The sequence below is a fragment of the Pseudomonas agarici genome, from assembly GCF_900109755.1.
GTDB lineage: Bacteria > Pseudomonadota > Gammaproteobacteria > Pseudomonadales > Pseudomonadaceae > Aquipseudomonas > Aquipseudomonas agarici.
In genome coordinates this window covers 1-54740 of record NZ_FOAR01000006.1, presented here as the reverse complement: position 1 = coordinate 54740, position 54740 = coordinate 1, and the positions used below count along the sequence as shown (strand labels likewise).

Sequence of the window (54740 nt, the reverse complement as noted above, 5' to 3'; positions counted from 1 at the left end):
CTCGGCACCTTTGTTACCGGCCTTGGTGCCGGAACGCTCGATGGCTTGTTCGATGGAATCAACGGTCAACACGCCGAAAGCGACCGGCACGCCGAATTCCATGGATACCTGGGCCAGGCCCTTGGTGCACTCGCCAGCGACGTATTCGAAGTGCGGAGTGCCACCACGAATGACCGCGCCGAGGGCAATGATTGCCGAGAAATCGCCTTTCTGCGCGACTTTCTGCGCAACCAGCGGGATTTCGAAGGCGCCAGGCGCACGGATGAGGGTGATGTCGCTTTCGCTCACACCGTGACGAACCAGGGCGTCAACGGCACCGCTCACCAGGCTTTCGACAACAAAGCTGTTGAAGCGGCCGACCACCAGGGCATAGCGGCCTTTAGGGGCGATGAAGGTACCTTCGATGGTCTTCAGGGTCATTCGACAAATCTCTTAAAGAGCCGGGACACGCCAAAGTACGCGCCCCTCAGTGATATTTGAACCGCGAATAAAAAGCCGGCGCCAGCCAGGCTTTTATTCGGAGGGCACGTATTCTACTACTTCCAGGTCGAAACCGGATATCGCGTTGAACTTCATCGGCGCACTCATCAGGCGCATCTGCCGCACACCGAGGTCACGCAATATCTGCGAACCCGCCCCCACCGTGCTATAGGTGGTGGGGTTTTTCGTCGGCACAGAGTCGGCGCTTTCACGGATATGCGCCAGCAGCACATCGCCATCCAACGGATGTCCAAGCAGCAGCACCACGCCACTACCCGCCTCGGCCACGGCGGCCATAGCGGCCCGCAAACTCCAGCGGCCCGGTTGCTTGACCATCAACAGGTCGCGCAACGGGTCCATGTTGTGCACGCGCACCAGGGTCGGGACTTCGGCGCAGACATTGCCCAGAGTCAGAGCCAAGTGCACATCGCCTTCGACCGAATCACGATAGGTCACCAGGGTGAAATGGCCCAGCTCGCTGTCCAACGGTTGCTCGGCAATCCGCTGAACGGTACGTTCGTGGATCATCCGATAGTGGATCAAGTCGGCGATAGTACCGATCTTGATGTGGTGTTCAGCGGCAAAGGTTTCGAGTTCGGCGCGACGGGACATGGTGCCGTCGTCGTTCATCACTTCGCAGATCACGCCGCTGGGCTCGAAACCGGCCATGCGCGCCAGGTCGCAGGCAGCCTCGGTGTGGCCGGCGCGAGCCAGGGTGCCGCCCGGCTGGGCCATCAGCGGAAAGATGTGGCCAGGGCTGACGATGTCCTCGGCCTTGGCATCCTTGGCGGCCGCCGCTTGCACGGTACGGGCGCGGTCGGCGGCGGAAATGCCGGTTGTGACGCCTTCGCTGGCCTCGATCGACACGGTGAACTTGGTGCCAAAGCCCGAACCGTTGCGCGGCGCCATCAGCGGTAGCTTGAGCAATTCGCAACGCTCGCGGCTCATCGGCATACAGATCAGGCCACGGGCGTGCTTGGCCATAAAGTTGATGTGTGCAGGCGTGCAGCATTCGGCGGCCATGATCAGGTCGCCTTCGTTCTCGCGATCTTCATCATCCATGAGGATGACCATCTTGCCCTGGCGGATGTCTTCGACCAGTTCTTCAATCGTGTTGAGTCCCACGCGGCACCCCCTTTTCTTTCAAGACTTGAGATAGCCGTTGGCGGCCAGGAAACTTTCGCTGATGCCGCCGCTCGACGGCTCCGCAGCCTTGTTACCGAGCAACAGACGCTCCAGATAACGGGCCAGCAGATCGACTTCGAGGTTGACCCGACGTCCAGGACGATAGTCGGCCATGATCGTTTCGGCCAGGGTATGCGGGACGATGGTCAACTCGAACTCGGCGCCATTGACCGCGTTGACCGTCAGGCTGGTGCCGTCGACGGTGATCGAGCCTTTGTGGGCGATGTACTTGGCCAGGTCTTTCGGAGCACGGATGCGGAACTGGATCGCCCGGGCGTTTTCTTCACGGGCAACGACTTCGCCGACACCATCGACATGACCACTGACCAGATGACCACCCAGGCGGCTGGTTGGGGTCAGGGCCTTTTCCAGGTTGACCCGGCTACCGGCCTTCAATTCGTTGAATGCAGTGCAGTCCAGGGTTTCACGGCTGACGTCAGCCCAGAAACCGTCGCCCGGAAGCTCCACGGCGGTCAGGCACACACCGTTGACCGCGATGCTGTCACCGAGCTTGACGTCGCCCAGGTCGAGCTGGCCGGTTTCTACATAGACCCGCACATCGCCGCCTTTTGGGCTCAGCGCACGGATACTGCCGATGGATTCGATAATGCCGGTGAACATGAAATCCTCCTCGAGAACGAGCCAGCGCAGGGGCGCAAGGCGTGAATTATACGCCGGATGCCGGGTCAGGTATTGCGGTGACTCGCCAGTTATCGCCCACTGCGCGCATTTCAGTGATCTTCAACTGCGGGGCCTCGCTCATCTGCTCCAGCGGCCAATCCAGCAGCGGGCGCGCACGGGAACCGAGGAACTTTGCCGCGACAAATATCTGGTATTCGTCCACCAAGCCCTGGCGAGCAAAGGCTCCGGCCAGGCGCGGACCGGCCTCGACCAACAGTTCATTGACGCCACGGGCTGCCAATTGGCTCAGCAACTGGGGCAGGTCAACCTGGCCGTCGCTGCCCGGCACGCTCAGGACCTCGTGCCCTGCGGCCTGGTAGTCGGCGCTGACGGTCGCCGCGCACGTCACCACCAGCGCCGGACCTGCCTGGAAGAAAGCCGCGTCGAGCGGCACCCGCAGGCGCCCGTCGATCAGTACCCGCAACGGCGGCCGACGCTCGGCCAAGGCCGTCAGTTCGGGGTCCAGCCCCAGTTCGGCGGCACGCACGGTCAGCCGGGCATTATCGGCCAATACCGTATCGGCGCCGGTGAGCACCGCGCTGGCCTGAGCCCGAAGTCGTTGCACGGCGGAGCGCGCGGCAGGCCCGGTGATCCACTGGCTTTCACCACTGGCCATGGCGGTGCGACCGTCCAGGCTCATCGCCAGCTTGACTCGCACCCACGGCAGACCATGTTCCATACGCTTGAGGAAGCCCTGGTTGATCGCCCGCGCCTCGCCTTCGAGCACGCCGCTGAGCACCGTGACCCCAGCATCGGCCAGGTGCTTGAGACCACGTCCGGCGACCTGCGGATTGGGGTCCTGCATGGCCGCGACCACCCGGCCCACGCCAGCCTTGACCAGTGCGTCGGCGCACGGCGGTGTACGACCGAAGTGACTGCACGGCTCCAGCGTCACGTATGCCGTCGCGCCACGGGCGTTTTCGCCCGCCTCGCGCAAAGCGTGGACTTCGGCATGGGGCTCGCCGGCTCGCACGTGCCAACCTTCGCCGACCACTTCGCCGTCGCGCACAATCACGCAACCCACCCGTGGGTTAGGGTGCGTCGAGTAGCGCCCCTTACGGGCCAGCTCCAGGGCCCGGGCCATGTAGTGGGCATCGAGAATCGCCTGTTCGGTGGCAAGGCTCATTGATGGACGGGCTCCCGGGCGAGACGGTCGATCTCTTCACGGAACTCGTTGAGATCCTGGAAACGACGATAGACCGAAGCAAAGCGGATATAGGCGACTTCGTCGAGTTTCTGCAACTCGCTCATCACCAGCTCGCCGACGATCAACGACTTGACCTCGCGCTCGCCGGTCGCCCGCAGCTTGTGCTTGATATGCGCCAGCGCCGCTTCCAGGCGCTCGACACTCACCGGGCGTTTTTCCAAGGCCCGCTGCATACCGGCGCGCAGTTTTTCTTCGTCGAAGGGTTGGCGACTGCCGTCCTGCTTGATCAGGCGCGGCAAAACCAGTTCGGCGGTTTCAAAGGTAGTGAAACGCTCACCGCAGGCCAGGCATTCACGCCGGCGGCGCACCTGTTCGCCCTCGGCGACCAGACGCGAATCGATGACTTTGGTGTCGTTGGCACCACAGAAGGGACAGTGCATGGTGGCAGGCAACAAAAAATGGGAGGGTCATGGTAGCGCATCCCCGTGGCAAGACAAGCCATAGGGTTTGCGGTATACAGTCGGCGGACTAACGTTATTCCATCAGAACCACCGCTTTGCGCCTCAGTTGGAGTTGTAGATGTCAGTACGACCGCTTGTTTTGCTCAGCCTCGCCGGCCTGCTTGTCGCTTGCAGCGGCGCCCCCAAGCCCGAGCCGGCCCCGCCCCACCAGGTTCAGACAAAAAAACCGCTAAGTCCCTACGAAGAACTCGGCCCGCTGCCGGCTTTCCAACGCGAACTGAGCGGCACCCTGCTCGGCGTGCCGGCCAATGCCGAGGTCGAACTGGCGCTGCTGGTGATCGATGAGCGCGGTCGCCCGCAACAACTGCTGGCCAGCAGCAAGATCAACGGCACCGGCCAGGTGCTGCCGTTCCGCCTGCGCTTCAATCCGGAGGTGTTTCCGCCGGACAGTCGCGTCGAACTGCGCGGGCGCGCCAGCCAGTCCGGGCAACTGATCCTGCACCTGCCTTCGGTGTCGGTGGACCAGCCGACCACTCAGGCCATGGGTGAATTGCAATTCGTCAGCGCGCCTTGAATCCAGCACTCGACCCACTAGCGGCCTGTGTGGCTCAACCGCCGCTTTCGGCCCACCCGCCCCAGGCCTTATAGTTGCACCATCCCCCCCGCTCTTCGAGATTCCCGATGACTCAGGACACGCCCTACATCTTCGACGCCACCGCTCTGAACTTCGACCAGGCGGTGATCCAGAACTCGTTCCACAAGCCAGTGCTGGTGGACTTCTGGGCGCAATGGTGTGCGCCCTGCAAGGCCCTGATGCCGATGCTGCAACAGGTCGCCGAAAGCTATCAGGGCGAACTGCTGCTAGCCAAAGTCGACTGTGATGCCGAGCAGGACATCGTCGCCCGTTTCGGTATCCGCAGCCTGCCGACCGTGCTGTTGTTCAAGGACGGCCAGCCGGTGGACGGCTTCGCCGGCGCCCAGCCGGAGTCGGCGGTACGCGCCATGCTCGAACCCCATGTACAAATGCCAGCGCCGGCCGCGAACGATCCTTTCGAACAGGCCCAGGCGCTGTTCGGCGAGGGCCGAATCGCCGACGCCGAAGCGACCCTGGTGGCGCTACTGGACGAAGACAACAGCAACGCCCAGGCGCTGATCCTCTACGCCCGCTGCCTTGCCGAACGCGGTGAACTGGACGAAGCGCAAACCGTGCTCGATACGGTCAAGGGTGACGAACACAAGGCCGCCCTGGCCGGCGCCAAGTCCCAGTTGACCTTCCTGCGCCAGGCCGCCGCGCTGCCGGATACCGCCGACCTGAAAGCCCGCCTGGCCCAGAATCCACTGGACGACGAAGCCATCTATCAACTGGCAATCCAGCAACTGGCCCGCCAACAGTACGACGCCGCGTTGGATGCCTTGCTTAAGCTGTTTACCCGCAACCGCGGCTACAGCGAAGGCCTGCCCCACAAGACCTTGCTGCAAGTGTTCGACCTGCTGGGCAACGACCATCCGCTGGTGACTACTTACCGACGCAAGTTGTTCGCGGCACTTTACTGAGCCACCTCACTCGATCTCGAACAGGCGGATGTATCTTCATCAAGTCATGAAGGCTCTTGCTCCTGGAAAGGCGCCAGTGAACCGCGGCGTTCGCCGAACAGCTGGGGACGGCTGTTGCGCCGTGCCGAGGCGGCCTGCAGGACCTGAATGTCCCGGGGGGTAAGGCTGGACTTGCGGCTGGGGGCCGGGCTCGGTTCATTGCTGCGTGTGCTGAGATCACTGGCGCGCCGGCCCACATGGCCCGAGAGCTGGTTCCAAGCGGTATTACGGACCATTGGATATTGCCCACCATGTTGCTGGATGAACGCATTCAACGCTCCTGGGTCGCGCAGGATTGTAACCGGCCCATGCTCGCCTAGTTGCCGTGGCAAAATCAGCGTGGCGGGAAAGTTGTCTTTCAGATCACTTTGGGGGTTTCCCTGATCGGCACCATGGTGCACCAAGCGCCAGGCGGCGTTGCCTGGTTGGTCGAAATCGATGTCGGGACGCAGCCGTTCATTGATCTGATTAGCGATGCGCCGCTCCAGGGCCGTGATGTGGTCGGTCCCGCCATCCTTCGGGCCACCGGGCATGACGCCCGACAAGGGATCGCGTAGACCCGGTTGCGACAAGCGCCGGTTGGTTTGCTCGCCCACTTGCCCCCAATTGGGCATGATTACGAACAGGTCATAATCGGCCGTCAGCGGTTTGTCCTGGAGAGGATCGTCTGGTTGTCTCATGGGTGCCAGCACTTGCACCGCCTCTCCTCCATGCAGAATTTCGAACGATTTGCCGTTATCGGCGAGTCGGGCGGTGAACTCGGTAGAGTCGCCGGGGAGCGTGATCTTACGTGTGCCATCGCTCAACGGTGCATGCAGCCGGATCAAACCCTCGTCCTGCAGTAGCCCCAGACGCTCTTGCGGTAGCCGCAGCGCAATGGCCCTGGCGTGTTGCTTTTCCAGCACCGTCTTGATGTCTTGGTCTGCCTTTGCGATCGCTTCCGGTCCGCGGCCACGCACCTTGCTGAGCGCCTGTTGTACCGGAATGAAGCCGTAAAGCGGCCCCAGGTCGGAACTCTTACCCTTGATCTGTTGGCTCTTGGTCGGATGACCCTGTTCGACCAACGACCTGTTCAGTGGATCGAAAGGCCTGAAGGCGATCACGCAGTCATTTTCACGAGCAATGTGATGCAGCTTACGCAGGTGTTCGGCGGGAATGCCGGTATTGCCACCGACCTGTTGGATGCTGTGCTCAAGTACCTGTGTCGCGTCCATGGCTTGCGCCGGCGCGTGGACGTCCTCCGTGCCGCTGGAGCCAAAGGAGAAATTGGGGTTGAAAAGAGAATGATCGATCGGATTCATGAGCTGTCCTGAAAGCGTAGCCCCCCCGCAGAATAGGCAGCGGCTTTGCGGCCTTTGTCTGCGGCGCAGGTTTTAGCGAGCGTTTGACAGTAGATTCAGCAGGCTGGCCCGACCCATAGGAACGCCAGCCCTGCGGTCCGCCTACTTTTGAGTGGCGTCGTGAGGCTACTGGGTTCCAGCCATGCGTGATTGGTATTTCCTATCTGCGAGGGTAGTGAAGCTCCCCATTGATTTCGGTCGACCATTGGGGGTCAACATCGGCACACCCTCCGCTACAGCTTTTGCTAGCGCCTCAACGCTTTCAGCGGCCGCCCTGGTTTTGAATGTGCTCGCTTCGGTTAGGCGGTAGGTGCCTCCAAAGCCGAGGTCTTCGTCGCCAGCCAGGAAATAATCTTGGGGATGTAAACGCAGTCGACGGGTGGTCATGAGCATGGCGAGCCGACTTTCAACACCACATGGGCGAGCGCGGATACATTTCGTACAGAGCCTGATAGGGTTTGCGCACAACACTCCATACCCAGCTTCTTCGCAAAGCCAGAACCGGCGCTGTCGGCCTGCGCAACAAACCGCCCCACCTAACAGATGCCGTCCGTGAAGTCAGCAATACACCTGCTTAAGCATCGCTCCAACTATAGAGCGGCGAATCCGTCCCACTCACCACCTTGACCTCACCACAGTGGCGCAAGCGCACCAATAAGCGTTTGCCCGCCGCCACACTCCCGGTCAAGCCCTCCAATTGCCCCAGCAGTTGTGGACCGTCGATCTGCCCGGCTTGGCGCACCAAGTCCTTGGCCATCTGCCACACGGCATCGTCCTGGCTCATCGGCCTGGCCATCACCACTGGCTCCTGCCGTTTCTCCACCTGCAATTGCGCACCCAGCCGGGCCCAATCGCCGTCATCCAGCTCCACTGTCAAATCTACCGGCCACTCGCCGATGGTTCCGCGAATCCGCACCATAAACTTTCCTCAAAATCCTTGACCGAATAGCCCAGCAGGCATGCTCCCACGCGTCAGCCGGATCGCCAAGCAGGTGGTTGAAAGCGTAATAAATTGTTATAAGATCACATAACAAAATACCTTTTGTGGTTTCTGGAGAAACGCTATGCGTCGCCTGCTTCTCGCCCTGCCTTTTGCCTTGCTACCCTTGATTGCCGCCCAGGCCCATGAAACAGAACACGCCAGCCTGGGTGCTCACGAACATGGCGTCGCTCGCCTGAACGCGGCCCTGGACGCGCAAACCCTGGAACTGGAACTGCAAAGCCCGGCGATGAATCTGCTGGGCTTCGAACACACCGCCACCAGCGACGCCGACAAGGCCAAGGTCGCCGCCGTGCGCGCCCTGCTCGACAAACCGCTGGCGCTGTTCCAACTGCCCAAGGAGGCCGGTTGCGTGCTTGCCAACCAAGAACTGGAAAGCCCGTTGTTCGGCGATCCGGCCCCGGAGGACGCCGACCGCGATGAGGATGATAACGACCACGCCAAGGGCACCGGCGAGCACCCGCATCATCACGACCACAGCGAAATCCACGCGCATTACCAATTCAACTGCGCCACGCCGGCAGCGCTCAAGCAACTCGACCTGACCCAGGTCTTCAAGACCTTCCCCGCGACCCAGAAAATTCAGGTACAAGTCATCTCGCCAAGCGGCCAGCAGGGCGTGGATGCGACACCGAAGGCCGCTACCCTGAAGTTCTGATCCATCTCCATTCCCGTTGGAATGGGCTTATGTGTGTCCGTGGGAGCGGTACCGGATCGGGGCGGCGTCGCGGCGAAGCTTTCCGCGATCTCAAGGCCCCTCTCGCGGGTAAGTACCGCTCCCACAACCCGTTCCGCCTCCACCAGGAGCACACCACTTGTGAATCGGCCCCAATGACCCAAGCACTTATCGAACTGTCCGACCTGGGCTTCAATTGGCCCGGTCACCCGCTGTTGCTGGACATCCCCGCGTTCCGCCTGGAGCCCGGCGAGACTTTGTTTCTCAAGGGCCCCAGCGGCAGCGGCAAGACCACCCTGCTCGGTCTGCTGGGCGGCGTGCAGAAACCCAGCCGGGGCAGCATCCGCCTGCTCGGCCAGGAGCTGACCGAGCTCGGGGCCGGCGCCCGCGATCATTTTCGTGTCGATCACACTGGCTACATTTTCCAGCAGTTCAACCTGCTGCCGTTTCTCTCGGTGCGCGAGAATGTCGAACTGCCCTGTCGTTTTTCCAGGTTGCGCGCCAGCCGCGCCAGCCAACGCCACGGCAGCATCGACCAGGCCGCCGCGACCTTGCTCGCGCACCTCGGCTTGCAGGACCCAGCGCTGCTGGAACGGCGCGCCGACTCCCTGTCCATTGGCCAGCAGCAACGCGTCGCCGCTGCCCGCGCACTGATCGGCCAACCGGAACTGGTGATCGCCGACGAACCGACCTCGGCCCTCGATTACGACGCCCGCGAAGCCTTTATCCAATTGTTGTTCGCCGAATGCCGGGAAGCCGGCTCCAGTCTGCTGTTCGTCAGCCATGATCAAAGCCTGGCGCCACTGTTCGATCGTCACCTGTCCCTGGCCGACCTGAATCGCGCGACCGCGCCCGCGGAGGTTTGAGATGTATCTGTTACGACTGGCTTTGGCCAGCCTGGCTAACCGCCGCTTTACCGCCATTCTCACGGCCTTCGCCATCGCCCTTTCGGTCTGCCTGCTCCTGGCGGTGGAGCGTGTGCGCACCGAAGCCCGCGCCAGCTTTGCCAGCACCATCAGCGGCACCGACCTGATCGTCGGCGCTCGCTCGGGCTCGGTTAACCTGCTGCTGTACTCGGTGTTTCGCATTGGTAACGCCACCAACAACATCCGCTGGGATAGCTTCGAGCACTTTGCCAGCAGCCCGCAGGTGAAGTGGGCCATCCCGATTTCCCTCGGCGACTCGCATCGCGGCTATCGGGTGATGGGCACCAACGAAGCCTACTTCGAGCATTATCAGTACGGTCACCAACAGCGCCTGGAACTGGCCGGCGGTCGCGCCTTCGCCGGCGATCCTTTCGAAGTGGTACTCGGCGCCGAAGTCGCCGATGCCTTGCACTACAAGCTCGGTGACCAACTGGTGCTGGCTCATGGCGTCGCGACAATCAGCCTGGTCAAGCACGACGACAAGCCGTTCACCGTGGTCGGTATCCTCAAGCGCACCGGAACCCCGGTGGACCGCACGCTGCATATCAGTCTCGGCGGCATGGAGGCGATCCATATCGACTGGCACAACGGAGTACCGGCCCACGGCACCGGGCGGATCAGCGCCGATCAAGCGCGTAACATGGACCTCACGCCCCAGGCGATCACCGCCTTCATGCTCGGCCTCAAGAGCAAGATTGCGACTTTCGCCGTGCAGCGCGAGATCAACGAGTACCGGGGCGAGCCGATGCTGGCGATCCTTCCGGGGGTGGCCTTGCAGGAACTCTGGAGCCTGATGGGCACGGCGGAAAAAGCCCTGTTCGTAGTCTCGCTGTTTGTGGTGCTGACCGGCCTGATCGGCATGCTGACGGCGATTCTCACCAGCCTCAACGAGCGCCGCCGGGAGATGGCGATCCTGCGTTCGGTGGGTGCGCGGCCCTGGCATATCGCCAGTCTACTGGTGCTGGAAGCCTTTGCCCTGGCACTGTCCGGCGTGGTCGCCGGGCTGGGTCTGCTGTACCTGTGCATCGCCTTGGCCCAGGGTTATGTGCAGTCGAACTACGGGCTGTACCTGCCGTTGTCCTGGCCAAGCGAATATGAATGGAGGCTGCTTGGCGGTATCCTCGTCGCCGCCCTGTTGATGGGCAGCGTGCCGGCCTGGCGTGCCTATCGGCAATCCCTGAGCGATGGCCTGTCCATCCGTTTATGAGTGTTTGTGTGATGAAAAAACCTGTGTTGTCCCGCTTGCTGTTGGCGCTGCTGTTGTTGGCGGCTCTGCCGTCATGGGCCAAGGACGAACCGCGGGAGCTGGCCTGGCAGGAAATGATTCCGCCGGACGCGCCGCCGGAACTGCCGGATATGCGCCCGCTGCATGACTTGTCGCAGTTGGGCAACATGGACCCCGAGGCCGCTCCGGCGGCCAGGCAGAGCCTGCCGGACGCGCCGGTGGTCAAGGCCCTCGATGGCCAGCATGTGCGATTGCCCGGCTATATCGTGTCACTGGAGGTGAGCGAGGAAGGCCGCACCACCGAGTTCCTGCTGGTGCCGTATTTCGGTGCCTGCATCCATGTGCCGCCACCGCCGTCGAACCAGATCGTGCATGTGACCAGTGAGCTGGGGGTCAAGCTCGACGAGTTGTACCAGCCGTACTGGATCGAAGGCGAACTGCAGGTCAAGCCAAGCACCAGCGAGCTGGCGGATGCGGGGTACGGCATGGAGGCACAAAAGATCTATGTGTACGAGTTGCCGGAATAAGGCAATTGACCTTTCATTGAGCTGAGTCAAAGACTCGATCAGCTCGCTCTTTACCATTGACTCCAGTGAATTCGAAATGTCTTCTGGAGTCCTTCCATGCACAAATCCTTACTCAGCGCCGCCTTCGTTGCCCTCGCCTGCGCCGCCCCGCTTGCCCATGCCCATGAGGCTGGTGACATCATCGTTCGCGCCGGAGCGATCACGATCAATCCGAGCGCCGACAGCTCCAGCGTCAAGGTCGATCGCGGCCCGCTGGCCGGCGCCAATCTCGGTGGCAAGGCGACGATGGGCAGCGACACTCAGTTGGGCCTGAACTTCGCCTACATGGTCACCGATCACATCGGTCTCGAACTGCTGGCCGCGAGTCCGTTCGAACATGACGTGAAGCTCAAGAACACCGCGCTAGGCGCCGCCAACGGCAAACTCGGCACCCTCAAGCACCTGCCACCGACCCTCAGCGTGGTGTACTACCCGCTCGACCACAAGTCGGCGCTCCAGCCTTACCTCGGTGCTGGCATCAACTACACCTGGATCTACGACGAGCATGTCGGCAGCGAAGCCAGCGCCGCTGGTTTCGACAATTTCCGTGCGAAGAATTCTTGGGGGCTGTCCTGGCAGGTCGGTGCCGACTATATGCTCACCGACAAATTGATGCTCAACGCCCAGATCCGCTACATCGACATCGACACCACGGCCTACGTGGACAACAACGCAGTGGCGGGCGGCACCCGCGCCAAGGTCAATGTCGATGTGGACCCGATGGTTTACATGGTCGGCCTGGGCTACAAGTTCTAAGCGGTATCAGCGCCCCAGCAACCGCGCCAGTCCCACGCCGATCGGCGTCGGTTCGGGAAAGGCGAAGCGCTCCAGCAGACGCTGGTTGTTCGCCCGGGAATGACGGATATCGCCGCAGCGTGCCGGGGCATACGTCACGGGGGGCAACGGGCCGACGACTTCGCTCAGGACCTGCAGCATCTGCTTGAGGCTGGTGGAGCGGTTCAAACCAACGTTAATCGCACCTTCGTGCACCTGCGGCGCTTCGAGCGCCTGTACCAGGACGTTCACCAGGTCGCCGACGTAGATGAAATCGCGGGTCTGCTCGCCATCGCCAAACACGGTGATCGGCAGGCCTTTCTCGGCGCGTTCGCTGAAGATGCTGATGACCCCGGAATACGGCGAGGACGGATTCTGGCGCGGCCCGAAAACATTGAAAAAACGGAAGATCACCGGCTCCAGGGCATGCTGGCGTCGATAGAAATCGAAATAGTATTCGCTCGCCAGCTTGTCCACCGCATACGGTGTCAGCGGTGCCTTGGGCGTGTCTTCGACAATCGACTCACCTTCGCCGTTGTTACCATAGACCGCAGCGCTGGAGGCGAAGATTACCCGCTTCACCCCCGCCTCGCGCATGGCTTCGCAAACATTCAGGCTACCCACAAAATTGCTCCGGTGCGTGCGCACCGGATCATCCACCGAGGCTTGTACCGATGCCACCGCCGCCAGGTGCACCACGGCCTGACAACCGACCATGGCCCGGACAACCTGCGCGGCATCGGCGACATCGCCCTCGATCAGCTCGACTCGCGGGTTGTCCAGGGCGAGGTTGCTACGCTTGCCGGTGGACAGGTCGTCCAGCACACGAATCGAGTAACCTTTGGCTAACAGCAGCTCGGCCAGGTTGGAACCAATGAAACCGGCCCCGCCGGTGATCAGAATCGGCGTATCAGCCATGACGATAGAACCTGTCCAGTAAAGCCGGCAGCCCGGCGCGCCAGGCGCGCGGTTTGATGCCGAAGGTATGGAGGATTTTCTTGCACGCCAGCACCGCATGCTGCGGTTCTTCAACGGCATCCGGGCGAGCCGCGTGGGCCTGGGCGCTCGGCGCCTCGATCGCCAGCGGATGGAAATTGCGCGCCTCGCCGAGGATCGCCTGGCCCAATGCCAGTGGCGTCGTCGCCTCATGGCCGGCATAGTGATAGGTGCCCCACAGCGGCGCCGCACAGTCGAGTTGCTTGAGCACCGAAATAATCACTCGGGCGGCATCGTCCACCGGCGTCGGGTTGCCGCGCCGATCATCGGCCATCAGCAATTCTTCGGGACGCTCGGCGCGAGCCAGGAAACGTCCCAGCGTGCCGTCGATGCTATCGTCCAACAACCAGCCGAAACGCAGCAGCACATGTTGCGGACAGGTCGCGCGCACGCTCTGTTCGATGCGCCACAGCGCCTGGCCGCGCAGGCCGAGAGGAATCGGTTCGTCTTTTTCGCTGTAAGCGGTCGCCCGCGAACCATCGAACACCCGATAGCTGGACGGTTGCACCAGGACGATATTGTGATGCTGGCACAATTCGGCCAGACGCTCGATCGCGCGTTCCTGGCTGGACAGCCGTGTTTCGCTGACAGCCTCCGCCTGGAACCAGTCGAAATAGTAAGCAAGGTTGATCAACGCATTCGGGCGGGTGTCATCGAGCAATTGCGTCAGGCTCGCGGCATCCCAGCCGTCTTGCGGCGGGCGGGGGGCGAGGAAATCGATGTCTTCCTCCGCACCCAGGCGAATCAGCGCCTGCCCGAGGGCATTCCCGCCACCCAATAACATAAGGCGCATTCGCATAGAGTCAGCAGGCTCAGGTCTGTTCAGAACAATGGCGGTTTGTGGAAGAACCGAGGTTTTCCCGTTGGCAACCGCCACAATCGTTGCATTTTGCGGGTTTTGGATGCAGCCGTCACGGGGAAAGTGCCCGCAGAGTGCTTATCAGTGCAGAAAGATCACAGTGGCTGACTCAAATCCCCATTCAGCTTGCAACTTGTCCACGGCGCCCGCATAAAGTGAAGTATGAACCTTCCCGAACCGACCCCCGACGCTCTGGCGGCGTTTCATCCGGCCGTCAGTGCCTGGTTTCGCAACACCTTCCCGGACGTCACCGCCGCCCAGGCCCGTGCCTGGCCGTTGATACGCGAGCGCCAGTCGACGCTGATCGCCGCGCCCACGGGTTCGGGCAAGACCCTCACGGCCTTTCTCGCGGTCATTGATGAGCTGGTGCGACAGGGCCTGGATCAAGGCGGCAGGCTGCCGGCTGAAACCCTTATCGTCTATGTCTCGCCGCTCAAGGCGCTGTCCAACGATATTCGTATCAATCTGCAGGAGCCGTTGGCCGGCATCACCGCCGAACTCGAACACCAGGGCCTGCCCCCGTTGTCGATCAGCACGGCGGTGCGCACCGGCGATACGCCGCAGAAAGATCGCACGCAGATGCGCAAGAGCGCGCCGCATATCCTGGTCACCACCCCCGAATCGCTCTATGTGCTGCTCGGCTCCGACTCGGGGCGGCGCATGCTTGCCACCACCCGCACGGTCATCGTCGACGAAATCCATGCGATTGCCGCCAGCAAGCGCGGCAGTCACCTGGCCCTGAGCCTCGAACGCCTGCAGGCGCTGTGCCACGAGCCACTGCTGCGCATTGGCCTTTCCGCCACGCAAAAACCCATCGATGGGGTGTCGCGCTTCCTGGTGGGCAGCGAACGCCCCTGCGCGATCATCGATATTGGCCATGCCCGCCCACGGGACCTGGCCATCGAAGTACTGCCGGTGCCGCTGGGGCCGGTGATGGCCAATGACGTCTGGGAGCTGGTCTACAAGCGTCTCGCCGAACTGGCCCAGGCACATCGCACCACCCTGGTGTTCGTCAATACCCGGCGCCTGGCCGAACGGCTGGCCAAGCATGTGAGCGAACGCCTGGGCAAGGATGCGGTGGCCGCCCACCACGGTAGCCTGGCCAAGGAACAGCGCCTGGAGGCCGAACAACGACTCAAGCGCGGCGAGCTTCGGGTGCTGATTGCCACGGCTTCGCTGGAGCTGGGCATCGATATCGGCGAGGTCGAGCTGGTCTGCCAAATTGGCTCGCCAGGCTCTATTTCGGCGTTTTTGCAACGGGTCGGGCGCTCCGGCCACCAGATCGACGGAACGCCCAAGGGCCGCCTGTTCCCGACCTCGCGCGATGACCTGATCGAATGCGCCGCGCTGCTCGACTGCGTTCGCCGGGGCGAGCTGGACACCTTGCTGATTCCCCGAGCGCCGCTGGATGTACTGGCACAGCAGATCGTCGCCGAAGTCAGTTGTCAGGAGTGGCAGGAAGCCCCGCTGTTGGACCTGATCCGCCGTGCCAGCCCCTATGCCGGGCTCGACGAATCACATTATCAGGCCTTGCTGCGGATGCTCGCCGAGGGTTTCAACAGTCGCCAGGGGCTGCGCAGCGCCTATCTGCATCGGGATGCGATGACACGCACCTTGCGTGGCCGACGCGGCAGTCAACTAACGGCGCTCACCAGCGGCGGGACCATTCCGGACAACGCCGACTATGCCGTGCTGCTGGAACCCCAGGCCCTGAATATCGGCAGCGTCAACGAAGACTTCGCGATCGAAAGCATTCCCGGCGATGTGTTCCAGTTGGGCAACAGTTCCTATCGGATCCTGCGCGTCGAAACCGGCAAAGTGCGGGTCGAAGACGCCCATGGCCAGCCGCCCAGCATTCCGTTCTGGCTGGGCGAAGCGCCAGGACGCAGTCACGAACTGTCTTTCGCCGTGGCACGCCTGCACGGTCAGCTCGATGAGCGACTGGCAGCCACGCCCGGCAACTTGCAGCCCAGCATCGACTGGTTGTGCGACAGCCTCGGCCTGGAACTGGCCTGTGCCGAACAGATCGTCGAATACCTCGCCCGTACCCGATTGGCCCTGGGTGCCCTGCCGTCCCAGGAGACCCTGGTGATGGAGCGGTTTTTCGACGAATCCGGCGGCACTCAATTGATCATCCACACGCTGTTCGGCAGCCGGATCAACCGTGCCTGGGGCCTGGCCTTGCGCAAGCGCTTCTGTCGCACTTTCAATTTCGAATTGCAGGCCGCCGCGAGCGAGAATGCCATTATTCTGTCGCTGTCCACCAGCCACAGCTTTGCCCTGGATGAGGTCTGGCGTTATCTGCGCAGCAACAGTGCCGAGCAGATCCTCGTCCAGGCGGTCCTCGACGCGCCACTGTTCGGCGTGCGTTGGCGCTGGAGTGCCGGGGTCGCGCTGGCATTGCCGCGCTTTGTCGGCGGGCGCAAGGTGCCACCACAAATCCAGCGGATGAAAGGCGAAGACCTGACAGCCTGCGTCTTCCCGGACCAGATCGCCTGCCTGGAAAACCTCGCTGGCGAGCGCGAGATTCCCGATCACCCGCTGGTGGAGCAGACGCTCGACGATTGCCTGCACGAAGCCATGGACTGTGACGGTTGGCTGGCCCTGCTGCGCCGGATGGAAGCCGGCGAGGTGCGGCTGATTGCTCGCGATCTGCCGGCGCCGTCGCCGCTGGCGGCGCAAATCCTCAACGCCAAACCCTATGCCTTTCTCGACGATGCGCCCCTGGAAGAACGGCGGACCCAGGCCGTGCTCAATCGGCGCTGGAGCGACCCGAGCAGCACCGACGACCTCGGCGCGCTGGATCATGAGGCCATCGTCGCAGTCGGCGCCGAAGCCTGGCCGCAACCCAACGGCACCGACGAAATGCATGAGGCGCTCATGAGCCTCGCCGTGATAAGCGATACCGAGGCGCACGCCAATGACCGCTGGCCGGACTGGCTCGAAGCCCTGGCCGCCAGCGGTCGCGCCACCTGCCTGTGGGTCGACGACCGGCGGTTTTGGGTCGCCCTGGAGCGCCTGACCTGCCTGCAAGCGCTTTATCCGCACGCCACGCCACAACCGCCGTTGCAGCCACCGGCGGACTTCGCTCAAGCCTGGGAGGCCGACGTCGCCGCCGTCGAAGTGGTCCGCGCCCGTCTCAGCGGTTTTGGCCCGCTGTCACTGCGCGAGATCGCCAGCCCTCTGGGGTTGGCCGAGGGGCGATTGGCCCAGGCCCTGGCGAAACTGGAAAGCGAAGGCTATGTGCTGCGTGGGCAATTCAGTCCTGCGGCGACGTCGGAGCAATGGTGCGAACGGCATCTGTTGGCCCGCATCCACCGCTACACGGTCAAGCGCCTGCGGCGGGAGATCGAACCCGTGGCTTTGCAGGATTTCATGCGTTTCCTGTTCGACTGGCAGCACCTGTCCAGCGTCAGCCAAGCCCAGGGCAGTGCTGCGTTGCCAATGATTGTCAGCCAGCTCGAAGGCTACGCGGCCGCCGCCGGGGCCTGGGACAGCGATCTGCTGAGCGCTCGCCTGAAGGATTATTCGTCGACCTGGCTGGATGAACTGTGTCGTTCGGGCAAGCTGGTCTGGAGGCGTCTGAACGCCCGTAACAAGGCCGCCAATACGACACTGCGCAGCACGCCGGTCGTGTTGCTGCCGCGCAGTCAGGCGTTGCTGTGGGGCAGCCTGGCGCAACAGACTGCGGTCGAGGAACTGTCGCCGCGAACCTTGAAAGTTCACGCGGCCCTGAGCGAGCACGGCGCACTGTTCTTCGATGAATTGCTGCATGAGGCTCACCTGCTGCCGACCGAGCTGGAGACCGCGTTGCAGGAACTGGTGGGCGCCGGCCTGGTGAACGCCGACAGTTTCGCCGGGCTGCGAGCACTGATCACCCCGGCCAGTAAACGTCAGGCGCGCGCCGGTCGACGCGGGCGCGGAGCGTTTGTCGGCGGAATGGACGATGCCGGGCGCTGGGCATTGCTGCGACGGCCCTCAACGACCGCTGTCGGCGGCGAACGACTGCCGGAGGAAACCCTCGAGCAGGTCGCCATGACGTTGCTGCGTCGTTATGGCGTGGTGTTCTGGCGCTTGCTGGAACGGGAAGCCGAATGGTTGCCGAGCTGGCGCGATTTGTTGCGCACGCTGCATCGACTGGAAGCCCGTGGCGAAATTCGCGGCGGACGTTTTGTCAGCGGGCTGGCCGGCGAACAGTTCGCCTTGCCCGAAGCCATTGCGCTGCTGCGCGAGGTGCGCCGCCGCCCCCTGGACGGCAGCCTGGTGGCGGTGTGTGGCGCCGACCCGCTGAACCTCGCCGGCACGCTGTTACCGGGCAACAAGGTTCCGGCGCTGGCGGGCAATCGGCTGGTGTATCGCGATGGAGTACCGGTGGCAGCCGAAGTCGCGGGCAAGCAGGTGTTCTGGTTGGAACTGCAGCAGCAGACGGCGGCCGAGGTCCGGCAGAAACTGGTCCAGCATCGCGGGCCTTGAACAGGCGCCAGCGGCGAGCGGTTGCGGGTCAGGTGAGCCAAAGCCGGGGGTCAGGATGAGCCATCGAACATCCTGGCGAGTTCGGGCATGGTCGCGACAAAGCCGAGCGGCTCGGCCTCGCGACGGATAGCACGCAAGCATTCGACGCTCGAACGATCCCCGTTGCGCAGCCAATGCGCCGCCGCGCCAATCAAGCGCACATGGTGGCGGATCCAGGCACAGGAGGCCGACTCGGAGAGAGTCGCCATCTGTTGCCCGTGGTTGACCGCCTGCTCGATATCACCCGCCAGCAGGCAGACTTCGGCGGCGCTTACCCGGAACTGCAAGACATTGTGAGCCAGGCACGCCTGGTCAAGCAGCGCCTCGCCCCGCGCCAGCGCCTGACGTTTCAGGGCCTCGTCGTCGAGTATCAAGGCCAGGCTGGCGTAGACCCACGGGCCGATATAGCGTTGCAGGCCAAAGCGTTCGACCCGCTCCACCGCCGCCATGATCAGACCCCGCGCCCGGTCTCGCTCGCCCTGACGCAGCGCCACCCGCGCCATGCCTTCCAGCAGGATCGCCTCAAAACGACTGGCGCCGAGATGACGCGCCTGTTCAAGGGCCTCGGACAACGCCTGCCCCGCTTCAGCATCGCGACCGGCGGCCGACAGCACCCAAGTAGCGGTCAGGCGGGAAAACACCTCCGCTCGGTGGTTGCCGATTCTGCGACTGCTCTCGATGGCCTCAACGGCATCGCGCAATGCCTGTTCCGGATGACCTAAGTAAAACTGTACCGAGCCCCGCGCACTGCGATTGCCCGCCTCCACTTGCACCAGCTCATGGCGCTCGCACAAGCGTACACACTGATCGAATACTTCATAGGCGGTCTGCAGGCTGCCCTGGGCATAGTAGGAGTCGCCAATGCCACTGAGTGCCTTGGCCTGGGTTTCGAGGTGCAGACCGATGCGGGCAAAGGACAGCGACTCTTCGTGCAGGCGACGGCACTCGACATAGTCGCCACGCGGGAAATAGATGTTGCCGCGCAAGTGATACAACCGGGCCAGTGCCGTATGCGCCTGCAAGACCTGAGCGAGGGGCAGTGTCTGCTCGATCAGCCGCTCTTCTTCGTCCAGGCAATCGAGGGTGTTCAGCACCGCGGCCAATCCTAACGCCGCCTCGATCCGTTCTTCGTCTCGCACGGCCAGCGTCAGTGCCTGCTGGAAACTGTCACGCGCCTCGACGGTCCGTCCCAGGCCAGAACACGCCTGGGCGCGGAGCAAGGCCAGCTCGAAACTGGCCCCTGCCCGCTCGCCCCGACTGGCCGCCTGCGCTCCCAGGGCAAGGACACTGTCGTACTGGCAGGCCTGTAGCTTCTCGAACATGGCGGCCAGCAACGCATCGAAGGCCTCCGGCGCATTGGCCCGCCACAAATGCTGAGCGTGCAATACCCGGTCGCGCTGGCGATAGAGCGTCGCCACCGCACGGTGCAACGCTTCACGCAGCGCCTGCGGCATCGCGTCGTAGAGGCAGTGCATGACCAGGTCGTGGACAAACATATAGCTACCCGGCTCGACCTCCCGCAACAGGCTTTGGCGCCATTGCGCTTCAGGAACGTAGTCGGGTTTACCCAGCGCCTCGCGCCAGAGCGCCAGGTCGAAGCGATTGCCGAGTACGGCGGCGTAATGCAGGGCCCGCCGCTGTTCAGGGGTAAACCGCTCCACCCGTGTCTGCACCAAATGCCGCAGGCTGTCCGGGAGCACGCCTTCCTGACTCGACAACAGTTGCGTGAGGTACAACGGATTACCCTGGGCTCGCGCCACGCAGTCGGCACGATAGCCGGGATCGATCTCGGAAAACTGCTCCGCCAGCACGCTCGCCTCTCGTGCGCGGATCGGTGCGATATCGAGCAGGCTCATGGGGTTGGCGCAGTGCGAGCGTAGCTGGCTTTCCAGCGGGTCGCCCTCGGGACGGGAGGTCAACAGCCAGACGATCGGGGCCTCGTCGGTATCGTTAAGTAGCTTGCCGAGCAGGGCGAAGAGCGTTGTATCACCCCAGTGCAGGTCTTCAATGGCAATCAGCAAAGGTTGCCGTACCGCGATCCGCAGCAGCAGCTGCAGCAACGCATTGAACAGACCTTGTCTCCGCGCCTCATTGCTCATCGCCGCATACAGTGCCAATTGCGCCTTGAACGACTCGCCAGCCGGATGCACGCCGGTCAGCATCTGCAGGAACATCAACGACTCCGCAGACAACTTCAAACCCATTGCTGCCGCTTCCAGTACCGGCCCGCTCATGGGCGCGGAGCCCCCTGGCGCCAGTAGGCTGCAGGCCAGTTGGCCGAGGGGCCAGAGGCCATGGTCCATGCCAAAATCCAACACATCGCCACGATGGCAGGCGAAACCGCCCTGGCGCGCCATCTCGAAAAACTCGCTGACCAGCCGCGTCTTGCCGATGCCAGCCATGCCACGCAGGTAGACCACATGGCCGTCCTGGAATTCTTGGGTAGCCTCGATCACTCCTTTGAACTGTAGTATTTCTATTGCCCGGCCCACCAGGGGCCGCAGCGCATGCTCATCAAAACGGCGCAGACGCTGGCATTTGCGATAGGTGGGAAGCACCGCCTCAGCCGCTGCAAACTCGAACCGCAGGGACAGTTGCTCCACCAGGTTGTGCGCGACATACACCGGGGCATTGCCATGCTGCACGGGAAACGCCTGATGAATCAGAGCGAGCGCCTCGGCAGGTATCACCTCGACATCGCGACTCTCGCGAACCAATCGCACGGCAATTCCATATCCCGCCGGCACGAACTGCTCACGGCTCAAGGCCAGGGCGCAGAGCAAAGCCCGCTCGCTGTCACTGCGATACGCCTGTGGCGAACCGAAGTGGGCGATGACCAGCCCCGACGCGCCAGCGACCGGCACCCCACCGAACTGGCGGATTAACCGCTCGATTTCCTCGGCAAACAACAGCGGCGATGCCGATGCGCGACTATCGCTTAACGGCTCCGTGGCGAAGCACAACTCCAGCACATAGCGGATGACCGCATATTCCACCGCCTGCGCGCCAAGCACGCTGTCGTGCAATGCGCTAAGGGTCTGCTCGATCTCGCCCAGCGCGGCGGCGCCTGATCGCCCGAGCAAGGCGCTGACATCGAGGTCGAAGGCGCTGGCCAGGTGACGGGCCGTGCGATACAGCACCGGCTTGCCCGTTTCGGCGCGCTTGATGGAGGCGATGGACACACACAGGTGGCGATTCAGGCAGGCCTCGGCGAGGGTTTCCTGGCTCAGACCATGCTGTTTGCGCAATCCTTTCAACAACGTACCGTCGAGCAGAACGCGGCCGTCGGAAATCACCGACTCAGGCTTGCTCGTGGCGGAAAACGAAGGGTTCATGGAGTCCATGTCGATAGCCCCGGCCGCCCTGTCAGCCAGGACCGGCACGCCAATAAACGCACAAACGGATGTCGAAATCAGCGACTGCCAAGTCGTAATGACCTGGCAGCCGGTCGAGTGTACCCCAGCACCCTGGCAGCCTTCACTGGATGAATCGACTGTCTGGTCATTGGTTGATACTAAAATGATACCAAACTGACACCACTCTGGACTGTCTCACCCGTCCCACTCTTCCGATACTGGCCTCGTCAGTTGGAACCAATTGATACAACCTGGACGGAAGGGAAAGACGATGAGCAACGACATCGGTGGTTCGCAGTTGCTGGGACGCGGTTTGAACAAACTGGATTGGGCCAGCGAAAGCAAGGAATGCCAGAAAGTCGGGGATACCGAAAGCGCAAAGCGCACGGTGACCTACGACAACAAGCCCTACAGCATTGGCCAGCACGTCACGCTGGACCCGATGAGCAAGGAAGACTATTTCACGGAAAGCTTTTCGTCTCACGAGGAGTATGAAAAGCACACTCAGTCGAGTGTCCAGGCCAAGGGCAGCTACGGCGCCTTCTCCGCCGGTTTCAAGGCCACGTTCGGCAGCGACATCAGCCAACTCGAAGAACGCGAAGCCGCCATCTACAGCCACACCGTGCGCTTATGGAAACTGACCCTGGCGGTCAACCCGGACAACGCCACCGAGGTGTTCAAGAACCGCGTCAAGGAACTGCCCCATACCTTCGATCCGGCTGACGCCAAGACCTTTTTTAATTTCTTCGTCGACTTCGGCGCCGATATCGTCAACGAAGTACTCGTTGGTGGCTCGCTGAACTATGCCATGACCGCGTCCAAAAGCTACCTCAGTAACAAGACCAGCCTCAAGGCGATGGTCGAGGCGGAATACGGTGCGTTTGTCAGCGCCACGGCCTCGACCGAGATCAAGGAAGAAGTCAAACGGCACCTGGCCAATCGCAACAGCCGGCTAACCACCTCCGGCGGCACTCACTCCATCAGCTTCAGTTCGCTGACGCCCCGCGACTACAGCGCCGATTTCGCCGCGTGGAGCAAATCCCTGCCTGACAGCCCGCGCGTCGTCGAACTGAAGCTGGCGCCCGTGTTTCTCTTCGTCAGGGAAGGCTCGACTCGCAATGCCCTGGAAGAAGCCTACCAGTGGTACACCAGCTACAAGGCGGAGATCGACGCGAACTGGGCCGAATCGGTGATCGTTCTCGGCCGCGCCACCCGCCAGTCCTCGCTCAATGCCGCGACCAACGGCCCGGCCTTGCGTGCCGTGTTCATCGACAACAAAAGTAAGAACACCAGCGAAAGCTTCCACTATCCACCCGCCGCCGACGCCCCGACCGACGCCTTCGACCAGTTCTGGGATGCCCTGGCGCTATTGCTGAAACAGAAGAGTGGGCACAAGCTGTTGCTGGCCACGGAGCGCTGGCCACGGGATGCGCGCTACTATCCGGGTCGCGCCATGCGCGAAGCGTTACTGGACAACGGTGCCAGCGACAAGACCCTCAAGCGCTGGGAAAGCCTGGCCAAACATATGCAGCCCAATCAGGGGGCTGGCCTGACGTATGCGCTGGCGGGCAACGACCTGGAAGTACCGGGTGTCGATGGCCTGATCGCCGGCTTCGGCAAGCCGGGGTATGACCTCAATCCACGGGTAAAGATCAGCGCGCGCCTGTCCCATGACTCCTTCGGCAAGGTGAAACTGGTCCAGACCGGCAAAACCATCGAAGACACACAAACCGTCCTCTATCGGGTACGTAACAATACGGGCGATCATCCGGCGCTGGCCGTTGACCCGCAAAACAAGACCCGAGTGGTCATGCAGGCTCCGGACACGAGCAATCCCGGACAACTCTGGTACATGCCGGAGCTGGAAAAACCCTATCCGGAAATCAATAACCCGATCCTGCTGATCAACTACGAGACCGGCAGTTGCCTGCAGGGCATGCTCGATCACGGCGATTGCCGGCTTCACCCCATCAAGCCGGGTCGGCAGGAGGATGACGTGATCTGGGACCGGCGCGGCGGCGACGTCTTTCACCTGCTGATGGTGTACTACCATATGCGCAGCCTGTGCCTGACCCAAGTGGAGAAACGTGCGGCGGTCCGCCCATGGCGTGAGCCCCATGGCATGGATTGGTTGCGCGAGCAACAACAGCCACATCGCTAAAGGCGGTCACGGTCGGTCTGGCATGCTTGCCGGACCGACCGTTTGCACAACCGGCCTCCTTTGCAGGCCCCGACATGAGCGGTCTTTCCATGTTGCAATTTTTCAACAGCATTCCCTTTATCGAAGATGGCGCTGAGTCGCCGCTCGACACCCGCACGTTCCCGTTCCTGTACAACGACCAGGGCCTGGCGATCCCCAGCCGCGAGGCTCGAGGTCGACGAATCGCGCCAGCGCCCGACCGGCCCGAACTGCAAAGGGGGGAAAAATACACTGACATCCGTTGGAAAACCCGCGAGGTGCCGACGGCATCCGGTTCCTATGAAATCAAGGAGTTCGATTTCCACGCCAAAGAGGTGTACTACGAGCCGCTGTGGGCGACCGAGGAAACCGCTCAAGCCTTCGGCATGACCCTGCTCAAGAGCGGCGAATGCATTCGCTTCGAATACGACAGGCTGATCCTGGCACAGTACACCTACGGCGAGTGGGCCGGTCACCAATCGCCCTACCTCGGGCCGGCACGCCAGCGCGAGCTACTGACCTACAACCCGACCGACCTGGAGTACCACGACTTCGCCCACGTGTTCTTTGCTCGCTACAGCCGGCTGCCGCTGGTGATCAGCGTGGCACGCTGGCGGCCCTACGTAAGCGAGATTTCCCTGGCGGACCTGTGGGTCAAGCCCGGCGAGGCTCTGGTGCTCGCGCCCAAGACCTTTCCCAAGGCACCGCACGAGCGAGCGCCGGACAGCGAGAAGCGACTGAAGATCGTCGATATGCACGGCAACCGCAACTCGGCGCTGGCCTGCCGGTTCAACGAGGGCGAGGATTGCCTGGCAACCGAAACCATTCTGGCCAACCCCGAATTGATGACCTCCGAGCTCGGCAAGCCGCACTACCACGAGGAGAAAACGCCAACCCGACATGAGCCGCCGCCGGGGTATGGCACTGAGCTATAGAGATCTCATTCGTGCAACCACCGAAACTGCTAGTGGCCTGCACGATCAGTTGGTTAGCTCAAGAGCCCGTGGCCAAGGCGCTCAACGCGGGCCACTACGACCCAAATGCCGAGCTATCGGCAACCCTCTCCATTGATAATGGCCATTGCGGCGTCCAGCCCCCGCGGAACTTCAACCACCGGGAGGGTGACAGGCCGAAGGTTTTAGTGAAATGACGGGTCATATGACTCTGGTCGAAGAACCCAGCATTGGTGGCCGCTTCTGTTAACGACTCCCCATTGGCCAGACTGTTTTTAACCAGATCCAACCGGCGCATCGTCAAATATCGATGGGGGCTGGTTCCGAATAGCGCCCTGAAGTCTCGCGACAGTGCCCACCGATCGCGGCCGACACTGTCAGCCAACGCTTCAATGGTGATGGAGCGATCGATAGCGTCGTGGATAAACTCCCTCGCACGTTCCGCCGCGATGTAATCATACGAGTGTGTCGAGGCAGGAAAGCCATGCGCATCACTCAAAGCCATTGCCAAGTCAAAGAGCGCATCGTCCTCTTGCAGCGGATCCTGCGGATAATCAACCGCATGCAAGAGCGTTTTGGTGGCGCTAAACAAGCGAGGATCCGTGGAAATACCGTCCGGCACGAAGGGAAGTGGTTTACCGCCCAATACCCGTTGGATCAATGCAGGCTCTATTTGAAGAGCCTGATAAATCACTCCAGCTTCATTAGCGGCGGCGCCGGAGTGGTCTTCGTCGGGATGCAGTACAAAGGTGCTGCCCGGAAGGCTGTGACGAATAGCGCCTCGATACGCAATGTTGTGAACCCCCGATAGCGTCCGGCCTATCGAGTAAGTGTCATGACGGTGAGGGCTGGTACCATTCGTAGACAAGAATCCTTCAATGCGTTCGATTTTGCCGGTACACGTGATTCGGCACACTGTGTCTTTATGATGGGCGAACGAATACATTGTTCCTCCTTGAGCCATCTCGATAGAAACAACATCCTTTTAAACTATTGAAAAACGCCGATAGCGGAATCTAGCACTCCACCAACGGGGGAAACAACCCGTTACTGAAAGCCTGTGCATCGCCTCAAAAAGCACCGAATACGCCCTAGTAAAATTGATAGTTTATTTTAAATTCATAATTATCAGACAGGTGAAATTTCGCACAAACGTACAATACGCTTTGCGTGAATGTCAGGTAGCTTGAGTAAAGGCTCGACCTGAAGTGAAGACTTGATCGTTGGATCGATACCAAGCAACAAAAATGATGGCCGGTTATCAGCTTTGTCAGGCAATAACGTGCATGCCGCACATGCCAAGCACTCAAGGAGACGAAAAATGGTATTTCCGGCGGATAAAGTATGAGCGCGAACTCACATCAGGCCAGAGTAGCGATACTCGGATCGGGGAGCATCGGTGTCGACCTGACGTTTAAAGTCTTGGCCTCCAGGAATCTACAACTAGCATTTATAGTAGGGCGCAATCAATATAGCGAAGGACTTAGGGTTGCGAAGAATGCTGGCGTAGAGACCTCAAGTGACGGCATTGATTTCCTCAAAGAGAACACTCGGCATTTCGATATGGTTTTTGACGCCACGTCCGCCAAAGCACATGTATCGAATAACGATTTCTTCAAAGAAAATGGCATCTTTGCTATTGATTTAACCCCGGCCAAGCTGGGCACGCTATGTGTTCCATCGATTAATTTGCAAGGCATCGAAAACACCCAAAATGTAAACCTGATAACCTGTGGCGGACAAGCCAGTATCCCTCTGGCATACGCATTGGCCCAAGCCGTAGAAGCAATCGAATATCTAGAAGTAGTTTCCACCATTTCATCGCGCAGTGCTGGTATCGCTACCCGTGAAAATATAAATGAATATCTGGTAACCACTGAATATGCGCTGGCGAAATTCAGTGGAGCTCAGCACACCAAAGCCATCCTGAATATCAATCCCGCCGACCCAGGAATTTGCATGCAGACCACCTTGTATGCACGTGCCACTTACAAAGACTTCAGAGTGGTTGAGCAAAAGTTGGAGGACATGGTCAAAAAAATCCAGTCTTATGTCCCAGGTTATCAACTGGTTCTGCAACCGATTGAAAATAACGGATATATCACGCTCAGCCTGACAGTACATGGCAGTGGCGATTACTTGCCAAGTTATGCAGGCAATCTTGACATCATCAATTGTGCGGCCATTGCTGTCGCAGAGCATAAATATGCATCCATTAGATAAAAAGCCCGGCGCATTGGTCATTATCAGTGATTCCACTTTAAGAGATGGGAACCATGCGATACGCCATCAACTGACGGTGAATCAAGTCTCTGGTTATGCCGCTGCCGCCGAAAAAGCCTGCATCGACATTGTGGAAGTGGGCCACGGAAACGGGCTGGGCGGCTCATCCAGCCTGTTGGGGCACTCGGCGGCGTCGGACCGGGAAATGCTTGAAGCTGCACGGGCCCAACTGGTGCGCAGCTTATTGGGGGTGCACTTTATTCCCGGCCTGGGTAAGTCCGCGGATATCGCCATGGCACTCGAGATTGGCGTGGATGTAGTGCGTGTTGCCAGCCATTGCACGGAGGCCAACATCACCGCACGGTTCATAGAACAAACCAGGACGGCGGGTAAAACAGCCTATGGTGTGTTGATGATGGCACATATGGCGAGCCCTGAGAAACTACTCGAGCAGGCACAATTGATGGAGCGATACGGTGCCGATGCCGTGATCATGATGGACAGCGCCGGCTACTCCAGCCCGAATATGGTCCGTGAAAGGGTTCGCCTGCTGACCGAGCACTTGAACATTCAAGTGGGTTTTCATGGGCATAACAATCTGAGTGTCGCGGTAGCTAACACCTTGGTGGCCGTGGAAGAGGGGGCATCGATTGTGGACGGATGCATCCAAGGGTTCGGCGCAGGGGCGGGCAATACACAACTGGAACCCCTGGTGGCCATTCTGCAGCGTAGCGGCGTCGCGGTTGCCACTTCGTTTGAACGCATAGCCGAACTGGTGGAGGACGCTGGGAAGTGCTTGCAACCAGCGACACCGCACATACAGATTTCAAACATTGCCAGTGGCTTATATGGGCTGTTCTCCGGTTATGTGCCACACGTTCAACGTGCTGCCAGGAAATTTGGAGTCAATGAATTCGAACTCTACAAGCGATTGGCTGACAGGAAGCTGGTGGCAGGTCAGGAAGATGTCATCGTCGAGGAAGCCAGTCGCCTGGCGACCGAGGACAGTTTCAACAAGATGACCAAAGCCAGCGAGGCGCTGGGGTGATCCTGAAATTCCGCTCCTGAGTGAGCATCGCTAATGTGCGCGAAAAAAAAGCACGCGTTGAGTAAGAAACCTGCGAGGTTGTTATGTCTGGATTGAATGAGCACGGCTTCGGCAGTTGGAGCGACGTACCGAGGGAAGTTCTGAATGAGCACATCGAACGCCAGATCGTTTCCGGCGATCAGTTGATGATGGCTAAGCTCTTTTTAAAGAAAGATGCATTTGTCGGTTTACACAGCCATCCCAACGAACAGTTCACCTATATTCTTTCCGGTAAAGTTTTATTTCGTTACGGGGTAAATATGGAGAACGAAGTAATTGTTGCTGCCGGAGAAGTATTGCATATACCGGCCAATATTCCTCATAGCGCCCTTTGTCTGGAAGATGCCATCGATCTGGACGTGTTCACACCGCTGCGTGAGGACTGGTTGACGGCGAGCGGTAACGATTACTTCTCGGGTCGAACGCAAACGGAGCCTTGACTTGTTGATGAGGGGATGGTCCCGACGACGGTCTATCCCTTTACGGATGTATCCGCTTAATGATCCGCTACGCGGGAATTTTCCACCAGAGATCTAAGTTTCAATAGGCAACTATCGATAGACAGCTTATAAAAAAACATGTCTCCGTCGCCAGCTACATTTCATAGACCAATCCTTATCGGCAAGAACAGGAGTGTAATCGACGAGCGGTAGCTACGCCTACATTGACGAGTGAAAATGCTCTTCTAGTCTTCGTGGGCGAGAAAACGTTTAAGTGTGTACTTGTACGTCTTGCTTCGATTGTAAAACCACATAACCACATAATGAGGTGAAATCATGGGCAACAATAATTCCGATGATAAAAGTCAAACTTCTTACACCCTGACGCACGCGCATGTAGAGCTACTGAAAAAACGCCTGGACGAGCTTAAGGGGAAAGAATTGAAGGCAGACGATGATATTTTTAGTGGCGTTGGCGGAGGGGATGATGTTACTTCCTGGAGAGTAGCCGGTTACTACAATAAAAACTGACTCAATATCGCCACCGCATGTTAGCCTCCCCTTATGCTTGCCACAGCGAGGGGGGGGGCCCGTGTAAGGAATACATACCTATGAACGAAAAAACATGGAGCGGCATTCAAACCTTTATTGACAGGGACCTTTCACTTGATAAAAATGATAGTGTAACCATCGCATTTTCTAGCCATTGTACCGAAAGCGCTGCATGGCTTTCCGTTGCCCTCGACGAGCGTAAAATAACTAACACACAAGTCCCTTTCAAGGAAATCATAGATCATGATTTTCCGGTGCGATTAAAACAAAGCCAAGCGAAACCTCCGTCCTTCGGCGGTAAATATGTTGTTATTACGCTGGAAGAAAGCACACTTTCGCACACAACGACTATAAGGCGCTCACTTGATGATTTCGCCACTTCAAATAATGTATGTATACAAATCATGGGAGGAAATCACTTCTTTTTTGAATCCGTACCATACTCACCGGCCAGCCTCTTGCACAAGAAAAACCTGACTCTACTTTCACACTTAGTAAAAGAAAAAAATATATCAATACAAACAGAGTCAGGAACGAGATTGGAGGTCACTCTGGATAACACAAAATTTGACTGGATTTGCAATAGTGGATTAATCGATGATGAGAAAATCGTAATCCTTCCAGCGGGAGAGATTGCAACTTACCCAGCAAACGTCAACGGGGTTTTGATCGCAAACTATGCTCTACACGTTAACAGCCCGATTGAGTTTCCAACCAATTTAAATACAACTCCGGTTAAAATAATCATTGAAAATTCGGTAGCTAAGAGCTGGTATTGCGAAAATCTCGACACTCAATTGTTTCTGAACGAGTATTTCGAGGAAAACTTAGCTAGAAATGTTGGAGAACTGGGCATAGGGACGAACCCTGGCGCTCTTTACCCAACCGGAACAAACAGTCATTTGGATGAGCGGCGCTGCGGCGTCCATATTGGATTTGGACAGCATAATCAGGAAGCAAACGTATCATATAATTGCGGGCATCACCTGGATCTTATCTGCGCAGACGGAACAATAAATTGCGAAAACGGTTTAGCAATCAACCTGCAAAACTTTGAACTTCTTTCCGTTGTTGACGAACATCATTTTAGAAGCCAGGACGTATTTCCCGTATCAGAATCCGGCACCCGGAGCTGCTGCGGAACCAACTCTAAGAGTCACGTAAGCTGTAAAACGCTTTGATAGTCATGTGATGATTTCTCTGATGTGCCTGACGCAACATGGCACACTCTCGAAACATCGCCGCAAGCAGTATAAATATTCGGTTCAGAAAGAAGTTTTTGGCTACATCGAGGAGATTACGCAGAGGCTGCTCGGGGACCAGGAAGAGGAAATGCAGTAGGACAATGACTCTCTCAGTGGGGGCTAAATTTTTGACGGCCTTTCAGGGCTTTGATCACGACCTCACGATGGCGTCGGACTTGAGCCATCTTGCAGCGCATTTTTCTATGACGCTTGCTGTTGAGTACAAACAGGCCCAGCAGCGGAAACAACACCGCGAGAAACCAGGTGAGTTGATCAGCCATATAGTGGGCTGCTGACAGTGGACTCAACAGGCAGATCACCAGCACACCGACGATACCCCAAACCCATTGAGGCCTCCCGCGCAAGACCATGAAATGGCTGTGTACGATGATCAATGCAAACAGGCTTTCTATTAGTAATATGTATACACCAGTGTCCTCTTGATAAAAGTTATCCGTTATCAAGGAGATGGAAAATAAAACAGATGCAATAGCCGCCAAAAAAACGCCAATAAACACAGGAAAATAAAAAACCAGAAATCGACGAAAATCCATCAAAACAATCATGATTCGAACTCCTCGTACAACCCAATCGCAACGGACTTCACATTTCCTGAAAGTGCACTACCCGTCAAACTGACAGATGCGCCAACTGCATCGACTATCTGAGTAATCGTTGCACGTTGAATTTGCGTCGGTGTAAACCGCTTGGAGAACTCACCAGACAACTGCTTGAGCTTGATCATTTTTGATGTCAATCCTGGATGCTGGAGGCTTAACAGCTCTCTCGTCAGCTTCGCACGCTCTTGGCGAGAAAGCCCCCTGAGCACTTCCTGCGTGCTTTTACCGGTAGCAGCCTTAGTCACGCCCATCAATCTGACGGTGGCCAACGACGCCGTACCGACACCAGCAAGCGACACGGCATCCAAAGCGATCATGGTATATCGATACCAATCGTTGCTATCCAGCCAATCATTCCTTTGGGGATCGTTGATTTCATTGCGTATGCGGCGCCCTCCAACCAAGCACTGCACGCTACTAGCCGCTGCGGCGGCATAGCCAACTGCAGCCACTAGCGAGCTGGCACCCGCAGTGAAAGGTATCGCTACAGTTCCGCTAGAAACCACCATCCAACCAATCACCGCTCCCGTACAAGCCAACGCCGTATTCACGGCCTCCATTACCAAGCGCGATTCCCGAGGTTGTGCCTGCAACTCCCGCATAAACTCAATCGGAGCAACGTATCGTGGAGCCTCACGCAAAACGATCTTCTTCGGCGCAATACTGCAAATCGGCTGAAAATCACGCAGCGTCACCACGGAAAAATCACTTTCGATTACACCACACCAGCACCGACTATCGCTGGGTCGGCATCAATGACCTGAAACAGGCGCCGCACATTCATCTGACTCTCTACCCGCTGGCGGGTATTGCGGTGAGCACTGGGCACGCCGCTCTTCAATAACTCGGAAATCATTGCTACCACTCCCTGACATCCTCAGAAAAGTAGGAGCATAGGCAGCCAACCCAAGATAAAATGTAGGACACATCGGCAATATAAATGAGATAGATCCCGTTCAAGTCTCAACATCTTGTCGCTACCACCTCGTTGATAACAAAGTTCATTCCGGCGCCACTTTCGGCGGATATCAACGATAGGTAAGTTATATGACAAGCGATATGTTTTTAAAACTGGGGGATATCAAGGGCGAGTCCCGAGACCAGCAGCACAAGGATGAAATCGATATAAACACCCTACGCTGGACCATGAGTCAGTCCGGCACCATGCACACCGGCAGTGGCGGCGGTGCCGGTAAAGTCAGCATAGGCAACCTAAGCATCGGCAAGTTCATGGATAGATCCTCGCCCAACCTGATGGCCGCCTGCTCGTCGGGCAAGCACTACCCCGAAGCTACTCTCTCGGTACGCAAGGCGAGCGGCAGCAACCCGCTGGAGTATGTAGTCTTCAAGCTCAAGGAAGTGATGGTGTCGAGTTACTCTACCGAAGGCGAACCAGCAGATGATATTTTGCACGAGGTCATCTCTCTCAACTTCGCCAGAGTCGAGGTTAGCTACCAACCCCAAAACGCCGACGGCGGCAAGGACGGCGGAATCATCAAGTACGGTTGGAATATTCGTGAGAATGTGAAAATCTGAAGCTCTTTTTCCAGAAACAGGCCGTTTTCGTGCAATGACGGCTGTGCGTTGGAGAGCCTCGGCCCCTGTATCTCCGGTTACCAACCTGCGCACAGCTGCCACCCATTCGCTTGGTAACGAACGTGGCAGCTATCATCCAGATACGGGAGCCAATCATGCATACGTTCAATACCTCCCCTACCTCAGCGTTCAATACGTCTCATAAAAATGCCACTTGTGAGTACGCGAGCGGGATGCGCTATGACTGATCACACTGAGGTCAAAACCCTTGAGATCGTTACCTTTGGTGGTTGCGGTGCAGATGATCTACCGCTGTTTCGGGTCAATGCTGGCGTGCCATTGGTACAGGCGCTTGAGCAGGCATCCAACCTGCTGTACTGCGCAAAACATCTTGCACCGGATGCGGCGATGGAGCCGGAAGCCAAGAGACAGGCATGGGCTTCGCATTACCTGTGTGAGATGAGCAAAGCTATTGTTGACGATATTTCTCAGCGCTTTCTGACTCCCGACCCATAACGCCTCTCATTGCGGCCCCCGTTGCAGGACACAGAAATATCGACTCCATAAACAACAAACCCGCAGAGATCATCTGCAGGTTTATCTGCTTTCAAGCGACGAAAGAATCGTCCTAGAACGGAATATCATCATCAAAGCTGTCGAAATCCGGAGCCGGCTGCGGTGCGGTCTGCTGGGGAGCCGGACGCGATTGCTGTGGGGCCGACTGCTGCGGGCGCGGCGCCTGTTGGCGAGGGGCTTGCTGGCGTGGCGCGGACTGATCGTAGCTGCCACCACCTTGTTGGTCGCCCTGTTGCGGACGGCCGCCCAGCAGCTGCATGGTGCCCTGCATGTCGACGATAATCTCGGTGGTGTAGCGTTTGATGCCGTCTTTTTCCCACTCGCGGGTTTGCAGCTTGCCTTCGATGTAGACCTGCGAACCCTTGCGCAGGTACTCACCGGCAATCTCGGCGACCTTACCGAACATCGATACGCGGTGCCATTCGGTTTTTTCGACTTTCTGACCGGTCTGCTTGTCGGTCCATTGTTCGCTGGTCGCCAGACTCAGGTTGGTCACGGCGTTACCGTTGGGCAGGTAGCGAACTTCGGGATCCTGGCCGCAAGTGCCGACCAATATGACTTTGTTAACCCCACGGGCCATAACATTCTCCTAGGCTTCGCACGTTTGCGCCACTGGCTCATTGACCAGGCGCTCAAGGGTCGTGCGATCCAACAATTCGGTGTCTAATTTGATGTAAATGGCGGCCTCTTCGACCACCACCACTGCATCTGTTACCCCTACGACGGCCAACAAGCGCTCGACCAGACCGGCTTCGCGGATCGCCTCGGGCGATAACGGCAAACGCAGGCTCGTCACATAGGGAGGTTCACGCATGGTAACAGCAAAGGCCAGCCAGAGGGCAGCCAGAGCGGCACACCCAAGGAATACTGCCGACAAGCCGCCATGCTGGAACATCCAGCCACCCAGGATACCGCCGAGTGCCGAGCCAAGGAACTGGCTGGTGGAGTACACCCCCATCGCCGTGCCCTTGCCGCCAGCCGGTGAAACCTTGCTGATCAGCGACGGCAGCGAAGCTTCCAGCAGGTTGAAGGCGATGAAGAACACCACCGTACCGATTACCAGGGCCCGCAAACTGTCGCCGAACTCCCAGAAGAATAGCTCAGTGACCATCAAAGTCGTCACGGCGCCGAGTAAAACTCGTTTCATTTTGCGTTTCTTCTCGCCGTAGATGATGAAGGGGATCATGGCGAAGAAAGAAATCAGTAAGGCGGTCAGGTACACCCACCAGTGTTGCTCTTTGGGCAGGCCGGCCTTTTCAACCAACGCCAGCGGCAAAGCGACGAAGCTCGACATCAGCATCGCGTGCAATACGAAGATCCCCAGGTCCAGGCGCAGCAGGTCCGGGTGCTTGAGCGTCGGGATCAACGCCTGGCGCGCCACCCCGGACTCGCGATGCTGCAACGGTCCGGTGGACTTGGGCACCATGAAGGCGACGATCAGGATACCCACCAGCGCCATCCCGCCGGTCGCCAGGAACAGCCCCGACAGGCCGAAGACACGGGTCAGCAAGGGGCCGACGACCATCGCCACGGCAAACGACAAACCGATGGTCATACCAATCATGGCCATGGCCTTGGTCCGGTGCTGTTCGCGGGTGAGGTCCGAGAGCAAGGCCATGACCGCTGCGGAAATCGCTCCGGCACCTTGCAGGACCCGACCGGCGATCACCCCCCAGATCGAGTCGGCGTTGGCCGCCAACACGCTGCCGAGGGCAAACACGATCAGTCCCAGATAGATCACCGGGCGTCGGCCGATACGGTCGGAAATGATCCCGAACGGAATCTGGAACAATGCCTGGGTCAACCCATAGGCGCCGATGGCCAAGCCGATCAGTGCCGGTGTCGCTCCGGCCAGATCCATCCCGTAAGTCGCCAGGACCGGCAAGACCATGAACATACCGAGCATGCGAAACGCGAACACCAGGGCCAGACCACTTGCCGCGCGGGTCTCGCCGCCACTCATGCGTTCGCTGTGGGGATCGTGCATGGAAAAACCTCGTGTGAACCGGCAGCGATTCTATCAGTCCCATCGTTTGAGGGGGTATAGGACGACGCTTTGTCGTGAACTCGTTCGGCATCTTGTCATGCAAGTCTGTAATACTGTGCGGCGACAGTGTGCATCCATCCAGTATTTAGCCTTATACTCCTGCGTTTACCGCCTGCCGCGCGAGGCAACCTTGGACAAGATCCTGATTCGTGGGGCTCGAACCCACAACTTGAAAAATATCGACCTGACCCTGCCCCGGGACAAACTGATCGTGATTACCGGTCTATCCGGGTCCGGCAAGTCTTCCCTGGCATTCGATACCTTGTATGCCGAAGGCCAGCGCCGCTACGTAGAATCGCTGTCGGCCTACGCCCGACAATTTCTGTCGATGATGGAAAAGCCCGACGTCGATACCATCGAAGGCCTCTCGCCGGCCATTTCCATCGAGCAGAAATCGACCTCGCACAACCCACGTTCGACGGTCGGTACCATCACCGAGATCTACGACTACCTGCGTCTGCTGTATGCCCGCGTGGGTATGCCGCGCTGTCCGGACCACGATATCCCGCTGGAGGCGCAGACCGTCAGCCAGATGGTCGATCTGGTCCTGGCTCAGCCCGAAGGCGCCAAGCTGATGCTGTTGGCACCCGTGGTCCGCGAACGCAAGGGCGAACACCTGTCGGTGTTCGAGGAATTGCGAGCCCAGGGCTTTGTCCGGGCGCGGGTCAATGGCCGGCTCTGCGAGCTGGATGAAGTGCCCAAGCTCGATAAACAGAAGAAGCACTCCATCGATGTGGTGGTGGACCGCTTCAAGGTTCGCGGCGATCTGCAACAACGCCTGGCCGAATCCTTCGAGACCGCGCTGAAGCTGGCGGACGGCATCGCGCTGGTGGCACCGATGGACGACGAGCCGGGCGAGGAAATGATTTTCTCCGCGCGCTTCGCCTGCCCGATCTGCGGCCACGCCATCAGCGAGCTGGAACCCAAGCTGTTCTCCTTCAACAACCCGGCCGGGGCCTGCCCGACGTGTGATGGCCTGGGGGTAAAGCAGTTCTTCGACATCAAACGCCTGGTCAATGGCGAACTGACCCTGGCCGAAGGCGCGATACGCGGCTGGGACCGGCGCAATGTCTATTACTTCCAGATGCTCGGGTCGCTGGCGTCCCACTACGGCTTCGGCCTGGAGGTGCCATTCAACACGTTGCCGGCGGACCAGCAAAAGCTGCTGCTGCAAGGCAGCGGCAGCCAGAACGTCGACTTCAAGTACCTTAACGACCGAGGCGACATCGTCAAGCGTTCGCACCCGTTCGAAGGCATCGTGCCAAACCTGGAGCGGCGCTACCGTGAAACCGAATCGGCCACCGTGCGCGAGGAGCTGGCCAAGCTCCTCAGCACCCAGCCGTGCCCGGATTGCCGCGGCACTCGCCTGCGTCGCGAGGCCCGGCATGTGTGGGTCGGGGAGAAGACCCTGCCCGCCGTGACCAACTTGCCGATCGGCGATGCCACCGACTACTTCGGCACGCTTAAACTGACCGGACGGCGCGGGGAAATTGCCGAGAAGATCCTTAAGGAAATTCGCGAGCGCCTGCAATTCCTGGTCAACGTCGGCCTCGATTACTTGACCCTCGACCGCAGCGCCGACACCCTGTCCGGCGGCGAAGCCCAGCGCATTCGTCTGGCCAGCCAGATCGGCGCCGGCCTGGTCGGGGTGATGTACATCCTCGACGAGCCGTCCATCGGCCTCCATCAGCGCGACAACGACCGCCTGCTGGGCACCCTGAAGCACCTGCGTGATATCGGCAACACGGTGATCGTCGTCGAACACGATGAGGACGCCATTCGTCTGGCTGATTACGTGGTGGATATCGGCCCGGGCGCCGGTGTCCATGGCGGACATATCGTCGCCCAGGGCACGGCAGCCGAAGTCATGGCACATCCTGATTCCCTGACAGGCAAGTACCTGTCGGGCCGGATGAAGATCGCGATCCCAGCCAAACGCACGCCACGCAACAAAAAGCTGTCGCTGACCGTCAAGGGCGCCCGCGGCAATAACCTGCGCAATGTCGACCTGGAGATTCCGATCGGCCTGCTGACCTGCGTGACTGGTGTGTCCGGCTCGGGCAAGTCGACGCTGATCAACAACACCCTGTTTCCCCTCAGTGCCACCGCCCTCAATGGTGCGACGACACTGGAAGCCGCGGCTCACGACAGCATCAACGGCCTGCAGCACCTGGACAAGGTGGTGGATATCGATCAAAGCCCCATCGGGCGCACCCCGCGTTCGAACCCCGCGACCTATACCGGCCTGTTCACACCTATTCGCGAGTTGTTCGCCGGGGTACCGGAATCCCGCTCCCGAGGCTATGGGCCGGGGCGCTTTTCGTTCAATGTCAAGGGCGGGCGCTGTGAAGCCTGCCAGGGCGATGGTCTGATCAAGGTAGAGATGCACTTCCTGCCGGACATCTACGTCCCCTGCGATGTCTGCAAGAGCAAGCGCTACAACCGCGAGACCCTGGAAATCAAGTACAAGGGCAAGAGCATCCACGAGGTGCTGGAGATGACCATCGAGGAGGCGCGTGAGTTCTTCGACGCCGTGCCCGCCCTGGCGCGCAAGCTGCAGACGTTGAAGGATGTTGGCCTGTCGTACATCAAGCTGGGTCAGTCGGCGACAACCCTATCCGGTGGTGAAGCGCAGCGGGTCAAGCTGTCACGCGAGCTGTCCAAGCGCGACACCGGCAAGACGCTGTATATCCTCGACGAGCCGACCACCGGCCTGCACTTCGCGGATATCCAGCAACTCCTAGATGTACTTCACCGCCTGCGCGACCATGGCAATACCGTGGTGGTAATCGAGCACAACCTGGATGTGATCAAGACCGCCGATTGGCTGGTGGACCTGGGTCCCGAAGGCGGCTCAAAAGGTGGCCAGATCATCGCGGTGGGGACTCCGGAGCAGGTAGCGCAAATGCCGCAGTCATACACCGGCCACTATCTCAAACCGTTGTTGCTTCGCGACCGGGCGTAAACCGCGACTAACAAAAAGCCCCACGAACCTGATAGGTCAGTGGGGCTTTTTGTTGGTCGGCATCAGAACTGCGATTGCAGATAGTTTTCCAGACCAATGGACTGGATCAGACCCAATTGTTTCTCCAACCAGTAGGTGTGATCTTCTTCGGTGTCGGCCAACTGCACACGCAGGATCTCACGAGTCGCATAGTCCTTGTGCTGCTCGCAGAGCTTGATGCCCTTGCACAGAGCGGCACGTACCTTGTGTTCAAGGCGCAAATCACTGGCAAGCATCTCAGGCACCGTGGTACCAGTATCGAGTTCGTCAGGGCGCATGCGTGGTGTGCCTTCAAGCATCAGAATTCGACGGATCAAGGCATCGGCGTGTTGCGCCTCTTCTTCCATTTCGTGATTGATGCGCTCGTAGAGCTTGCTCAAGCCCCAGTCCTCATACATCCGCGAATGAATGAAATATTGATCACGGGCCGCCAGTTCACCTGTCAGCAACGTGTTGAGGTAATCGATTACGTCCGGGTGACCTTGCATCGCCCCACATCTCCCTGCTTGAAAGGTTGTAGTTTGAACCAAGCCGACCGGAAGGTCACTGCAAAAGCAGCAGGAAAATGAAAAATAATAGAGAAAAATCGTCGAACAGAAGCGAAAAGCCGCCCAAATGCGGGCGGCTCTGCTTCTCGTTTAGACTTACTTAAGCACTACGCCCAACGCCTTTGTGATGCGTTCCCCATAAGCCGGGTCGGCTTTGAAGAAGTGCTGCAACTGACGCTGCACCACATCATCGGAAACGCCTGCCATGGCGCCGGCAATGTTGTTGATCAGCACGGTTCTCTGCTCCTCATTCATCAGCCGGAACAGCGCACCGGCATGACTGAAGTAGTCGTTATCCTCGCGATGATTGTAACGATCCGCCGCACCGCTCAGAGCCAAGGCCGGCTCAGCGTAGCGAGGGGCTTGTTTCGGCGCATCGGCGTAACTGTTGGGCTCATAGTTCGGTGCGGCGCCACCGTTGCTGCCAAGGGCCATGGAACCGTCGCGCTGGTAGCTGTTGACCGGGCTCAGCGGCGCGTTCACCGGCAGGTATTGGTGATTGGTGCCAATACGGTAGCGATGGGCATCAGCATAGGCAAATACGCGACCTTGCAGCATGCGGTCCGGAGACAAGCCGACACCTGGCACCATATTGCTTGGGGCGAATGCCGCCTGTTCGACTTCGGCAAAGTAGTTCAGCGGATTGCGATTCAATTCCAGCTCACCGACCTCGATCAATGGGAACTCTTTCTGCGACCAGGTCTTGGTCACGTCGAACGGGTTCTCATAATGCGCTGCTGCCTGGGCCTCGGTCATGAGTTGAATGTATACGCCCCACTTCGGGAACTCACCGCGTTCGATAGCGCTGAACAGATCGCGCTGCGCGTAGTCGGGGTCCGTACCCGCAAGGCGTGCGGCATCGGCCGGCGTCAGGTTCTTGATACCCTGCTTTGTCTTGTAATGCCATTTCACCCAGTGACGCTCACCCTTGGCGCTGATCAAGCTGTAGGTGTGGCTACCGAAGCCGTGCATATAACGGTAACCGTCCGGGATCCCGCGATCGGAGAACAAGATGGTGATCTGGTGCAACGCCTCGGGTGAGTGCGACCAAAAGTCCCACACTGCCTGCGCGCTCTTCAGGTTGCTTTGTGGCAGACGTTTCTGGGTGTGAATAAAGTCTGGAAACTTCAGCGGATCGCGAATGAAGAACACTGGCGTGTTGTTGCCAACGATGTCCCAGTTACCTTCTTCGGTGTAGAACTTCAGGGCGAAACCACGTGGGTCGCGCTCGGTATCCGCCGAACCCCGCTCACCGCCCACGGTGGAGAAACGCAGGAACGTCGGGGTCTGCTTACCCACGAATTCGAACAACTTGGCGCTGGTGTATTGGGTAATGTCCTTCGAGACGGTGAAAGTCCCGTAGGCGCCCGAACCTTTGGCATGTACGCGACGTTCCGGGATGTTTTCGCGATTGAAATGGGCGAGCTTCTCGAGCAGGTGAAAATCGTCGAGTAGTAGCGGGCCGCGCGGCCCTGCGGAACGGGAGTTTTGGTTATCAGTAACGGGGACACCGCTGGCGGTAGTAAGCGTTTTGTTCTGGCTCATGCTCATCCTTCCTCTCTCGGTTTTGGTACTGCCGGCTAATCGGCTGGGAGGGAGTATTGACCAAGAACATGACAGCTACAAATTCATTAAACAATATAAACAAATAGTCGAAAACTATTAAAAATCAAAATCTTGATAGCGAACACAAAAAACCGGGCACTAGGCCCGGTTCTTCGTTTCAGACTGACGTTTTACTCGGCAGATACGGCTTCGCCGGCAGTAGCACGATCAACCAATTCGACGTAAGCCATAGGCGCATTGTCGCCAGCACGGAAACCGCACTTGAGGATGCGCAGATAGCCACCCTCACGGGTAGCGTAACGCTTGCCCAGATCATTGAAGAGCTTACCAACGATAGCTTTCGAACGAGTACGATCAAAAGCCAGACGGCGGTTTGCCAAGCTGTCTACCTTGGCCAGAGTGATCAGCGGCTCGGCTACGCGGCGCAATTCTTTGGCTTTTGGCAGAGTCGTTTTGATCAGCTCGTGCTCGAACAGCGACACCGCCATGTTTTGAAACATGGCCTTGCGGTGCGAGCTGGTACGGCTCAGGTGACGACCACTTTTACGATGACGCATGGTTCATTCCTTACCAAACATTACGTTCGGTGATTACGACGATCAGGCAGTCGCCTTGTCGTCCTTCTTAAGACTTGCAGGCGGCCAGTTGTCGAGGCGCATGCCGAGGGACAGACCGCGGGAGGCCAGAACGTCCTTGATTTCAGTCAAGGATTTCTTGCCCAGGTTCGGAGTCTTCAACAGCTCTACTTCGGTACGCTGAATCAGGTCGCCGATGTAGTAGATGTTTTCCGCCTTAAGGCAGTTAGCCGAACGTACAGTCAGTTCCAGATCGTCAACCGGGCGAAGCAGGATCGGATCGATCTCGTCTTCCTGCTCGATAACCACTGGCTCACTGTCACCCTTGAGGTCGACGAACGCAGCCAACTGCTGTTGCAGGATGGTTGCAGCGCGCCGGATAGCCTCTTCAGGGTCCAGGGTACCGTTGGTTTCCAGATCAATAACCAGTTTGTCCAGGTTGGTGCGCTGCTCGACACGGGCGTTTTCCACCACGTAGGCGATACGGCGAACCGGGCTGAACGAAGAGTCAAGCTGCAAGCGACCAATGCTGCGGCTTTCGTCTTCATCGCTCTGACGCGAGTCTGCTGGTTCATAACCACGACCACGAGCTACGGTGAGCCTCATGTTCAAGGCGCCGTTAGACGCCAGGTTGGCGATTACGTGATCGGGGTTAACGATCTCGACATCATGATCCAGCTGAATATCGGCAGCGGTAACCACCCCCGAACCCTTCTTCGACAAGGTCAGCGTAACTTCGTCACGACCGTGCAGCTTGATAGCCAGACCTTTAAGGTTCAACAGGATTTCAATGACATCTTCCTGTACACCTTCGATGGCGCTGTACTCATGGAGCACACCGTCAATCTCGGCCTCGACTACTGCACAGCCAGGCATTGAGGACAACAGAATGCGGCGCAGCGCGTTGCCCAGGGTGTGGCCAAAACCACGCTCGAGAGGCTCGAGGGTAATCTTAGCGCGGGTTGGACTGACAACCTGCACATCAATGTGACGGGGTGTCAGGAACTCATTTACCGAAATCTGCATGGATGCACCTATTTTCTAGCCCTTACTTGGAGTAGAGCTCGACAATCAGGCTTTCGTTGATGTCGGCGGAGAGGTCACTACGAGCAGGAACGTTCTTGAAAACGCCCGACTTCTTCTCAGTGTCCACTTCTACCCATTCTACGCGGCCACGCTGGGCACACAGATCGAGAGCCTGGACAATACGCAGTTGATTCTTAGCTTTCTCACGAATAGCCACCACGTCACCAGCACGAACCTGGTAGGACGGGACGTTTACGGTTTTGCCGTTAACGCTGATCGACTTGTGCGATACCAGTTGACGGGATTCGGCACGAGTCGAACCAAAGCCCATACGGTATACGACGTTGTCCAGACGGCATTCGAGCAGCTGCAGCAGGTTTTCACCCGTTGCGCCTTTACGGCCGGCGGCTTCTTTGTAGTAGCCGCTGAACTGACGCTCAAGAACGCCATAAATACGACGGACCTTCTGCTTTTCACGCAGCTGGGTGCCGTAGTCGGATTGGCGACCGCGGCGCTGGCCGTGGATGCCAGGTGCTGCTTCGATGTTGCACTTGGATTCGATAGCGCGCACGCCGCTCTTCAGAAAGAGATCGGTGCCTTCGCGACGAGCCAGTTTGCATTTTGGACCAATGTAACGAGCCATTCTTTACAATCTCCTGGATTACACGCGGCGCTTCTTCGGCGGACGGCACCCGTTATGCGGGATTGGCGTCACGTCGGTGATGCTGGCGATCTTATAGCCACAGCCGTTCAATGCACGGACAGCGGACTCACGACCTGGACCTGGACCCTTGACATTGACGTCGAGGTTTTTCAGGCCGTATTCCAGCGCAGCTTGACCAGCACGCTCAGCAGCTACTTGAGCAGCAAACGGGGTGGACTTGCGGGAACCGCGGAAACCCGAACCACCGGAGGTAGCCCAGGAAAGAGCGTTACCTTGACGGTCGGTGATGGTCACGATGGTGTTGTTGAAAGACGCGTGGATGTGGGCGATGCCATCAACCACTGTCTTTTTAATTTTCTTACGAGGACGAGCAGCAGGTTTTGCCATGACTAGATTCCTGTCGATTCGCTGGTGCGATTACTTGCGGATCGGCTTACGCGGACCTTTGCGAGTACGCGCGTTGGTCTTGGTACGCTGACCGCGTACTGGCAGACCACGACGATGGCGCAGACCGCGATAGCAGCCCAGGTCCATCAAGCGTTTGATTTTCATGTTGACTTCGCGACGCAGGTCACCTTCAGTGGTGAACTTCGCCACTTCGCCACGCAGCTGTTCAATCTGCTCGTCGCTCAGATCCTTGATCTTTGCGGCTGGGTTGACCCCAGTCACTGCGCAAATTTTCTGCGCAGTAGTGCGACCAACACCATAGATGTAGGTCAACGAGATAACAGTGTGCTTGTTATCTGGAATGTTAACGCCTGCAATACGGGCCATTCAGTGGGACTCCAATTGACAGCTACCTACGCCCCGGAAGCCAAGAAATAGGGCGCGAGATAATATCGCTGTAATAACAAATAATCAACCCAGCAGCGCACTAGCTGCTGGGCTTCAAGCGGATCACACTCAGCCTTGGCGCTGTTTGTGACGCGGTTCCGCGCTGCAAATTACTCGAACAACACCTTCGCGGCGAATAATCTTGCAGTTACGGCACAGCTTTTTCACCGATGCACGAACTTTCATCACCAACTCCTCGAACCTTATGGGGTACTTCAGCGCAGCATGCCGCTGCCGTAGCCCTTCAGGTTGGCTTTCTTCATCAGGGATTCATACTGGTGCGAAACGAGGTGCGATTGCACTTGGGACATAAAGTCCATCACAACCACGACCACGATCAGCAACGAGGTCCCGCCAAGGTAGAACGGAACGTTTGCCGCAACCACCAGGAACTGGGGCAGCAAGCACACGGCCGTCATATAAAGAGCACCGAACATGGTCAAACGGGTCAGAACGCCATCAATGTAGCGCGCCGACTGCTCGCCTGGACGAATGCCCGGAATAAAGGCACCGGACTTCTTCAGGTTTTCCGCTACGTCTTTCGGATTGAACATCAACGCCGTATAGAAGAAGCAGAAGAAAATAATCCCTGCACTAAACAGCAGAATATTCAACGGCTGACCAGGAGCGATCGACTGCGAGATGTCCTGTAACCAGCCCATACCTTCAGACTGACCGAACCAGGCACCCAACGAAGCCGGGAACAGCAAAATGCTGCTCGCGAAGATAGCAGGAATTACACCGGCCATATTCACTTTCAGCGGCAAGTGGCTTGTCTGCGCAGCGAAAACCTTACGGCCCTGCTGACGCTTGGCGTAGTGAACAGCAATACGACGCTGGCCACGCTCAATGAACACCACGAAACCGATGATCGCCACCGCCAGCAAACCGATGGCAACCAGGGCGAAGATGTTGATATCCCCCTGACGTGCAGACTCGAAGGACTGCCCGATCGCTCTCGGAAGACCGGCAACGATACCCGAAAAAATCAACATCGAGATACCGTTACCCACACCGCGCTCTGTAATCTGCTCACCCAGCCACATCATGAACATCGCGCCAGCCACGAATGTGGACACCGCGACGAAATGGAAGCCGAAGTCATTAGTAAAAGAGACGCCCTGACCAGCCAGACCAATGGACATGCCAATGGCCTGGACAAGGGCTAGGACAACGGTGCCATAGCGGGTGTATTGGCTGATCTTGCGACGACCAGCCTCACCTTCCTTCTTCAACTGCTCCAACTGCGGACTGACGGCGGTCATCAGCTGCATGATGATCGATGCCGAAATGTACGGCATGATCCCCAATGCAAAGATACTCATCCGCTCCAGCGCGCCGCCGGAAAACATGTTGAACAAGCTAAGAATGGTCCCCTCATTCTGTCGAAACAGGTCCGCCAGCCGGTCCGGGTTGATACCTGGAACTGGGATGTGTGCGCCTATCCGGTAGACGATAATCGCCAGGAATAGAAAACGCAGTCGAGCCCAGAGCTCGGATAACCCGCCTTTGCTGAGCGCTGAGAGAGCACCTTGCTTAGCCATTTATTCCTCGAACTTGCCGCCAGCTGCTTCGATAGCCGCACGCGCACCTTTGGTGGCGGCGATACCCTTGATAGTTACAGCGCGAGTCACTTCGCCCGACAGCATGATTTTCACACGCTGTACGTTCTGGTTGATCACGTTGGCATCTTTCAGGGACTGCACGGTCACGATGTCGCCTTCCACCTTGGCCAACTCGGACAGACGCACTTCTGCGCGATCCATGGCCTTCAGGGACACGAAACCGAATTTCGGCAGGCGACGATGCAGCGGCTGTTGACCGCCTTCAAAGCCTGGAGCGATGGTGCCACCGGAGCGAGAGGTCTGACCTTTGTGACCACGGCCACCTGTCTTACCCAAACCGCTACCGATACCACGGCCCGGACGATGCTTTTCGCGACGGGAACCCGGCGCTGGACTCAGATCATTGAGTTTCATCGATTAACCCTCGACACGCAGCATGTAGTAAGCCTTGTTGATCATCCCGCGATTCTCGGGAGTATCCTGGACTTCTACAGTGTGACCGATGCGACGCAGCCCCAAACCCTTAACGCACAATTTGTGGTTAGGGATACGACCGGTCATGCTTTTGATCAGCGTTACTTTTACGGTTGCCATGATCACAGGATCTCCACTGTAGTTTTGCCGCGTTTGGCAGCAATGGACTCAGGGGACTGCATGGTTTTCAAACCCTTGAAAGTGGCATGAACCACGTTTACCGGGTTGGTCGAACCGTAGCACTTGGCCAGGACGTTCTGAACACCGGCTACTTCGAGGACAGCACGCATAGCGCCGCCAGCGATGATACCGGTACCTTCAGAAGCAGGCTGCATGTAAACCTTGGAAGCGCCGTGGGCGGACTTCATGGCGTACTGCAACGTGGTGCCGTTCAGATCCACTTGGATCATGTTGCGGCGAGCAGCCTCCATAGCCTTCTGGATCGCAGCAGGCACTTCACGCGACTTGCCACGGCCGAAGCCCACACGGCCCTTACCATCACCCACCACGGTCAACGCGGTGAAAGTGAAGATACGGCCACCTTTAACGGTTTTGGCTACGCGGTTAACTTGAACCAGCTTCTCGATGTAGCCTTCGTCGCGCTTTTGGTCGTTATTTGACATAACTTAGAACTCCAGCCCAGCTTCACGAGCAGCATCAGCCAGCGCCTTGACGCGACCATGATACTTGAAGCCAGAGCGGTCGAAAGCCACCTGCGAGACACCTGCGGCTTTAGCACGCGAAGCGACCAGCTGGCCAACCTTAGTGGCCGCGTCGATGTTGCCAGTGGCACCATCACGCAGTTCTTTATCCAAAGTCGAAGCACTTGCCAGGACTTTGTTGCCGTCGGCCGAAATGACCTGGGCGTAGATGTGCTGCGAAGAGCGGAACACGCAGAGACGCACGACTTCGAGTTCGTGCATTTTCAGGCGTGCTTTGCGAGCGCGACGCAGTCGAGTAACTTTTTTGTCGGTCATTTGCTATGCCCTACTTCTTCTTGGCTTCTTTACGACGGACGACTTCGTCCGCGTAGCGCACACCTTTGCCTTTGTACGGCTCTGGTGGACGGAAGTCGCGGATCTCGGCGGCCACTTGACCTACCAGCTGCTTGTCGATGCCCTTGATCAGGATATCGGTCTGGCTAGGAGTCTCAGCGGTGATGCCTTCCGGCAGTTCGTAATCCACTGGGTGCGAGAAGCCAAGAGCCAGGTTCAGCACCGTGCCTTTTGCTTGCGCCTTGTAACCAACACCAACCAGCTGGAGCTTGCGCTCGAAGCCTTGGCTTACGCCTTGGACCATGTTGTTTACCAACGCACGAGTGGTACCAGCCATTGCGCGAGTTTGTTGATCGCCATTGCGAGCAGCGAAACGCAGCTCACCAGCTTCTTCGACAATCTCAACGGACGAATGGATGTTCAGTTCGAGAGTGCCCTTGGCACCCTTCACCGAAAGCTGTTGGCCGGCGAATTTTACTTCGACACCAGCTGGCAGCTTAACGGGGTTCTTAGCGACGCGAGACATGCTTATCCCCCCTTAGAACACAGTGCAAAGAACTTCGCCGCCGACACCGGCGGCGCGCGCAGCACGATCAGTCATCACACCCTTGTTGGTGGAGACGATAGACACGCCCAGGCCGCCACGAACTTTCGGCAGGTCTTCGACGGACTTGTACTGACGCAGGCCTGGACGGCTAACGCGCTTCACTTCCTCGATGACCGGACGGCCTTCGAAGTACTTCAGCTCAATGGACAACGACGGCTTGGCGTCGGCGGTGATCTGAAAACCCGCGATGTAACCTTCGTCCTTCAGGACTTTTGCTACAGCCACCTTCAGCGTAGAAGACGGCATGCTTACGACGGACTTTTCAGCCATCTGGGCATTACGGATTCGAGTTAGCATGTCCGCTAACGGGTCCTGCATACTCATGGGCTAGATGCTCCTGATACAAAAAAAATGAGCCTTGCGGCTGCAACTGTCGCCGAGGTACTCCGCGCGCAAAAAAGCGCGGGCTCAGGCGAGCCGGTCATTCTAGACACACCCCAGAAATGAATCAAGCCCCAAAAGGGGCTTGATTCATACTCAAACTCACCAACGGTCGGGTTCTTACGATTCCGACCGCGGCGACTTGGGCAGTACGACTTACCAGCTGGCCTTGACCAGACCTGGTACGTCACCACGCATCGCGGCTTCACGCAGCTTGTTACGGCCGAGACCGAACTTGCGGTAAACGCCGTGCGGACGACCGGTGATACGGCAGCGGTTACGCATGCGCGAGGCACTGGCGTCACGTGGCTGCTTCTGCAGGGCTATGGAGGCTTCCCAACGCGCTTCTGGACTTGCGTTCAGATCGACGATGATTGCTTTGAGCGCTGCACGCTTGACGGCGTACTTGGCGACGGTGAGCTGACGCTTCAGCTCACGGTTTTTCATGCTCTTCTTGGCCATTTTCCTACTCCAATCAGTTGCGGAACGGGAATTTGAAAGCACGCAGCAATGCGCGACCTTCTTCATCCGATTTGGCAGTGGTGGTCAGGGTAATGTCCAGACCGCGCAGAGCATCGATCTTGTCGTAATCGATTTCCGGGAAAATGATCTGCTCTTTCACGCCCATGCTGTAGTTGCCACGACCATCGAAGGACTTGGCATTCAGGCCGCGGAAGTCGCGAACCCGAGGCAGGGAGATCGACAGCAGACGATCCAGGAACTCGTACATACGATCGCGACGCAGAGTCACTTTGACGCCGATCGGCCAACCTTCGCGGACCTTGAAGCCAGCGATGGATTTGCGAGCGTGAGTCACGACGACTTTCTGGCCGGTGATCTTTTCCAAGTCAGCCACAGCGTGCTCGATGACTTTTTTGTCACCGATCGCTTCGCCCAAACCCATGTTCAGGGTGATCTTGGTAATGCGCGGAACTTCCATCACGTTCACCAGCTTAAGTTCTTCCTTAAGCTTGGGAGCGATTTCCTTCCGATAAATCTCTTTCAGTCGTGCCATGGTCTTCTACCTAGCAGTGTTCAAGCATCAACCGCTTTTTGGGTCGACTTGAAGACACGAATTTTTTTGCCGTCTTCTACTTTGAAACCAACGCGATCAGCTTTATTGGTTTCGCCGTTGAAAATGGCGACGTTGGAAGCGTGCAGTGGCGCTTCTTTTTCGACGATACCGCCTTGTACGCCCGACATCGGGTTAGGCTTGGTATGACGCTTGACCAGGTTCAAGCCACCGACGACCAGACGGTCGTCAGCGAGAACCTTAAGCACCTTACCGCGCTTACCTTTGTCTTTGCCGGCGATCACGATGATCTCGTCGTCACGACGAATCTTTTGCATGTCGGATCTCCTTACAGCACTTCTGGGGCGAGCGAGACGATCTTCATGAACTTCTCGGTACGAAGTTCACGGGTCACTGGCCCAAAGATACGGGTGCCGATCGGCTCTTGCTTGTTGTTCAACAGAACAGCAGCGTTGCCATCAAAGCGGATAATGGAGCCATCAGCACGACGCACGCCGTGACGGGTGCGGACTACGACAGCAGTCATCACCTGGCCTTTCTTTACCTTACCGCGAGGAATGGCTTCCTTGACGGTCACTTTGATGATGTCACCGATACCCGCGTAACGACGATGGGAGCCACCCAGCACCTTGATGCACATAACGCGGCGAGCGCCGCTGTTATCGGCCACATCGAGCATGGATTGAGTCTGAATCATATAATTTCTCCGACCCCTAGCCCTTAGACTTCCACAGCGCGTTCGAGAACATCAACCAGTGCCCAAGATTTGGTCTTGGCCAGCGGACGAGTTTCACGAATAGTGACTTTGTCGCCGATATGGCACTGATTGGTTTCGTCGTGTGCGTGCAGCTTAGTCGAACGCTTAACGTATTTACCGTAGATCGGGTGCTTGACGCGACGCTCGATCAGAACGGTGATGGTTTTGTCCATCTTGTCGCTGACAACACGGCCAGTCAGCGTACGGACAGTCTTTTCGGCTTCAGCCATGATCACTTACCTGCCTGCTGGTTGAGCACAGTCTTCACGCGAGCGATGTCACGCTTAACTTGCGAGAGCAGATGAGACTGCCCCAACTGGCCAGTTGCTTTCTGCATGCGCAGATTGAACTGGTCGCGCAGCAGGCCGAGCAGTTGCTCGTTCAGCTGCTGTGCGGATTTTTCACGAAGTTCGTTCGCTTTCATCACATCACCGTCCGTTTAACAAAGGAGGTGGCGAGCGGCAGCTTTGCAGCAGCCAGGGCGAAAGCCTCACGCGCCAGCTCTTCAGAAACGCCTTCGATTTCATACAGGACTTTGCCTGGCTGAATCTGGGCTACCCAGTACTCCACGTTACCCTTACCTTTACCCATCCGAACTTCGAGTGGCTTCTTGGAAATAGGCTTGTCCGGGAATACACGGATCCAGATCTTACCGCCACGTTTTACGTGACGAGTCAGGGCACGACGTGCCGATTCGATCTGGCGAGCGGTGAGACGACCGCGAGCAACAGACTTCAGTGCGAACTCGCCGAAGCTGACCTTGCTACCGCGCAGCGCCAGACCACGGTTGTGGCCGGTCATCTGCTTGCGGAACTTCGTACGCTTTGGTTGCAACATTTGGCGTACCCCTTACTTAGCAGCTTTTTTACGAGGCGCTGGTGCTTGTGGCTTCAGCTCTTCTTGGCGACCACCAATTACTTCGCCTTTGAAGATCCAAACCTTCACACCGATCACACCGTAAGTGGTGTGAGCTTCGTAGGTGGCATAGTCGATATCGGCACGCAGGGTGTGCAGTGGCACACGACCTTCGCGATACCATTCAGTACGTGCGATTTCAGCACCGCCGAGACGACCGCTCACTTGGATTTTGATGCCTTTGGCACCAATGCGCATTGCGTTCTGTACGGCACGCTTCATAGCGCGACGGAACATTACACGACGCTCCAGCTGCTGAGCCACGCTCTGCGCAACCAGCATACCGTCGAGCTCCGGTTTACGGATCTCTTCGATATTGATGTGCACAGGCACACCCATTTGCTTGGTCAGGTCCTGACGCAGTTTCTCAACATCTTCACCTTTCTTCCCGATAACGATACCTGGACGAGCGGTGTGGATGGTGATGCGTGCAGTTTGAGCCGGACGATGGATATCGATACGGCTTACGGACGCGCTTTTTAGTTTGTCTTGGAGGTACTCACGCACATTCAGATCTGCGAGCAAATAGTCCGCATAAGTCCGACCGTCTGCGTACCAGACGGAGGTGTGCTCCTTGACGATTCCCAGGCGAATGCCAATGGGATGTACTTTCTGACCCATCTCTTCGACTCCGTTACTTGTCAGCAACCTTGACAGTGATATGGCAAGACCGCTTGACGATGCGATCAGCACGGCCTTTGGCACGCGGCATGATGCGCTTCAGCGAACGCCCTTCGTTGACGAAAACGGTGCTGACTTTCAGGTCATCAACGTCTGCGCCTTCGTTATGCTCGGCGTTGGCTACGGCCGACTCCAGCACTTTTTTCATGATCTCGGCGGCTTTCTTACTGCTAAAAGCCAACAGGTTGAGCGCTTCGCCCACCTTCTTCCCGCGGATCTGGTCGGCGACCAAGCGGGCTTTCTGGGCGGAGATTCGAGCGCCCGACAACTTAGCGGCTACTTCCATCGTTCCTTACCCCTTAACGCTTGGCTTTCTTGTCTGCCACGTGCCCACGATAAGTGCGGGTACCGGCAAACTCGCCTAGTTTGTGACCGACCATGTCTTCGTTCACGAGAACTGGGACATGTTGACGACCGTTATGTACAGCGATGGTCAGACCGACCATTTGTGGCAGGATCATGGAACGGCGCGACCAGGTCTTAACTGGTTTGCGATCGTTCTTTTCCGCCGCCACTTCGATCTTCTTCAGTAGGTGAAGATCAATAAAAGGACCTTTTTTCAGAGAACGTGGCACTGTCGTATCCCTCTATTTACTTGCGACGACGGACGATCATTTTGTCGGTACGCTTATTACCACGAGTCTTCGCGCCCTTAGTCGGGAAGCCCCACGGCGATACCGGATGACGACCACCAGAGGTACGACCTTCACCACCACCATGTGGGTGGTCAACCGGGTTCATGGCAACACCACGAACGGTTGGGCGAACGCCACGCCAGCGTTTGGCACCTGCTTTACCCAGCGAACGCAGGCTGTGCTCGGAGTTCGAGACTTCGCCCAGGGTCGCACGGCATTCAGCCAGGACTTTACGCATTTCACCGGAACGCAGACGCAGGGTAACGTACACGCCTTCACGAGCGATCAGCTGAGCCGAAGCACCAGCGGAACGAGCGATTTGCGCGCCTTTACCTGGCTTCAATTCGATGCCGTGTACGGTGCTACCAACTGGAATGTTACGCAGCTGCAAAGCGTTACCTGGCTTGATCGGCGCCAGGGCACCTGCGATCAACTGGTCGCCGGCACTCACCCCCTTAGGGGCGATGATGTAGCGGCGCTCGCCGTCTGCGTACAGCAGCAGTGCGATGTGAGCAGTACGGTTTGGATCGTATTCGATACGCTCGACAGTGGCAGCGATGCCATCTTTGTCGTTACGACGGAAGTCGACCAGACGATAATGCTGCTTATGACCACCACCGATGTGACGAGTGGTAATGCGGCCATTGTTGTTACGACCACCAGACTTCGACTTTTTCTCGAGCAGCGGTGCGTGAGGAGCGCCTTTATGCAGCTCCTGATTGACCACCTTGACCACAAAACGGCGGCCAGGGGAAGTCGGTTTGCATTTAACGATTGCCATGATGCACCCCTTCCTTACTCAGCACTGCTGCTGAAATCGAGATCTTGGCCTGGCTGAAGGGAGATGATCGCCTTCTTCCAGTCATTACGCTTGCCCAGACCGCGAGCAGTGCGCTTGCTTTTACCCAGAACGTTCAGGGTAGTCACACGCTCTACTTTCACGCTGAACAGGCTTTCGACGGCCTTCTTGATTTCCAGCTTGGTTGCGTCAGTAGCAACCTTGAAAACGAACTGACCTTTTTTGTCTGCCAGAACCGTAGCCTTCTCGGAAACGTGCGGGCCAAGCAGAACTTTAAATACGCGTTCCTGGTTCATCCCAGCAGCTCCTCGAATTTCTTCACGGCCGACACGGTGATCAACACCTTGTCGTATGCGATCAGACTAACTGGATCGGAACCCTGTACGTCGCGGACATCTACGTGTGGCAGGTTGCGAGCAGCCAGGTACAGATTCTGATCAACAGCGTCAGACACGATCAGAACGTCGGTCAGACTCATGCCAGCCAGTTTGCTCAGCAGGTCTTTGGTTTTCGGGGTTTCAACAGCGAAATCCTGAACAACGACCAGACGATCAGTACGCACCAGCTCAGCAAGGATGGAACGCATTGCTGCGCGATACATCTTCTTGTTCAGCTTCTGGGAGTGATCCTGAGGACGAGCTGCGAAAGTGGTACCGCCGCCGCGCCAGATCGGGCTACGAATAGTACCGGCACGAGCACGGCCAGTACCTTTCTGACGCCATGGGCGCTTGCCACCACCGGAAACATCGGAACGGGTCTTTTGCTGCTTGCTACCTTGACGGCCGCCGGCCATATAGGCCACGACTGCTTGGTGAACCAGCGTCTCGTTGAATTCGCCGCCAAATGTCAGTTCGGAAACTTCGATCGCTTGAGCGTCATTTACATTTAATTGCATGTCAGCTTCCCCTTAACCGCGAGCCTTGGCTGCCGGACGTACAACCAGGTTGCCGCCAGTAGCGCCAGGAACAGCGCCCTTGACCAACAACAGATTGCGTTCAGCGTCCACGCGCACTACTTCAAGGGACTGCACGGTCACGCGCTCAGCGCCCATATGACCGGACATTTTCTTGCCCTTGAATACACGACCAGGAGTCTGGCACTGGCCGATAGAGCCTGGAACGCGGTGGGATACGGAGTTACCGTGGGTGTTATCTTGCCCGCGGAAATTCCAACGCTTGATCGTACCCTGGAAGCCTTTACCTTTGGACTGACCGGTCACATCGACCAGTTGGCCAGCAGCGAAGATTTCAGTGCTGATCAGATCGCCGGCCTGGTATTCGCCTTCTGCAAGGCGGAATTCCGTTACGGTACGACCAGCGGCAACGTTCGCTTTAGCGAAGTGGCCAGCTTGAGCGGCTGTAACACGCGAAGCACGACGCTCGCCGACAGTCACTTGCACTGCACGGTAGCCATCAGTTTCTTCAGTCTTGAACTGGGTGACGCGATTCGGCTCGATCTCAATGACCGTGACCGGAATGGAGACACCTTCTTCGGTGAAAATACGGGTCATACCGCATTTACGACCGACTACACCAATAGTCATGTTGTAAACCTCATGAGTGTACGGGGCTTTCACCCGCTATGGCCGCCCATTTCAGAGCGTTACACGACTAAGACCGAGTCTTAGCCGAGGCTGATCTGCACTTCCACACCTGCCGCAAGATCAAGCTTCATCAGCGCATCGACGGTTTTATCCGTTGGCTGGACGATGTCCAGTACACGCTTATGAGTACGGATCTCGTATTGGTCACGCGCGTCTTTGTTGACGTGCGGGGAGACCAGGACGGTAAACCGCTCTTTACGGGTAGGCAGTGGAATTGGACCACGCACTTGAGCACCAGTACGTTTCGCGGTTTCCACGATTTCCTGGGTGGATTGGTCGATCAGGCGATGGTCAAAAGCCTTCAACCTGATACGGATTTGCTGATTTTGCATTGGATTTCAGACTCCGGCTGCTATTCCCACCGAGCGCAATACGCCCGTTAAAAGGAGGCGCAATTCTATAGACGAGCCATATAGGTGTCAACCTAATAAAAAACCCCCGCTAGGCGGGGGTTTTTTAAAGCATCGAAGCTATCTCAATGAGACGCTTACTCGATGATTTTGGCTACGACGCCAGCGCCGACGGTACGACCGCCTTCACGAATAGCGAAACGCAGGCCGTCTTCCATCGCGATGGTCTTGATCAGCGTGACAGTCATCTGAATGTTGTCACCTGGCATCACCATTTCAACGCCTTCTGGCAGTTCGCAGTTACCGGTCACGTCAGTTGTACGGAAGTAGAACTGTGGACGGTAGCCTTTGAAGAACGGCGTGTGACGACCGCCTTCTTCCTTGCTCAGAACATAGACTTCTGCAGTGAACTTGGTGTGCGGCTTGACCGAACCTGGCTTGACCAGAACCTGGCCACGCTCCACGTCGTCACGCTTGGTACCACGCAGCAGCAC

Annotated in this window: 63 protein-coding genes and 1 pseudogene (1 of these 64 running past the window's edge); 18 read left to right on the top strand and 46 right to left on the bottom strand. The window is 58.2% G+C overall.

Features of this window, described 5'->3' with window-relative positions:
* The 5 genes from ribH to nrdR form a co-directional block, all read right to left on the bottom strand.
* A protein-coding gene (gene ribH, locus BMX68_RS07490) for a 6,7-dimethyl-8-ribityllumazine synthase (protein ID WP_017123284.1) crosses the window boundary here: on the bottom strand, nucleotides 1-420 show its 5' portion. It extends 57 nt beyond the left edge of the window; the window shows 420 of its 477 coding nt (coding positions 1-420); its start codon is at nucleotides 418-420; the stop codon falls past the left edge of the window.
* Nucleotides 421-513: 93 nt separating this feature from the next.
* Complete coding sequence (gene ribBA, locus BMX68_RS07485) at nucleotides 514-1605, bottom strand: bifunctional 3,4-dihydroxy-2-butanone-4-phosphate synthase/GTP cyclohydrolase II (RefSeq protein WP_017129924.1); 1092 nt, start codon at nucleotides 1603-1605, stop codon at nucleotides 514-516.
* An 18-nt stretch (nucleotides 1606-1623) separates the two neighbouring features.
* Nucleotides 1624-2286, bottom strand: a complete 663-nt coding sequence (locus BMX68_RS07480) for a riboflavin synthase (protein WP_017129923.1) — start codon at nucleotides 2284-2286, stop codon at nucleotides 1624-1626.
* 46 nt (nucleotides 2287-2332) lie between these two features.
* On the bottom strand, nucleotides 2333-3472 hold the full coding sequence (gene ribD, locus BMX68_RS07475; protein ID WP_017129922.1) for a bifunctional diaminohydroxyphosphoribosylaminopyrimidine deaminase/5-amino-6-(5-phosphoribosylamino)uracil reductase RibD: 1140 nt from the start codon (nucleotides 3470-3472) through the stop codon (nucleotides 2333-2335).
* The gene (nrdR, locus tag BMX68_RS07470; protein ID WP_017129921.1) at nucleotides 3469-3933 is read right to left on the bottom strand and encodes a transcriptional regulator NrdR; all 465 of its coding nucleotides are present in this window, start codon (nucleotides 3931-3933) and stop codon (nucleotides 3469-3471) included. Before nrdR ends, ribD begins: the two co-directional genes overlap by 4 nt.
* A gap of 139 nt (nucleotides 3934-4072) precedes the next feature.
* Between nrdR and BMX68_RS07465 the strand changes: the two genes are divergently transcribed.
* Both BMX68_RS07465 and trxA read left to right on the top strand, forming a co-directional pair.
* Nucleotides 4073-4528 (top strand): YbaY family lipoprotein, encoded by a 456-nt coding sequence (locus BMX68_RS07465; protein ID WP_017129920.1) that lies wholly within the window; start codon nucleotides 4073-4075, stop codon nucleotides 4526-4528.
* Nucleotides 4529-4635: 107 nt separating this feature from the next.
* Nucleotides 4636-5508 carry a thioredoxin gene (gene trxA / locus BMX68_RS07460; protein WP_017129919.1) on the top strand — a complete coding sequence of 291 codons (873 nt, stop codon included), beginning with the start codon at nucleotides 4636-4638 and terminating at the stop codon, nucleotides 5506-5508.
* A 44-nt stretch (nucleotides 5509-5552) separates the two neighbouring features.
* Here the strand turns inward: trxA and BMX68_RS07455 are convergent, their stop codons facing one another.
* Entirely contained in the window at nucleotides 5553-6848 is a 1296-nt protein-coding gene (locus BMX68_RS07455) for an anthrax toxin-like adenylyl cyclase domain-containing protein (RefSeq protein WP_017129918.1), read from the bottom strand.
* Nucleotides 6849-7461: 613 nt separating this feature from the next.
* Nucleotides 7462-7806 (bottom strand): hypothetical protein, encoded by a 345-nt coding sequence (locus BMX68_RS07445; RefSeq protein ID WP_017129916.1) that lies wholly within the window; start codon nucleotides 7804-7806, stop codon nucleotides 7462-7464.
* A 145-nt stretch (nucleotides 7807-7951) separates the two neighbouring features.
* On the opposite strand from BMX68_RS07445, the gene BMX68_RS07440 reads away from it, so the two are divergent.
* From BMX68_RS07440 to BMX68_RS07420, 5 genes are all read left to right on the top strand, one after another.
* Nucleotides 7952-8545, top strand: a complete 594-nt coding sequence (locus BMX68_RS07440; RefSeq protein WP_017129915.1) for a DUF2796 domain-containing protein — start codon at nucleotides 7952-7954, stop codon at nucleotides 8543-8545.
* A 173-nt stretch (nucleotides 8546-8718) separates the two neighbouring features.
* Complete coding sequence (locus tag BMX68_RS07435; protein ID WP_017129914.1) at nucleotides 8719-9429, top strand: ABC transporter ATP-binding protein; 711 nt, start codon at nucleotides 8719-8721, stop codon at nucleotides 9427-9429.
* Nucleotide 9430: 1 nt separating this feature from the next.
* Nucleotides 9431-10696, top strand: coding sequence for an ABC transporter permease (locus BMX68_RS07430; protein WP_017129913.1), 1266 nt, complete (start codon nucleotides 9431-9433; stop codon nucleotides 10694-10696).
* A 26-nt stretch (nucleotides 10697-10722) separates the two neighbouring features.
* A complete protein-coding gene (locus tag BMX68_RS07425) occupies nucleotides 10723-11241 on the top strand; it encodes a DUF3299 domain-containing protein (RefSeq protein WP_026012964.1) in 519 nt (172 codons plus the stop codon).
* Between the two features lie 96 nt (nucleotides 11242-11337).
* Nucleotides 11338-12036 carry an OmpW/AlkL family protein gene (locus BMX68_RS07420; protein WP_017129911.1) on the top strand — a complete coding sequence of 233 codons (699 nt, stop codon included), beginning with the start codon at nucleotides 11338-11340 and terminating at the stop codon, nucleotides 12034-12036.
* Nucleotides 12037-12042: 6 nt separating this feature from the next.
* On the opposite strand, the gene BMX68_RS07415 is transcribed toward BMX68_RS07420, so the two are convergent.
* Nucleotides 12043-12972, bottom strand: a complete 930-nt coding sequence (locus BMX68_RS07415; protein ID WP_017129910.1) for an NAD-dependent epimerase/dehydratase family protein — start codon at nucleotides 12970-12972, stop codon at nucleotides 12043-12045.
* Nucleotides 12965-13849, bottom strand: coding sequence for a sugar nucleotide-binding protein (locus tag BMX68_RS07410; RefSeq protein ID WP_167375411.1), 885 nt, complete (start codon nucleotides 13847-13849; stop codon nucleotides 12965-12967). The genes BMX68_RS07415 and BMX68_RS07410 overlap by 8 nt, the downstream gene beginning before the upstream one ends.
* 222 nt (nucleotides 13850-14071) lie before the next feature.
* Here BMX68_RS07410 and BMX68_RS07405 point away from each other — a divergent pair, with 222 nt between their 5' ends.
* The gene (locus tag BMX68_RS07405) at nucleotides 14072-18382 is read left to right on the top strand and encodes a DEAD/DEAH box helicase (RefSeq protein ID WP_017129908.1); all 4311 of its coding nucleotides are present in this window, start codon (nucleotides 14072-14074) and stop codon (nucleotides 18380-18382) included.
* Nucleotides 18383-18432: 50 nt separating this feature from the next.
* Here the strand turns inward: BMX68_RS07405 and BMX68_RS07400 are convergent, their stop codons facing one another.
* Entirely contained in the window at nucleotides 18433-21765 is a 3333-nt protein-coding gene (locus tag BMX68_RS07400; RefSeq protein ID WP_026012963.1) for an ATP-binding protein, read from the bottom strand.
* A 283-nt stretch (nucleotides 21766-22048) separates the two neighbouring features.
* On the opposite strand from BMX68_RS07400, the gene BMX68_RS07395 reads away from it, so the two are divergent.
* Both BMX68_RS07395 and BMX68_RS07390 read left to right on the top strand, forming a co-directional pair.
* Nucleotides 22049-23938, top strand: coding sequence for an MAC/perforin domain-containing protein (locus BMX68_RS07395; RefSeq protein WP_074861992.1), 1890 nt, complete (start codon nucleotides 22049-22051; stop codon nucleotides 23936-23938).
* A gap of 89 nt (nucleotides 23939-24027) precedes the next feature.
* Nucleotides 24028-24891, top strand: a complete 864-nt coding sequence (locus BMX68_RS07390) for a hypothetical protein (RefSeq protein WP_017129905.1) — start codon at nucleotides 24028-24030, stop codon at nucleotides 24889-24891.
* A gap of 94 nt (nucleotides 24892-24985) precedes the next feature.
* On the opposite strand, the gene BMX68_RS07385 is transcribed toward BMX68_RS07390, so the two are convergent.
* Complete coding sequence (locus BMX68_RS07385) at nucleotides 24986-25855, bottom strand: helix-turn-helix transcriptional regulator (RefSeq protein WP_017129904.1); 870 nt, start codon at nucleotides 25853-25855, stop codon at nucleotides 24986-24988.
* Between the two features lie 398 nt (nucleotides 25856-26253).
* Between BMX68_RS07385 and BMX68_RS07380 the strand changes: the two genes are divergently transcribed.
* The 5 genes from BMX68_RS07380 (at nucleotide 26254) to BMX68_RS25355 (ending at nucleotide 30392) form a co-directional block, all read left to right on the top strand.
* Nucleotides 26254-27132: an acetaldehyde dehydrogenase (acetylating) gene (locus BMX68_RS07380; protein WP_017129903.1), complete on the top strand. Its 879-nt coding sequence runs from the start codon at nucleotides 26254-26256 to the stop codon at nucleotides 27130-27132.
* Complete coding sequence (dmpG, locus tag BMX68_RS07375; RefSeq protein WP_086009287.1) at nucleotides 27116-28180, top strand: 4-hydroxy-2-oxovalerate aldolase; 1065 nt, start codon at nucleotides 27116-27118, stop codon at nucleotides 28178-28180. Before BMX68_RS07380 ends, dmpG begins: the two co-directional genes overlap by 17 nt.
* Before the next feature lie 83 nt (nucleotides 28181-28263).
* Entirely contained in the window at nucleotides 28264-28659 is a 396-nt protein-coding gene (locus BMX68_RS07370) for a cupin domain-containing protein (RefSeq protein ID WP_017129901.1), read from the top strand.
* A gap of 336 nt (nucleotides 28660-28995) precedes the next feature.
* Nucleotides 28996-29190 (top strand): hypothetical protein, encoded by a 195-nt coding sequence (locus BMX68_RS07365; protein ID WP_017129900.1) that lies wholly within the window; start codon nucleotides 28996-28998, stop codon nucleotides 29188-29190.
* A gap of 80 nt (nucleotides 29191-29270) precedes the next feature.
* Nucleotides 29271-30392, top strand: coding sequence for a M29 family metallopeptidase (locus tag BMX68_RS25355; protein ID WP_143063252.1), 1122 nt, complete (start codon nucleotides 29271-29273; stop codon nucleotides 30390-30392).
* Between the two features lie 173 nt (nucleotides 30393-30565).
* On the opposite strand, the gene BMX68_RS07360 is transcribed toward BMX68_RS25355, so the two are convergent.
* On the bottom strand, nucleotides 30566-31021 hold the full coding sequence (locus BMX68_RS07360) for a hypothetical protein (protein WP_017129897.1): 456 nt from the start codon (nucleotides 31019-31021) through the stop codon (nucleotides 30566-30568).
* Nucleotides 31018-31931 (bottom strand): annotated as a pseudogene (gene ssp4, locus BMX68_RS07355) (Ssp4 family T6SS effector). The gene BMX68_RS07360 and the pseudogene ssp4 overlap by 4 nt, the downstream one beginning before the upstream one ends.
* Nucleotides 31932-32122: 191 nt before the next feature.
* Between ssp4 and BMX68_RS07350 the strand changes: the two are divergent.
* Nucleotides 32123-32611 (top strand): Hcp family type VI secretion system effector, encoded by a 489-nt coding sequence (locus BMX68_RS07350; protein WP_026012960.1) that lies wholly within the window; start codon nucleotides 32123-32125, stop codon nucleotides 32609-32611.
* A gap of 240 nt (nucleotides 32612-32851) precedes the next feature.
* Nucleotides 32852-33127 (top strand): DUF3077 domain-containing protein, encoded by a 276-nt coding sequence (locus tag BMX68_RS07345; protein WP_017129893.1) that lies wholly within the window; start codon nucleotides 32852-32854, stop codon nucleotides 33125-33127.
* A gap of 112 nt (nucleotides 33128-33239) precedes the next feature.
* Here the strand turns inward: BMX68_RS07345 and BMX68_RS07340 are convergent, their stop codons facing one another.
* Nucleotides 33240-33767: a single-stranded DNA-binding protein gene (locus BMX68_RS07340; RefSeq protein WP_017129892.1), complete on the bottom strand. Its 528-nt coding sequence runs from the start codon at nucleotides 33765-33767 to the stop codon at nucleotides 33240-33242.
* Between the two features lie 9 nt (nucleotides 33768-33776).
* The gene (locus BMX68_RS07335) at nucleotides 33777-35174 is read right to left on the bottom strand and encodes an MFS transporter (protein ID WP_017129891.1); all 1398 of its coding nucleotides are present in this window, start codon (nucleotides 35172-35174) and stop codon (nucleotides 33777-33779) included.
* A gap of 190 nt (nucleotides 35175-35364) precedes the next feature.
* Here BMX68_RS07335 and uvrA point away from each other — a divergent pair, with 190 nt between their 5' ends.
* Complete coding sequence (uvrA, locus tag BMX68_RS07330) at nucleotides 35365-38199, top strand: excinuclease ABC subunit UvrA (protein ID WP_017129890.1); 2835 nt, start codon at nucleotides 35365-35367, stop codon at nucleotides 38197-38199.
* Nucleotides 38200-38261: 62 nt separating this feature from the next.
* On the opposite strand, the gene bfr is transcribed toward uvrA, so the two are convergent.
* From bfr to BMX68_RS07175, 31 genes are all read right to left on the bottom strand, one after another.
* Complete coding sequence (gene bfr / locus BMX68_RS07325; RefSeq protein ID WP_017129889.1) at nucleotides 38262-38726, bottom strand: bacterioferritin; 465 nt, start codon at nucleotides 38724-38726, stop codon at nucleotides 38262-38264.
* Nucleotides 38727-38882: 156 nt separating this feature from the next.
* The gene (locus BMX68_RS07320) at nucleotides 38883-40331 is read right to left on the bottom strand and encodes a catalase (RefSeq protein ID WP_060781949.1); all 1449 of its coding nucleotides are present in this window, start codon (nucleotides 40329-40331) and stop codon (nucleotides 38883-38885) included.
* Between the two features lie 191 nt (nucleotides 40332-40522).
* Nucleotides 40523-40909, bottom strand: a complete 387-nt coding sequence (rplQ, locus tag BMX68_RS07315; RefSeq protein WP_017123254.1) for a 50S ribosomal protein L17 — start codon at nucleotides 40907-40909, stop codon at nucleotides 40523-40525.
* Between the two features lie 42 nt (nucleotides 40910-40951).
* A complete protein-coding gene (locus BMX68_RS07310) occupies nucleotides 40952-41953 on the bottom strand; it encodes a DNA-directed RNA polymerase subunit alpha (protein ID WP_017129886.1) in 1002 nt (333 codons plus the stop codon).
* Between the two features lie 22 nt (nucleotides 41954-41975).
* Complete coding sequence (rpsD, locus tag BMX68_RS07305; RefSeq protein WP_017123253.1) at nucleotides 41976-42596, bottom strand: 30S ribosomal protein S4; 621 nt, start codon at nucleotides 42594-42596, stop codon at nucleotides 41976-41978.
* Between the two features lie 18 nt (nucleotides 42597-42614).
* On the bottom strand, nucleotides 42615-43004 hold the full coding sequence (gene rpsK, locus BMX68_RS07300; protein ID WP_007924177.1) for a 30S ribosomal protein S11: 390 nt from the start codon (nucleotides 43002-43004) through the stop codon (nucleotides 42615-42617).
* Nucleotides 43005-43034: 30 nt separating this feature from the next.
* Nucleotides 43035-43391, bottom strand: a complete 357-nt coding sequence (gene rpsM, locus BMX68_RS07295; protein WP_017129885.1) for a 30S ribosomal protein S13 — start codon at nucleotides 43389-43391, stop codon at nucleotides 43035-43037.
* Nucleotides 43392-43520: 129 nt separating this feature from the next.
* On the bottom strand, nucleotides 43521-43637 hold the full coding sequence (gene rpmJ / locus BMX68_RS07290) for a 50S ribosomal protein L36 (protein WP_002555468.1): 117 nt from the start codon (nucleotides 43635-43637) through the stop codon (nucleotides 43521-43523).
* A gap of 29 nt (nucleotides 43638-43666) precedes the next feature.
* Nucleotides 43667-44995 carry a preprotein translocase subunit SecY gene (gene secY / locus BMX68_RS07285; RefSeq protein WP_017129884.1) on the bottom strand — a complete coding sequence of 443 codons (1329 nt, stop codon included), beginning with the start codon at nucleotides 44993-44995 and terminating at the stop codon, nucleotides 43667-43669.
* Nucleotides 44996-45430, bottom strand: coding sequence for a 50S ribosomal protein L15 (gene rplO, locus BMX68_RS07280; RefSeq protein WP_007924183.1), 435 nt, complete (start codon nucleotides 45428-45430; stop codon nucleotides 44996-44998).
* 3 nt (nucleotides 45431-45433) lie between these two features.
* Entirely contained in the window at nucleotides 45434-45610 is a 177-nt protein-coding gene (rpmD, locus tag BMX68_RS07275) for a 50S ribosomal protein L30 (protein WP_003176408.1), read from the bottom strand.
* A gap of 2 nt (nucleotides 45611-45612) precedes the next feature.
* A complete protein-coding gene (rpsE, locus tag BMX68_RS07270; RefSeq protein ID WP_017129883.1) occupies nucleotides 45613-46113 on the bottom strand; it encodes a 30S ribosomal protein S5 in 501 nt (166 codons plus the stop codon).
* Nucleotides 46114-46116: 3 nt separating this feature from the next.
* Entirely contained in the window at nucleotides 46117-46467 is a 351-nt protein-coding gene (rplR, locus tag BMX68_RS07265; RefSeq protein WP_010443919.1) for a 50S ribosomal protein L18, read from the bottom strand.
* 10 nt (nucleotides 46468-46477) lie between these two features.
* Nucleotides 46478-47011, bottom strand: a complete 534-nt coding sequence (gene rplF, locus BMX68_RS07260; protein ID WP_003176412.1) for a 50S ribosomal protein L6 — start codon at nucleotides 47009-47011, stop codon at nucleotides 46478-46480.
* A 12-nt stretch (nucleotides 47012-47023) separates the two neighbouring features.
* Complete coding sequence (gene rpsH, locus BMX68_RS07255) at nucleotides 47024-47416, bottom strand: 30S ribosomal protein S8 (protein ID WP_017129882.1); 393 nt, start codon at nucleotides 47414-47416, stop codon at nucleotides 47024-47026.
* A 213-nt stretch (nucleotides 47417-47629) separates the two neighbouring features.
* Nucleotides 47630-47935 (bottom strand): 30S ribosomal protein S14, encoded by a 306-nt coding sequence (gene rpsN / locus BMX68_RS07250; protein WP_017129881.1) that lies wholly within the window; start codon nucleotides 47933-47935, stop codon nucleotides 47630-47632.
* A gap of 13 nt (nucleotides 47936-47948) precedes the next feature.
* Nucleotides 47949-48488, bottom strand: a complete 540-nt coding sequence (gene rplE / locus BMX68_RS07245) for a 50S ribosomal protein L5 (protein ID WP_017129880.1) — start codon at nucleotides 48486-48488, stop codon at nucleotides 47949-47951.
* A gap of 20 nt (nucleotides 48489-48508) precedes the next feature.
* On the bottom strand, nucleotides 48509-48823 hold the full coding sequence (gene rplX, locus BMX68_RS07240; RefSeq protein ID WP_007896770.1) for a 50S ribosomal protein L24: 315 nt from the start codon (nucleotides 48821-48823) through the stop codon (nucleotides 48509-48511).
* 11 nt (nucleotides 48824-48834) lie between these two features.
* On the bottom strand, nucleotides 48835-49203 hold the full coding sequence (rplN, locus tag BMX68_RS07235) for a 50S ribosomal protein L14 (protein WP_002555479.1): 369 nt from the start codon (nucleotides 49201-49203) through the stop codon (nucleotides 48835-48837).
* Nucleotides 49204-49226: 23 nt separating this feature from the next.
* On the bottom strand, nucleotides 49227-49493 hold the full coding sequence (rpsQ, locus tag BMX68_RS07230; protein ID WP_003176419.1) for a 30S ribosomal protein S17: 267 nt from the start codon (nucleotides 49491-49493) through the stop codon (nucleotides 49227-49229).
* A 2-nt stretch (nucleotides 49494-49495) separates the two neighbouring features.
* Entirely contained in the window at nucleotides 49496-49687 is a 192-nt protein-coding gene (gene rpmC, locus BMX68_RS07225; RefSeq protein ID WP_002555481.1) for a 50S ribosomal protein L29, read from the bottom strand.
* Nucleotides 49687-50100, bottom strand: coding sequence for a 50S ribosomal protein L16 (gene rplP / locus BMX68_RS07220; protein ID WP_003228729.1), 414 nt, complete (start codon nucleotides 50098-50100; stop codon nucleotides 49687-49689). The genes rpmC and rplP overlap by 1 nt, the downstream gene beginning before the upstream one ends.
* 12 nt (nucleotides 50101-50112) lie before the next feature.
* Nucleotides 50113-50799 (bottom strand): 30S ribosomal protein S3, encoded by a 687-nt coding sequence (rpsC, locus tag BMX68_RS07215; protein ID WP_007924192.1) that lies wholly within the window; start codon nucleotides 50797-50799, stop codon nucleotides 50113-50115.
* 13 nt (nucleotides 50800-50812) lie between these two features.
* Nucleotides 50813-51145: a 50S ribosomal protein L22 gene (gene rplV / locus BMX68_RS07210; protein ID WP_003103908.1), complete on the bottom strand. Its 333-nt coding sequence runs from the start codon at nucleotides 51143-51145 to the stop codon at nucleotides 50813-50815.
* A gap of 13 nt (nucleotides 51146-51158) precedes the next feature.
* The gene (gene rpsS, locus BMX68_RS07205) at nucleotides 51159-51434 is read right to left on the bottom strand and encodes a 30S ribosomal protein S19 (protein WP_002555486.1); all 276 of its coding nucleotides are present in this window, start codon (nucleotides 51432-51434) and stop codon (nucleotides 51159-51161) included.
* Nucleotides 51435-51450: 16 nt separating this feature from the next.
* Complete coding sequence (rplB, locus tag BMX68_RS07200) at nucleotides 51451-52275, bottom strand: 50S ribosomal protein L2 (protein ID WP_003186055.1); 825 nt, start codon at nucleotides 52273-52275, stop codon at nucleotides 51451-51453.
* Nucleotides 52276-52289: 14 nt separating this feature from the next.
* Nucleotides 52290-52589 (bottom strand): 50S ribosomal protein L23, encoded by a 300-nt coding sequence (gene rplW, locus BMX68_RS07195; protein WP_017129879.1) that lies wholly within the window; start codon nucleotides 52587-52589, stop codon nucleotides 52290-52292.
* Nucleotides 52586-53188: a 50S ribosomal protein L4 gene (gene rplD, locus BMX68_RS07190; protein WP_017129878.1), complete on the bottom strand. Its 603-nt coding sequence runs from the start codon at nucleotides 53186-53188 to the stop codon at nucleotides 52586-52588. Before rplD ends, rplW begins: the two co-directional genes overlap by 4 nt.
* Before the next feature lie 12 nt (nucleotides 53189-53200).
* A complete protein-coding gene (gene rplC, locus BMX68_RS07185; protein ID WP_017129877.1) occupies nucleotides 53201-53836 on the bottom strand; it encodes a 50S ribosomal protein L3 in 636 nt (211 codons plus the stop codon).
* 80 nt (nucleotides 53837-53916) lie between these two features.
* Nucleotides 53917-54228: a 30S ribosomal protein S10 gene (gene rpsJ / locus BMX68_RS07180; RefSeq protein WP_003186070.1), complete on the bottom strand. Its 312-nt coding sequence runs from the start codon at nucleotides 54226-54228 to the stop codon at nucleotides 53917-53919.
* 155 nt (nucleotides 54229-54383) lie between these two features.
* A partial coding sequence (locus BMX68_RS07175) for an EF-Tu C-terminal domain-related protein (RefSeq protein ID WP_033696302.1) occupies nucleotides 54384-54740 on the bottom strand: 357 nt, incomplete at its 5' end.

What these genes read in the sequence shown, in the direction of transcription:
- BMX68_RS07480 (WP_017129923.1), bottom strand. Translation starts at nt 2,286, where the DNA reads ATGTTCACCGGCATTATCGAATCCATCGGCAGTATCCGTGCGCTGAGC.
- ribD (WP_017129922.1), bottom strand. Translation starts at nt 3,472, where the DNA reads ATGAGCCTTGCCACCGAACAGGCGATTCTCGATGCCCACTACATGGCC.
- nrdR (WP_017129921.1), bottom strand. Translation starts at nt 3,933, where the DNA reads ATGCACTGTCCCTTCTGTGGTGCCAACGACACCAAAGTCATCGATTCG.
- BMX68_RS07465 (WP_017129920.1), top strand. Translation starts at nt 4,073, where the DNA reads ATGTCAGTACGACCGCTTGTTTTGCTCAGCCTCGCCGGCCTGCTTGTC.
- trxA (WP_017129919.1), top strand. Translation starts at nt 4,636, where the DNA reads ATGACTCAGGACACGCCCTACATCTTCGACGCCACCGCTCTGAACTTC.
- BMX68_RS07455 (WP_017129918.1), bottom strand. Translation starts at nt 6,848, where the DNA reads ATGAATCCGATCGATCATTCTCTTTTCAACCCCAATTTCTCCTTTGGC.
- BMX68_RS07445 (WP_017129916.1), bottom strand. Translation starts at nt 7,806, where the DNA reads ATGGTGCGGATTCGCGGAACCATCGGCGAGTGGCCGGTAGATTTGACA.
- BMX68_RS07440 (WP_017129915.1), top strand. Translation starts at nt 7,952, where the DNA reads ATGCGTCGCCTGCTTCTCGCCCTGCCTTTTGCCTTGCTACCCTTGATT.
- BMX68_RS07435 (WP_017129914.1), top strand. Translation starts at nt 8,719, where the DNA reads ATGACCCAAGCACTTATCGAACTGTCCGACCTGGGCTTCAATTGGCCC.
- BMX68_RS07430 (WP_017129913.1), top strand. Translation starts at nt 9,431, where the DNA reads ATGTATCTGTTACGACTGGCTTTGGCCAGCCTGGCTAACCGCCGCTTT.
- BMX68_RS07420 (WP_017129911.1), top strand. Translation starts at nt 11,338, where the DNA reads ATGCACAAATCCTTACTCAGCGCCGCCTTCGTTGCCCTCGCCTGCGCC.
- BMX68_RS07415 (WP_017129910.1), bottom strand. Translation starts at nt 12,972, where the DNA reads ATGGCTGATACGCCGATTCTGATCACCGGCGGGGCCGGTTTCATTGGT.
- BMX68_RS07410 (WP_167375411.1), bottom strand. Translation starts at nt 13,849, where the DNA reads ATGCGAATGCGCCTTATGTTATTGGGTGGCGGGAATGCCCTCGGGCAG.
- BMX68_RS07405 (WP_017129908.1), top strand. Translation starts at nt 14,072, where the DNA reads ATGAACCTTCCCGAACCGACCCCCGACGCTCTGGCGGCGTTTCATCCG.
- BMX68_RS07400 (WP_026012963.1), bottom strand. Translation starts at nt 21,765, where the DNA reads ATGGACTCCATGAACCCTTCGTTTTCCGCCACGAGCAAGCCTGAGTCG.
- BMX68_RS07395 (WP_074861992.1), top strand. Translation starts at nt 22,049, where the DNA reads ATGAGCAACGACATCGGTGGTTCGCAGTTGCTGGGACGCGGTTTGAAC.
- BMX68_RS07390 (WP_017129905.1), top strand. Translation starts at nt 24,028, where the DNA reads ATGTTGCAATTTTTCAACAGCATTCCCTTTATCGAAGATGGCGCTGAG.
- BMX68_RS07385 (WP_017129904.1), bottom strand. Translation starts at nt 25,855, where the DNA reads ATGTATTCGTTCGCCCATCATAAAGACACAGTGTGCCGAATCACGTGT.
- BMX68_RS07380 (WP_017129903.1), top strand. Translation starts at nt 26,254, where the DNA reads ATGAGCGCGAACTCACATCAGGCCAGAGTAGCGATACTCGGATCGGGG.
- dmpG (WP_086009287.1), top strand. Translation starts at nt 27,116, where the DNA reads ATGCATCCATTAGATAAAAAGCCCGGCGCATTGGTCATTATCAGTGAT.
- BMX68_RS07370 (WP_017129901.1), top strand. Translation starts at nt 28,264, where the DNA reads ATGTCTGGATTGAATGAGCACGGCTTCGGCAGTTGGAGCGACGTACCG.
- BMX68_RS07365 (WP_017129900.1), top strand. Translation starts at nt 28,996, where the DNA reads ATGGGCAACAATAATTCCGATGATAAAAGTCAAACTTCTTACACCCTG.
- BMX68_RS25355 (WP_143063252.1), top strand. Translation starts at nt 29,271, where the DNA reads ATGAACGAAAAAACATGGAGCGGCATTCAAACCTTTATTGACAGGGAC.
- BMX68_RS07360 (WP_017129897.1), bottom strand. Translation starts at nt 31,021, where the DNA reads ATGATTGTTTTGATGGATTTTCGTCGATTTCTGGTTTTTTATTTTCCT.
- BMX68_RS07350 (WP_026012960.1), top strand. Translation starts at nt 32,123, where the DNA reads ATGACAAGCGATATGTTTTTAAAACTGGGGGATATCAAGGGCGAGTCC.
- BMX68_RS07345 (WP_017129893.1), top strand. Translation starts at nt 32,852, where the DNA reads ATGACTGATCACACTGAGGTCAAAACCCTTGAGATCGTTACCTTTGGT.
- BMX68_RS07340 (WP_017129892.1), bottom strand. Translation starts at nt 33,767, where the DNA reads ATGGCCCGTGGGGTTAACAAAGTCATATTGGTCGGCACTTGCGGCCAG.
- BMX68_RS07335 (WP_017129891.1), bottom strand. Translation starts at nt 35,174, where the DNA reads ATGCACGATCCCCACAGCGAACGCATGAGTGGCGGCGAGACCCGCGCG.
- bfr (WP_017129889.1), bottom strand. Translation starts at nt 38,726, where the DNA reads ATGCAAGGTCACCCGGACGTAATCGATTACCTCAACACGTTGCTGACA.
- BMX68_RS07320 (WP_060781949.1), bottom strand. Translation starts at nt 40,331, where the DNA reads ATGAGCCAGAACAAAACGCTTACTACCGCCAGCGGTGTCCCCGTTACT.
- rplQ (WP_017123254.1), bottom strand. Translation starts at nt 40,909, where the DNA reads ATGCGTCATCGTAAAAGTGGTCGTCACCTGAGCCGTACCAGCTCGCAC.
- BMX68_RS07310 (WP_017129886.1), bottom strand. Translation starts at nt 41,953, where the DNA reads ATGCAGATTTCGGTAAATGAGTTCCTGACACCCCGTCACATTGATGTG.
- rpsD (WP_017123253.1), bottom strand. Translation starts at nt 42,596, where the DNA reads ATGGCTCGTTACATTGGTCCAAAATGCAAACTGGCTCGTCGCGAAGGC.
- rpsK (WP_007924177.1), bottom strand. Translation starts at nt 43,004, where the DNA reads ATGGCAAAACCTGCTGCTCGTCCTCGTAAGAAAATTAAAAAGACAGTG.
- rpsM (WP_017129885.1), bottom strand. Translation starts at nt 43,391, where the DNA reads ATGGCCCGTATTGCAGGCGTTAACATTCCAGATAACAAGCACACTGTT.
- rpmJ (WP_002555468.1), bottom strand. Translation starts at nt 43,637, where the DNA reads ATGAAAGTTCGTGCATCGGTGAAAAAGCTGTGCCGTAACTGCAAGATT.
- secY (WP_017129884.1), bottom strand. Translation starts at nt 44,995, where the DNA reads ATGGCTAAGCAAGGTGCTCTCTCAGCGCTCAGCAAAGGCGGGTTATCC.
- rplO (WP_007924183.1), bottom strand. Translation starts at nt 45,430, where the DNA reads ATGAAACTCAATGATCTGAGTCCAGCGCCGGGTTCCCGTCGCGAAAAG.
- rpmD (WP_003176408.1), bottom strand. Translation starts at nt 45,610, where the DNA reads ATGGCAACCGTAAAAGTAACGCTGATCAAAAGCATGACCGGTCGTATC.
- rpsE (WP_017129883.1), bottom strand. Translation starts at nt 46,113, where the DNA reads ATGTCAAATAACGACCAAAAGCGCGACGAAGGCTACATCGAGAAGCTG.
- rplR (WP_010443919.1), bottom strand. Translation starts at nt 46,467, where the DNA reads ATGACCGACAAAAAAGTTACTCGACTGCGTCGCGCTCGCAAAGCACGC.
- rplF (WP_003176412.1), bottom strand. Translation starts at nt 47,011, where the DNA reads ATGTCTCGCGTCGCTAAGAACCCCGTTAAGCTGCCAGCTGGTGTCGAA.
- rpsH (WP_017129882.1), bottom strand. Translation starts at nt 47,416, where the DNA reads ATGAGTATGCAGGACCCGTTAGCGGACATGCTAACTCGAATCCGTAAT.
- rpsN (WP_017129881.1), bottom strand. Translation starts at nt 47,935, where the DNA reads ATGGCCAAGAAGAGCATGAAAAACCGTGAGCTGAAGCGTCAGCTCACC.
- rplE (WP_017129880.1), bottom strand. Translation starts at nt 48,488, where the DNA reads ATGGCACGACTGAAAGAGATTTATCGGAAGGAAATCGCTCCCAAGCTT.
- rplX (WP_007896770.1), bottom strand. Translation starts at nt 48,823, where the DNA reads ATGCAAAAGATTCGTCGTGACGACGAGATCATCGTGATCGCCGGCAAA.
- rplN (WP_002555479.1), bottom strand. Translation starts at nt 49,203, where the DNA reads ATGATTCAGACTCAATCCATGCTCGATGTGGCCGATAACAGCGGCGCT.
- rpsQ (WP_003176419.1), bottom strand. Translation starts at nt 49,493, where the DNA reads ATGGCTGAAGCCGAAAAGACTGTCCGTACGCTGACTGGCCGTGTTGTC.
- rpmC (WP_002555481.1), bottom strand. Translation starts at nt 49,687, where the DNA reads ATGAAAGCGAACGAACTTCGTGAAAAATCCGCACAGCAGCTGAACGAG.
- rplP (WP_003228729.1), bottom strand. Translation starts at nt 50,100, where the DNA reads ATGTTGCAACCAAAGCGTACGAAGTTCCGCAAGCAGATGACCGGCCAC.
- rpsC (WP_007924192.1), bottom strand. Translation starts at nt 50,799, where the DNA reads ATGGGTCAGAAAGTACATCCCATTGGCATTCGCCTGGGAATCGTCAAG.
- rplV (WP_003103908.1), bottom strand. Translation starts at nt 51,145, where the DNA reads ATGGAAGTAGCCGCTAAGTTGTCGGGCGCTCGAATCTCCGCCCAGAAA.
- rplB (WP_003186055.1), bottom strand. Translation starts at nt 52,275, where the DNA reads ATGGCAATCGTTAAATGCAAACCGACTTCCCCTGGCCGCCGTTTTGTG.
- rplW (WP_017129879.1), bottom strand. Translation starts at nt 52,589, where the DNA reads ATGAACCAGGAACGCGTATTTAAAGTTCTGCTTGGCCCGCACGTTTCC.
- rplD (WP_017129878.1), bottom strand. Translation starts at nt 53,188, where the DNA reads ATGCAATTAAATGTAAATGACGCTCAAGCGATCGAAGTTTCCGAACTG.
- rplC (WP_017129877.1), bottom strand. Translation starts at nt 53,836, where the DNA reads ATGACTATTGGTGTAGTCGGTCGTAAATGCGGTATGACCCGTATTTTC.
- rpsJ (WP_003186070.1), bottom strand. Translation starts at nt 54,228, where the DNA reads ATGCAAAATCAGCAAATCCGTATCAGGTTGAAGGCTTTTGACCATCGC.